At 72.5% G+C, this 57,098-nt stretch carries 51 protein-coding genes (1 of these 51 running past the window's edge); 26 read left to right on the forward strand and 25 right to left on the reverse strand.

Annotation, left to right across the window (positions count from 1 at the left end):
- Positions 1-106 precede the first annotated feature (106 nt).
- Positions 107-844 carry a VOC family protein gene (locus tag SM452_RS10960; protein WP_463839835.1) on the reverse strand — a complete coding sequence of 246 codons (738 nt, stop codon included), beginning with the start codon at positions 842-844 and terminating at the stop codon, positions 107-109.
- A gap of 144 nt (positions 845-988) precedes the next feature.
- Between SM452_RS10960 and SM452_RS10965 the strand changes: the two genes are divergently transcribed.
- On the forward strand, positions 989-1,414 hold the full coding sequence (locus SM452_RS10965; protein WP_262012136.1) for an iron chaperone: 426 nt from the start codon (positions 989-991) through the stop codon (positions 1,412-1,414).
- Positions 1,415-1,454: 40 nt separating this feature from the next.
- Here SM452_RS10965 and SM452_RS10970 read toward each other — a convergent pair whose 3' ends face one another.
- Positions 1,455-2,180 carry a hypothetical protein gene (locus tag SM452_RS10970; RefSeq protein WP_463839836.1) on the reverse strand — a complete coding sequence of 242 codons (726 nt, stop codon included), beginning with the start codon at positions 2,178-2,180 and terminating at the stop codon, positions 1,455-1,457.
- Between the two features lie 194 nt (positions 2,181-2,374).
- Between SM452_RS10970 and SM452_RS10975 the strand changes: the two genes are divergently transcribed.
- From SM452_RS10975 to SM452_RS10995, 5 genes are all read left to right on the forward strand, one after another.
- On the forward strand, positions 2,375-2,824 hold the full coding sequence (locus SM452_RS10975; protein WP_194800819.1) for a MarR family winged helix-turn-helix transcriptional regulator: 450 nt from the start codon (positions 2,375-2,377) through the stop codon (positions 2,822-2,824).
- Entirely contained in the window at positions 2,821-3,636 is an 816-nt protein-coding gene (locus tag SM452_RS10980; RefSeq protein ID WP_463839837.1) for an NAD-dependent epimerase/dehydratase family protein, read from the forward strand. The genes SM452_RS10975 and SM452_RS10980 overlap by 4 nt, the downstream gene beginning before the upstream one ends.
- 62 nt (positions 3,637-3,698) lie before the next feature.
- Complete coding sequence (locus SM452_RS10985; protein WP_463839838.1) at positions 3,699-4,064, forward strand: ArsR/SmtB family transcription factor; 366 nt, start codon at positions 3,699-3,701, stop codon at positions 4,062-4,064.
- Between the two features lie 14 nt (positions 4,065-4,078).
- Entirely contained in the window at positions 4,079-4,504 is a 426-nt protein-coding gene (locus SM452_RS10990; RefSeq protein WP_463839899.1) for an SRPBCC family protein, read from the forward strand.
- Positions 4,482-4,844, forward strand: a complete 363-nt coding sequence (locus SM452_RS10995; RefSeq protein WP_262012131.1) for a nuclear transport factor 2 family protein — start codon at positions 4,482-4,484, stop codon at positions 4,842-4,844. Before SM452_RS10990 ends, SM452_RS10995 begins: the two co-directional genes overlap by 23 nt.
- Here SM452_RS10995 and ftrA read toward each other — a convergent pair.
- Complete coding sequence (gene ftrA, locus SM452_RS11000) at positions 4,817-5,809, reverse strand: transcriptional regulator FtrA (RefSeq protein ID WP_463839839.1); 993 nt, start codon at positions 5,807-5,809, stop codon at positions 4,817-4,819. The genes SM452_RS10995 and ftrA overlap by 28 nt on opposite strands.
- A 62-nt stretch (positions 5,810-5,871) precedes the next feature.
- Between ftrA and SM452_RS11005 the strand changes: the two genes are divergently transcribed.
- The gene (locus tag SM452_RS11005) at positions 5,872-6,336 is read left to right on the forward strand and encodes a rhodanese-like domain-containing protein (RefSeq protein WP_463839840.1); all 465 of its coding nucleotides are present in this window, start codon (positions 5,872-5,874) and stop codon (positions 6,334-6,336) included.
- Positions 6,337-6,390: 54 nt separating this feature from the next.
- Positions 6,391-6,969: a dihydrofolate reductase family protein gene (locus SM452_RS11010; protein ID WP_355513017.1), complete on the forward strand. Its 579-nt coding sequence runs from the start codon at positions 6,391-6,393 to the stop codon at positions 6,967-6,969.
- Here the strand turns inward: SM452_RS11010 and SM452_RS11015 are convergent.
- Entirely contained in the window at positions 6,951-7,661 is a 711-nt protein-coding gene (locus SM452_RS11015) for a helix-turn-helix domain-containing protein (RefSeq protein ID WP_463839841.1), read from the reverse strand. The genes SM452_RS11010 and SM452_RS11015 overlap by 19 nt on opposite strands.
- A 154-nt stretch (positions 7,662-7,815) precedes the next feature.
- Between SM452_RS11015 and SM452_RS11020 the strand changes: the two genes are divergently transcribed.
- Entirely contained in the window at positions 7,816-8,280 is a 465-nt protein-coding gene (locus tag SM452_RS11020; RefSeq protein WP_018786453.1) for a VOC family protein, read from the forward strand.
- Between the two features lie 46 nt (positions 8,281-8,326).
- On the opposite strand, the gene SM452_RS11025 is transcribed toward SM452_RS11020, so the two are convergent.
- A complete protein-coding gene (locus SM452_RS11025) occupies positions 8,327-9,220 on the reverse strand; it encodes a sulfotransferase domain-containing protein (RefSeq protein WP_262012126.1) in 894 nt (297 codons plus the stop codon).
- Positions 9,221-9,463: 243 nt separating this feature from the next.
- Here SM452_RS11025 and SM452_RS11030 point away from each other — a divergent pair, with 243 nt between their 5' ends.
- Entirely contained in the window at positions 9,464-12,736 is a 3,273-nt protein-coding gene (locus SM452_RS11030) for a hypothetical protein (protein ID WP_463839842.1), read from the forward strand.
- A gap of 73 nt (positions 12,737-12,809) precedes the next feature.
- On the opposite strand, the gene SM452_RS11035 is transcribed toward SM452_RS11030, so the two are convergent.
- The 5 genes from SM452_RS11035 to SM452_RS11055 form a co-directional block, all read right to left on the reverse strand.
- The gene (locus tag SM452_RS11035; RefSeq protein ID WP_355513026.1) at positions 12,810-13,460 is read right to left on the reverse strand and encodes a DUF6461 domain-containing protein; all 651 of its coding nucleotides are present in this window, start codon (positions 13,458-13,460) and stop codon (positions 12,810-12,812) included.
- Between the two features lie 176 nt (positions 13,461-13,636).
- The gene (locus SM452_RS11040) at positions 13,637-14,170 is read right to left on the reverse strand and encodes a GNAT family N-acetyltransferase (protein ID WP_355513029.1); all 534 of its coding nucleotides are present in this window, start codon (positions 14,168-14,170) and stop codon (positions 13,637-13,639) included.
- A gap of 47 nt (positions 14,171-14,217) precedes the next feature.
- Entirely contained in the window at positions 14,218-15,207 is a 990-nt protein-coding gene (locus SM452_RS11045; RefSeq protein ID WP_357208407.1) for a BtrH N-terminal domain-containing protein, read from the reverse strand.
- Positions 15,204-16,235 (reverse strand): DUF3800 domain-containing protein, encoded by a 1,032-nt coding sequence (locus SM452_RS11050; protein WP_463839843.1) that lies wholly within the window; start codon positions 16,233-16,235, stop codon positions 15,204-15,206. Before SM452_RS11050 ends, SM452_RS11045 begins: the two co-directional genes overlap by 4 nt.
- 77 nt (positions 16,236-16,312) lie before the next feature.
- The gene (locus tag SM452_RS11055) at positions 16,313-16,885 is read right to left on the reverse strand and encodes a DUF4240 domain-containing protein (protein WP_355513038.1); all 573 of its coding nucleotides are present in this window, start codon (positions 16,883-16,885) and stop codon (positions 16,313-16,315) included.
- Between the two features lie 93 nt (positions 16,886-16,978).
- On the opposite strand from SM452_RS11055, the gene SM452_RS11060 reads away from it, so the two are divergent.
- Together SM452_RS11060 and SM452_RS11065 are read left to right on the forward strand one after the other, a co-directional pair.
- Entirely contained in the window at positions 16,979-17,920 is a 942-nt protein-coding gene (locus tag SM452_RS11060; RefSeq protein ID WP_355513041.1) for an ATP-binding cassette domain-containing protein, read from the forward strand.
- Positions 17,917-18,663: an ABC transporter permease gene (locus tag SM452_RS11065; protein ID WP_262012121.1), complete on the forward strand. Its 747-nt coding sequence runs from the start codon at positions 17,917-17,919 to the stop codon at positions 18,661-18,663. The genes SM452_RS11060 and SM452_RS11065 overlap by 4 nt, the downstream gene beginning before the upstream one ends.
- On the opposite strand, the gene SM452_RS11070 is transcribed toward SM452_RS11065, so the two are convergent.
- Entirely contained in the window at positions 18,647-21,784 is a 3,138-nt protein-coding gene (locus tag SM452_RS11070) for a BTAD domain-containing putative transcriptional regulator (protein ID WP_463839844.1), read from the reverse strand. The two genes, SM452_RS11065 and SM452_RS11070, sit on opposite strands and share 17 nt — an antisense overlap.
- Positions 21,785-22,232: 448 nt before the next feature.
- Here SM452_RS11070 and SM452_RS11075 point away from each other — a divergent pair, with 448 nt between their 5' ends.
- Entirely contained in the window at positions 22,233-22,913 is a 681-nt protein-coding gene (locus SM452_RS11075) for a hypothetical protein (RefSeq protein WP_355513050.1), read from the forward strand.
- Positions 22,914-23,056: 143 nt separating this feature from the next.
- Positions 23,057-23,692, forward strand: coding sequence for a helix-turn-helix domain-containing protein (locus SM452_RS11080; protein ID WP_262012118.1), 636 nt, complete (start codon positions 23,057-23,059; stop codon positions 23,690-23,692).
- Between the two features lie 74 nt (positions 23,693-23,766).
- On the opposite strand, the gene SM452_RS11085 is transcribed toward SM452_RS11080, so the two are convergent.
- From SM452_RS11085 to SM452_RS11145, 13 genes are read right to left on the reverse strand one after another with little or no spacing between them, the layout of a single operon-like run.
- Positions 23,767-24,858, reverse strand: a complete 1,092-nt coding sequence (locus SM452_RS11085; protein ID WP_262012117.1) for an alpha/beta hydrolase — start codon at positions 24,856-24,858, stop codon at positions 23,767-23,769.
- A gap of 5 nt (positions 24,859-24,863) precedes the next feature.
- Positions 24,864-25,862: an LLM class flavin-dependent oxidoreductase gene (locus SM452_RS11090; protein WP_463839845.1), complete on the reverse strand. Its 999-nt coding sequence runs from the start codon at positions 25,860-25,862 to the stop codon at positions 24,864-24,866.
- Entirely contained in the window at positions 25,859-26,185 is a 327-nt protein-coding gene (locus SM452_RS11095; RefSeq protein ID WP_151500654.1) for a TIGR04076 family protein, read from the reverse strand. The genes SM452_RS11090 and SM452_RS11095 overlap by 4 nt, the downstream gene beginning before the upstream one ends.
- Positions 26,182-27,186, reverse strand: coding sequence for a zinc-binding dehydrogenase (locus SM452_RS11100; protein WP_355513055.1), 1,005 nt, complete (start codon positions 27,184-27,186; stop codon positions 26,182-26,184). The genes SM452_RS11095 and SM452_RS11100 overlap by 4 nt, the downstream gene beginning before the upstream one ends.
- A complete protein-coding gene (locus SM452_RS11105) occupies positions 27,183-27,596 on the reverse strand; it encodes a nuclear transport factor 2 family protein (RefSeq protein ID WP_262012114.1) in 414 nt (137 codons plus the stop codon). Before SM452_RS11105 ends, SM452_RS11100 begins: the two co-directional genes overlap by 4 nt.
- Positions 27,593-28,858 (reverse strand): amidohydrolase family protein, encoded by a 1,266-nt coding sequence (locus SM452_RS11110; RefSeq protein ID WP_355513059.1) that lies wholly within the window; start codon positions 28,856-28,858, stop codon positions 27,593-27,595. The genes SM452_RS11105 and SM452_RS11110 overlap by 4 nt, the downstream gene beginning before the upstream one ends.
- A complete protein-coding gene (locus tag SM452_RS11115) occupies positions 28,855-30,525 on the reverse strand; it encodes a hydantoinase B/oxoprolinase family protein (RefSeq protein ID WP_463839846.1) in 1,671 nt (556 codons plus the stop codon). The genes SM452_RS11110 and SM452_RS11115 overlap by 4 nt, the downstream gene beginning before the upstream one ends.
- Entirely contained in the window at positions 30,518-32,206 is a 1,689-nt protein-coding gene (locus SM452_RS11120) for a hydantoinase B/oxoprolinase family protein (RefSeq protein ID WP_262012111.1), read from the reverse strand. The genes SM452_RS11115 and SM452_RS11120 overlap by 8 nt, the downstream gene beginning before the upstream one ends.
- Positions 32,203-34,254, reverse strand: a complete 2,052-nt coding sequence (locus SM452_RS11125) for a hydantoinase/oxoprolinase family protein (protein ID WP_463839847.1) — start codon at positions 34,252-34,254, stop codon at positions 32,203-32,205. The genes SM452_RS11120 and SM452_RS11125 overlap by 4 nt, the downstream gene beginning before the upstream one ends.
- Positions 34,251-36,284: an ABC transporter ATP-binding protein gene (locus tag SM452_RS11130; protein ID WP_463839900.1), complete on the reverse strand. Its 2,034-nt coding sequence runs from the start codon at positions 36,282-36,284 to the stop codon at positions 34,251-34,253. Before SM452_RS11130 ends, SM452_RS11125 begins: the two co-directional genes overlap by 4 nt.
- Positions 36,285-36,286: 2 nt before the next feature.
- The gene (locus SM452_RS11135; RefSeq protein ID WP_463839848.1) at positions 36,287-37,171 is read right to left on the reverse strand and encodes an ABC transporter permease; all 885 of its coding nucleotides are present in this window, start codon (positions 37,169-37,171) and stop codon (positions 36,287-36,289) included.
- Positions 37,171-38,181, reverse strand: coding sequence for an ABC transporter permease (locus tag SM452_RS11140; RefSeq protein WP_463839849.1), 1,011 nt, complete (start codon positions 38,179-38,181; stop codon positions 37,171-37,173). The genes SM452_RS11135 and SM452_RS11140 overlap by 1 nt, the downstream gene beginning before the upstream one ends.
- A gap of 14 nt (positions 38,182-38,195) precedes the next feature.
- Complete coding sequence (locus tag SM452_RS11145; RefSeq protein ID WP_463839850.1) at positions 38,196-39,851, reverse strand: ABC transporter substrate-binding protein; 1,656 nt, start codon at positions 39,849-39,851, stop codon at positions 38,196-38,198.
- A gap of 635 nt (positions 39,852-40,486) precedes the next feature.
- On the opposite strand from SM452_RS11145, the gene SM452_RS11150 reads away from it, so the two are divergent.
- The 12 genes from SM452_RS11150 (at position 40,487) to SM452_RS11205 (ending at position 56,363) form a co-directional block, all read left to right on the forward strand.
- Entirely contained in the window at positions 40,487-41,803 is a 1,317-nt protein-coding gene (locus tag SM452_RS11150; protein WP_262012106.1) for a cellulose binding domain-containing protein, read from the forward strand.
- 273 nt (positions 41,804-42,076) lie between these two features.
- Entirely contained in the window at positions 42,077-43,600 is a 1,524-nt protein-coding gene (locus SM452_RS11155; RefSeq protein WP_463839851.1) for an arabinofuranosidase catalytic domain-containing protein, read from the forward strand.
- Between the two features lie 53 nt (positions 43,601-43,653).
- A complete protein-coding gene (locus SM452_RS11160) occupies positions 43,654-46,071 on the forward strand; it encodes a ricin-type beta-trefoil lectin domain protein (RefSeq protein WP_463839852.1) in 2,418 nt (805 codons plus the stop codon).
- Positions 46,072-46,195: 124 nt separating this feature from the next.
- Entirely contained in the window at positions 46,196-47,938 is a 1,743-nt protein-coding gene (locus tag SM452_RS11165) for a family 43 glycosylhydrolase (RefSeq protein ID WP_463839901.1), read from the forward strand.
- Between the two features lie 11 nt (positions 47,939-47,949).
- Positions 47,950-49,074, forward strand: coding sequence for a ricin-type beta-trefoil lectin domain protein (locus SM452_RS11170; RefSeq protein ID WP_355513080.1), 1,125 nt, complete (start codon positions 47,950-47,952; stop codon positions 49,072-49,074).
- Between the two features lie 104 nt (positions 49,075-49,178).
- Positions 49,179-49,595, forward strand: coding sequence for a PPOX class F420-dependent oxidoreductase (locus tag SM452_RS11175; protein ID WP_030499597.1), 417 nt, complete (start codon positions 49,179-49,181; stop codon positions 49,593-49,595).
- Between the two features lie 43 nt (positions 49,596-49,638).
- Positions 49,639-50,229: a DinB family protein gene (locus SM452_RS11180; protein ID WP_463839853.1), complete on the forward strand. Its 591-nt coding sequence runs from the start codon at positions 49,639-49,641 to the stop codon at positions 50,227-50,229.
- An 89-nt stretch (positions 50,230-50,318) separates the two neighbouring features.
- A complete protein-coding gene (locus SM452_RS11185) occupies positions 50,319-52,130 on the forward strand; it encodes a hypothetical protein (RefSeq protein ID WP_463839854.1) in 1,812 nt (603 codons plus the stop codon).
- Between the two features lie 48 nt (positions 52,131-52,178).
- Positions 52,179-53,180, forward strand: coding sequence for a glycosyltransferase family 2 protein (locus tag SM452_RS11190; protein ID WP_410054881.1), 1,002 nt, complete (start codon positions 52,179-52,181; stop codon positions 53,178-53,180).
- A gap of 123 nt (positions 53,181-53,303) precedes the next feature.
- Positions 53,304-54,431 carry an SPFH domain-containing protein gene (locus SM452_RS11195; protein WP_463839855.1) on the forward strand — a complete coding sequence of 376 codons (1,128 nt, stop codon included), beginning with the start codon at positions 53,304-53,306 and terminating at the stop codon, positions 54,429-54,431.
- The gene (locus SM452_RS11200; protein ID WP_463839856.1) at positions 54,428-55,516 is read left to right on the forward strand and encodes a TFIIB-type zinc ribbon-containing protein; all 1,089 of its coding nucleotides are present in this window, start codon (positions 54,428-54,430) and stop codon (positions 55,514-55,516) included. Before SM452_RS11195 ends, SM452_RS11200 begins: the two co-directional genes overlap by 4 nt.
- Before the next feature lie 148 nt (positions 55,517-55,664).
- Entirely contained in the window at positions 55,665-56,363 is a 699-nt protein-coding gene (locus SM452_RS11205; protein ID WP_355512044.1) for a DUF4386 domain-containing protein, read from the forward strand.
- 6 nt (positions 56,364-56,369) lie between these two features.
- On the opposite strand, the gene SM452_RS11210 is transcribed toward SM452_RS11205, so the two are convergent.
- On the reverse strand, positions 56,370-57,098 hold the 3' portion of the coding sequence (locus SM452_RS11210; protein WP_355512046.1) for an SDR family NAD(P)-dependent oxidoreductase. The gene runs 51 nt beyond the window's last position; the window shows 729 of its 780 coding nt (coding positions 52-780); its start codon lies beyond the right edge, outside the window; its stop codon occupies positions 56,370-56,372.

Below are 57,098 nucleotides of genomic sequence, written 5' to 3' on the forward strand. Positions count from 1 at the left end.
GTGTTCAACCGGCACCTCGTCGGCCCGATCCCGGTGGTCCCCGAGTACCGCCCGCCGGAGCGGGCGGGCTGACCGGCGCCGGGCGGGCGCGCCCGCCCGGCGCCGGTCAGCCCGGAGTGAGGACGCAGAACTCGTTGCCCTCCGGGTCGACCAGCACCCGCCACGGGATGTCAGCCCCGCCCAGGTCCGCGTCGGTCGCGCCGAGGGACCGCAGGTGGGCGGTCTCGGCGTCCAGGTCGTCCGACGGGTACGGGCGGACGTCGAGGTGGACACGGTTCCACCCGGTCTTCGCGTCGGCGGTGCGGGCGAACCGCAGGTACGGCCCGACGCCCTTCGCGGAGCGCAGCACCGCCTGCCGGTCGGTCACCTCGTGCACGGTCCAGTCGGTGGCCCGGCCCCAGAAGGCGGCCATGGCACGCGGGTCGGCGCAGTCGGCCACCACCTCGGCGATCGGCCCGGTGTCCGCGTGCCGCGGGTTCGGCTCCCGTACGCAGAACTCGTTGCCCTCCGGGTCCGCCAGGACCGTCCACGGCACGTCGCCCTGGCCCACGTCGGCGGGGGTGGCGCCGAGCGCGGTCAGGCGCGCGACCAGCTCCGCGTGGTGCGCGGCCGAGGTGGTCGCGAGGTCGACGTGGACGCGGTTCTTCGCCGTCTTCGGCTCGGTGGAGACGACGAGGTCGATGTAGAGGGCGCGGGGGTCCGGGTAGGTGAGGTCCTCGGGTTCGAGGTTCGTCACGCCGGGGGCCTCGCTGGAGATCCCCCAGCCGAGTACCTTCGCCCAGAAATCGCCGAGCGCCACCTCGTCGTGGGCCTTCATGTTGATCTGTACGAACCGGGTTGCCATGGCGGCGATGGTAGGTGCCGCGCCGGGTCGCCGTGGTCCCGGCAGGTGATCAGGAATCGAGAAGCGCGCCGTCACCGCCGCGCCATAGCGTTGTCATCGGGCGGTCGGCACCACGCGGACCGCGAGTCACGAGGGGGGATCGAGATGTCCGACGGGTTCAGCGCCGAGGAACGCGCCGCGATGAAGGAGCGCGCGGCCGAGCTGCGCGCCGAGGGCAAGAAGGGCGCGAAGAAGGCCGACGACCTCCAGGCGGTGCTCGACCGGATCGCGCAGATGGCGCCGGAGGACCGGAAGCTGGCCGAGCGCGTGCACGCCACGATCACCGCCGCCGCGCCGGACCTGTCGGCGAAGACCTGGTACGGCATGCCCGCGTACGCGAACGCCGCCGGCAAGATCGTCGTGTTCTTCCAGGACGCGGGGAAGTTCAAGTACCGCTACTCGACAGTGGGCTTCCAGGAGGCGGCGAACCTCGACGACGGCGACATGTGGCCGGCGTCGTTCGCGCTGGTGCGGTGGAGCCCGGAGGTGGAGAAGAAGCTCACCGAGCTGGTGCGTACCGCCGTGTCCTGATCGTGCCGGCGGCGCGGCCAGGCGGGCGCGGCCGGCGACGTCAGCGCTGCCAGGAGTCGAGGCCGCGGACCGCGGCCCGGGCGATGTCGTCGGCCAGGCCGGGGTCGGTGCTGGTGCCCTCCCAGCCCTGGTCGTGCACGACAGTCACCGCGTCGGCGACCCGGATCACGAGGATCTGGCTGGTGCTCCGGCCCTGGGCCGGGCTGCCGTCCAGGCCGGTAGCGGGCCGGCTCACCGTGACCAGCAGGGCCTCGTCCCCGGTCCCGGCCATCGGCCGGGACACGACGGTGACGGTGCCGCCCGAGGCCTGGAACGACCGGCAGTCCGCCACCGCCCCGCGCACCCGGCGCAGGTAGTCGGCGGCGCCGGTGCCCTCGAACGCGAAGACGGTCTGGTGCAGCGTGCCGTAGGGGACGTTCTCCGGCGGGTCCTTCGGCTGCTTGTAGGTGCTCATCATCGCGGCGCTCGCGGTGACCGACCGACCGCCGCTGCGGAACTCCTTGTCGCACAGCTCGGGCAGCGCGTCGGCGACGTCGGTCGGCTGGGCGGCGGTCTTGCGCAGTTCCGGCGGCAGGTCGACGAAGGCGGACGTCGGGATCGTCACGGGCCCGCCGGACGACTGCGACGTCTCCGGCGTCGCGGGGGTGGTCGCCGAGGTCGCACTCGTGCCAGCGGCGCCGCCGTCGTTCCCACCGCCGTCGTTCCCACCGCCGTCGCCGCACGCGCCGGTCAGCAGCGCGGTGACGAGCAAAGGTACGCCAAGCATTCGCCTACGGCGACTCGGTGTCCTCATGTCGACCTCCGTCCCGTGCCCGTCCCGACGACGTTCCCGATGCCACGCCGCCCGAAACGGCGCGCCCGTCCCTGCTCATCCAACTGCCGGGCACCCCGCCTCGTTCCGGCGCGCCGCCTCTTGACATGTCGTTAGGCACCTGACAATGTTGTCAGGTGCCTAACGACATGAACGCCTACGAGCTGGACGCTCCGGGCGTCTGGGCGAAGAAGTACTTCCTCGCCAGCCGGGCCCTCATGGAGTCCGTGCTGCGCCCCTACGATCTCGGGAACACCCAGTGGTACGTGTTGTACCGGCTGAGTGAGGGCCGGCCGGTCGGCCAGCGCACCCTCACCCGCGAACTCGAGGTCGAACGGGCGACCCTCAGCGCGGTCATCGCAGCGCTCGTCCGCAAAGGCCTGATCGAACAGGTACCCGACCCGGACGACCAGCGTCAGAAGCAGCTGCACATCACGCCGGCCGGCGTGAACCTGTGGCACTCGCTCCCCGATCCGATGGCGTTGATCGCGGAAGTCGCCTTCGGCGGAGTCGACCCCGCGGACATCGAGACCATGAATCGCGTCCTCAGCGGCGCGACCAGACGACTCATCGACTACCGGAAGGAGCACGGATCATGACCGTTCTCGTGACCGGCGGAACGGGCCTCGTCGGCTCCCGCCTGCTCGGGCGACTCACCGCGGCGGGTGTCGAGTGCCGCGCCCTCGTCCGTCCCGGAAAAGTAGCGCCCGAAGGCGTACGGCGCGTCGAGGGTGACGTCCTCAGCCCCGAATCCCTGCCGGCAGCCGTGGAAGCCGTCACCGCTGTCATCCACCTGGCCGCTGTCTTCCGCACCCGCGACGACGACCAGATCTGGGCCGTCAACCGGGACGGCACCCGCAATCTCATCGCCGCCGTTGAGAAGCACGCGCCGAAGGCCCGGTTCCTGCTGGCCAGCACCTCCAACGTCTACGGTGCCGAGAGCACGCACCCCGGGCGTGAGGACGACCCCGTCGCGCCGACGCTCGCCTACCCCGCCAGCAAGATCGAAGCCGAGCAGCTGCTTCGCGCCAGCGGGCTCACCTGGGGCATCCTGCGGCTTCCCTTCATCTACGGAGACCGGGACGGGCACCTCAAATCGTTGCCCGAACTCGCGGCCGGCATGGGGTGGCACCCGGCACAGAGACTGAGCGTCTGCCACCACGCCGACATCGCCACGGCGTTCGCACTGGCCCTCACGGGCGCCTTCGACAACCGCACCGTCAACATCGCCGACGAGTCGCCACTGAGCATCTACGAGATGTCCCAGCTCGTCGGCTACTCCTACGGCTCCTCCGCCGAACCGCTCAGTCAGCCGTGGCGGGGGCAGATGGACATCAGCCTCGCCCGCAGCCTCGGCTTCACACCGACGATCAGCACCATCTACGAGGCTGTCCGCAGCGGCGCGCTCTGACCCGGCGCCAGCATCAACAAAGGATCGTTTGCGCAAACGCGTGTTTGCGATAGCGTGAGGCCATGCGCTCCGATCCGGACCTCGATCTCGCCTTCGCCGCCCTCGGCGACCCGGTCCGCCGCGCCCTGCTGACCCGCCTCGCCCGGGGTGAGGCCACAGTGGGCGAGCTGGGTGAGCCGTTCGACCTGACGCCGCAGGCCATCTCCCACCACGTCGGCGTGCTGCGCCGGTGCGGCCTGGTCGAGCAGCGACGAGAGGGCACGCGGCGGCCGTGCCGGCTGCGCGTCGACCGGCTCGCCCGGCTGAGTACGTGGATCGACGAGCAGCGGCGCGCCTGGGACGACCGTCTCGAGGCGCTGGAGACGCACCTATCCGATCCGGAGGCGACCCGTTTAGGGCCCGTACCGAACGGCACGGCGACGAGCTGATCGCGCGGCGCCACCTGCCCGCCCTGCCGGACCGGGTGTGGGAGGCCTTCACCTCACCGTCCGGCATCGCCGCGTTCTGGGGCGGCTCGCACGCCACGGTGCCGGCGGCGACGGTGACTGTCGACCTGCGACCGGGCGGCGAGTTCGCGCTCGACACCCGCGCCCCGGACGGCCGGACCGGGCGCCTGCGGTTCGTCTACGTGAGCGTCGATGAGCCGCGTGAGCTGGTGTTCGACGAGCCGGTCACCGGCCTGCGCACCACCGTCACGCTGCGGCCCGCCGGGCACGGCACCGACCTCACCGTGCACCAGCGCAAGCTCCCGCCCGAGTTGCGCACCGACCAGGCAGCCGACGGGCTCGCCTCGATCCTCGACGCCCTCGCCGCCCACCTCCGACACCACGACGATGGAGACACCAGTGACCCGAGCAACCCAGCGTGACCTGGTCGCCGAATACTTCGACGGCTTCCGGGCGAGCGACCACGAACGCATCCTCGCCACGCTCACCGACGACGTCGAGTGGGTCATCCACGGCCACCGCACCACCCGGGGCCGGGCGGAGTTCGACGGCGAGATCGAGAACCCGGCGTTCACCGGCAGCCCGCAGCTCGACATCGAACGCGTGCACGAGGACGGGCCGGTCGTCGTGGTGACCGGCGAGGGCCGGGGCGTCAGCGTCGAGCACGGGCCGTTCCGGTTCGCCTTCAACGACCTGTTCACGTTCCGGGACGGGCTGATCGCCCGCGTCGACTCCTACGTCGTCCCGCTGCCTGGCGCGTGAGCACCGCCCGACGCCCCGGTGAAGGCCCGGCGGTACGCCGACGGCGAGGTCCGCATCGCGGCGGCGAAGTGGTGCCGGAACGTCACCGCCGTCTCGAACCCCACCGCCGCGGCGACCTCCTCGATCGGCGCGGTGGTCGTCTCCAGCAACGGCAGGCTGGCCTGGACGCGCCGGTCGATCAGCCAGCGGATCGGGCTGGTGCCGGTGGCCCGCGCGAAGTGCCGCAGGTAGGTACGGGCCGACATGTGCGCCCGCCGCGCCAGCCGGTCGACGGTGATCGGGGTGTTCAGGTTCGCCAGCGCCCAGGACATGCTCGCGGCGAGCCGGTCGTCCTCCGGGTCGCCGGGCACCGGCGCCTCGATGAACTGCGCCTGGCCGCCCTCGCGGTGCGGCGGTACGACCAGCCGGCGGGCGACCGCGTTGGCGATCGTCGGGCCGTGGTCGCGGCGTACCAGGTGGACGCAGAGGTCCAGACCGGCAGCGCTGCCGGCTCCGGTGAGGATGTCCCCGTCGTCGACGTAGAGCACGTCCGGGTCGACGCGTACCGCCGGGTGGCGCCGGGCGAGCAGGTCGGCGTACCGCCAGTGGGTGGTGGCGCGGCGGCCGTCGAGCAGTCCCGCGCCGGCCAGGGCGAACGCGCCCGAGCAGATCGAGACGATCCGGGCGCCGCGCCGGTGGGCCGCGCGGAGCGCGCCGGTGAGCGCCGGTGACGGGTCGGCGTGCACGTCGGCGACGCCGGGCACGATCAGCGTGCCGGCGGCGGCGAACGCGTCGAGGCCGTGGCCGGTGTGCAGGGTGGCGCCGCCGACCAGCCGTACCGCGCCGGGGGTCTCCGCGCAGACGGTCAGCTCGTACCAGGGCACGTCGAACTCCGGGCGGGGCAGGCCGAAGACCTCGGTGACGATGCCGGTCTCGAACACCGACATGCCCTGGTACGCCAACACCGACACGGTGGCGCGGTTCATGGCGGGATCTTAGCGACTGGCGTCGCCCGCGCCACTGGATCGGCCGGACGACGGCCACCACGATGAGTGCCATGTCGAACGTCCTGCGCATCCCCGCCGCCCGCCCCGCCGACGCCCTCGCCCACTTCGCGGCCCGGCTCTCGTTCGAGGCCGACGTCAGCGACGTGCACGCCGACCTGGAGGCGGGCGTACCGGGCCTGGTCGTGGTCGACTCGCGCTCCCTTCCGGCATGGCGGCAGGGGCACATCCCCGGCGCCGTGCACCTGCCCACCGCGGAGATCGCCGCCCGGGCGGGCGAGCTGGTCCCGCCGGGCGCCACTGTGGTCACCTACTGCTGGGGGCCGGGCTGCAACGGCGCCACCCGCGCGGCGCGGGAGTTCGCCCGGCTCGGCCGGCCGGTGAAGGAGATGATCGGCGGGTACGAGTACTGGGTGCGGGAGGGTTTCCCGGTGCGTACCGAGGCAGGGCTGGTCCGGCGGCCCGCCGACGACCTCACCGCGCCGGCCGGCGTCTCGTGTGGCTGCTGAGGCGTGTCGGTTCCGTACAAGACGGCAGGTGGTGGCCGTTCCTAGCATTGCCGCATGCGTGATCTCGTCTACACCGGATTCATGTCGCTCGACGGCGTCGTGGACTCCCCCGGCGGCGGCCCGGGCGAGGACCACCGCAGCGGCGGCTGGGTCGTCAAGGACATCGAGTTCCTGCCGGAGGCGTTCTCGCTCAAGGGTGAGGAGCTGGCACAGACCACGGCGCTGATGTTCGGGCGGCGCAGCTACGAGGCCTTCGCGCCGACCTGGCGCGACTCCGAGGACCACGCCGCCTACCGGGACCTGCCGAAGTACGTGGTGTCGTCCACCCTGCCCGACGACGCGCTGATCGACGGCTGGGGGCCGCTGACGATCCTTCGGAACACCGCCGACGTGGCCGCGCTCAAGCAGGGCGACGGCGGCGACATCTTCATCCACGGCAGCGCCGAACTCGCCCGCCGTCTCGCCGAGGCGGACCTGATCGACAGGTACCACCTGCTCGTCTTCCCGGTGCTGCTCGGCGCCGGCAAGGGCCTGTTCAGCCAGGCGGACCGGGACCGGCAGACGCTGCGTCTGCGCGACTCGGCCACCTACCCCAACGGCGTCGTCAAGCTCATCTACGACGTGACCCGCTGAGCCGGGTCCAGCGCGATCGCCCCACCGGCGCCCGCGCGCAGCTCACCGGCCGTCCGTCCGACGTACCGGCGCAGCGCGCGGGCCAGGTGCGGTTCGTCCACGTACCCGAAGGTGGTGACCGCGTCGGCGGGCGGGCCGCCCGCGGCCAGCAGCACCGCGGCCCGGCGCGCGCGGTCGATCTGCCGCACCGCGCCCCGGGTCAGCCCGGTCGCCGCCCGGAACCGGCGTTCGAGGGTACGCGGTGACGCCGGTGGACGGCCGCCGCGCAACGTCTCGGTGACCAGCGGGTCGCGGACCACCACACCGGCGCGGACCAGCCGCTCCACCAGGGCCTCGGCGTCGTCCGAACCGGGTGTCTCCCACCGGCCGCCGTCGAGCCGGAACGTGCGGCGGCCCACGTCGGGCAGCTCGGCGCCGCCGTCCACCAGCGCGGGCGTGGGTACGAGCCGCAGCGAGGTGCCCACCGCGAACTCGATGCCGACGAACGTGGCGCCCTCGGGCACCGGCGCGGTGCCGGTCGCGGTCTCGGGGCCGGACACGGCCGCGTAGGAGCGCCCGTCGCGCTGCCAGAACACCAGTCCCCAGCACGGCGTCGCCACCGAGGTCATCTCGTCGACCCGATCGCTGACGCAGGTCCACACGGTGTCGATCCAGGCCGAGTCGGACGCCCGCGTGGTGAACCGCAGCTCCACGGCAGGAGCATACGGCGGCGGCCCAGGTGGGGATCATTCGCTCACCGCCTCGCACGATCCTTCGCATTTCCGATAGGACGGTCGAGATACGGAGGTGGAATGGACCGGTTGGGTGAGCGTTGCGCGCAGTGTGCCGAATCGCTAGCGTCGCGGGATGACCGACGAGCCACCGGTACGGGTCGCGCTGCGGGTCAGTGACGTCACGGCGGCCTCGACGTTGTATCAGAGTTTCGGTTTCGTCCCGGTGGGCACGGTGCCTGGCGCTGATGGTGGTCTCGCCATGGCAATCCTCCGGCGGGGTCCGTTGCAGTTGCTGGTCGACGCGCTGGTCGGCATCCCGTTCCCGGACAGCGCCCGGGAACGTCAGACGAAGACCGGCCCGCGCGGGCTCGGCGTTGTCATCGGGCTCGAGGTCGACGACATCGACGAGGCGGCCCTGCGGTGTGAAGCTGCTGGCTGCGTCATCAGTGCCGGCCCGGCGAACGCACCATGGGGAGAAAGGTACGTCGAGTTCGAGGACCCGTTCGGCTATGCGTGGAAGTTCTTCCGGGTGACCGACTCGACGCACGACGGCTTGCAGTCTGTCCACGATCTGTGGTTCGGGCAGGCGGGCTCGTGATGCGCCCTCTTCCGAGCGGTACGAGCACCGTACCGCCGTCACCGCACTACCGGGCGGCGGACCCCTGCCCGTTCCGCTCGTCGTCGCGGGCGGGGTAGCCGAGGATCTCGGCGAGGTCACCGGCCGCCTTCGTGTACGCGGCGTAGATGTCGTCGTCGAAGTGGTTGCGCCAGTCGCCGGAGGCGCCCTTGCGGTAGTGGGAGATCCGCCCCGGGGTCTCCTTCGACTTCTTCATCTTGGTGAAGCTGTAGCGGGCCAGCAGCGCCTCCAGCTCGGCCGGCGGCAGCGTGATCCCGCAGTGCCGCATGAGCTGGTCGACCTCGTCGGCCTGCCGCTCGCCGGTCAGGTCCTCGTAGCGGAACAGCCGGAACGTCTCGTCGCTCGGCGCGACCGCCCAGGAGCGCATCTGCCCGAACTGCTTCTTGTCGCGCAGCCGGTCGATGACGTAGAGCATGCCCTCCTTCTTCGGCAGTTCCTGGAGGGCCTTGCGTGCCTGCGGGATGTCACCCATCGGGGCGTGCGAGTTGCGCAGCGAGAAGTAGCTGGAGACGACGACGTCGCGCGGGTCGCGGATCACGAAGAACGCGCGGTAACTGCCGGCCTTGGGCACCGCCTCGAACCGCTTGTGGGAGAGGAAGATCGCCAGGCCGATACGGCCGGCCGGCACCGGCGCGGTCGCCCCGCCGGCGTAGAAGCGCGGGTCGTAGGGCAGCATCCCGCAGTGGCGGTAGACGGCCGGGTCGCTGAACAACGCCTTGATCCACTGGCTGCCGGTCTTGCGGACGGTGCAGTGGAAGATGTTGTCGAACTCGCTGCGTGCCACCACCGGAACGGTGAGTCGCATGCGGGCGTTGCGCGCTTCCATCTGCGCCCGCCGGGCCTTGACGCGCAGAGAATTCGGCGAATTGTGCTTGGCGAATTCGACGGCCCGATTAATCATTTCCCAACCTCATCCGGACCCCGCGGAGCAGGGGCAGCACGAACACCTTTCCGCACGTCACGCAGGTGAAGTCCGCAGACTTCGCCTGCTCCGCCCCGCGCCCCGACGCGCCGCTAGGAATATCCCCGACGGTCCGATTAATGTCAATCCCGGTCAGCTGGGAGAACGCTGAAAATCTACAATTTCCATAGGAATTGCGGAATTGCGCGACGGGGCAGCAGCGCACGCTCGTGCACCGGCACAATGAGCGCCGTGCTCACCCCCACCCGCGATCTGCTGACCGCACTCGACCCGCTGACCCACCGTGACCGGGCGCGGCGCCTCGTGGCGTGGGCACGCACCGCGCCCGACCGTGCGCAGGTCTGCGCCGACCTGCGCCGGCGCGGCAGCTACGAGCGGCGTCTCGCGCTGCTCGCCGCGCTGGCCACCCGGGACACCGCGTCGGTTCTGGCCGCGACGTACGACCCGGAGCCCGCGATCGCCGCCACCGCGCTGACCGCCGCGGTGCGGGCCGGCGTGACGCCCGCCGACCTGACCGACCGGCCGGCGGAGGCGCGGCGGCGCATCTACCGGGTGCTGCGCCGCCGGCCGGTCCCGGCCGTCGCCGACGCACTGATCATCGGGGTACGCGAGCGGTTCGGTGATCACGAGGCCGCCGCGTTGCTGCCCGCCTGCGGCCCCGAGACGGTACGGACCTGGCTGCCCGACCTGGAACACGCGCTGAACCCGGAACGGCTGATGCGGACGCACTCCGACATCGTGCTGGCCCGCACCGGTGAACGGCTCGCCTCGGCACCGCCCGAGACGCGCGGGCGGCTCTGGGCGGAGGTCGCCGACGCGGTGCTGCACGGCGATCCGGCGCGGGCGCTGGACCTGCTCGACGCGTACGCGCCCGAGGAGTCGCTGCCCGGCCCGCTCGTCGCGTACGGGCGACTCGCCGCACACGACGCGCGCCGGGTCGTACGCCTGCTCGTCTCGCCCGCCCGCGTGGCCTGGCTGGCCCGGACCGCGCTGCCCCGGGCGCTGCTGCGCCGCCTCGCCGCGCTGCCCACGGACGAGTTGGTCCCGCTCGCCGCCCGGCTGCGGGAGCACGACCGGGCGCTCGCCGGTCTGCTACGCGCCGTCGCGCCGAGCCGCCGCGCCGAGCTGTACGACGGCGCGCTGGCCGACACCGACACCACCGCGCTGCTGCCCGGCACCGCGGTGATGGAGGTGCTCCCGGCGGCGGTACGGGCGCGCGAGGCGGCCCGGGTGCTGAGCCTGCCGACGGTCCACGAGCGGGAGGAGCAGGTGCGGTTCTGGAGCGCGTACCTGCCGTGGGCGCAGGCGTCCGCGTCGGCGAGCGCGGCGCTGCGCTCGGGCGACGCGGAGGAGCGCGCGGACGGCTGGCGGCTGCTGGTGGCGGCGGCGCGCCGCTCCCGCGAGCCGCGGACGGTGGCCCAGGTGGTGGTCCGGCTCGGCCGGCTGCGCAACGAACAGGACCCGGTACGCGCCGCAGCGCTCACCGCGCTGGCCACCGTGGCGCCACTGCTCACCGCCACGAGCGCGGCCGGACTGACCGGGCTCACCACCGACGCGGTGGACGCGCGGGACACCTCGGCGACCACCACCACCGCGTTGAGCCGGCTCGCCGTCGACGTCCTCACGCTCCACGTGGACGTGCCGGAGCTGGCCGAGTGGGCACTGCTCACGATCGACGCGGTGAGCAGTGACGCGAACGTGCCGATGCTGCGCCGCCTCGACACGGTGCTGCGGCACGGCCAGGAGACGGTGGTGTTCGACCGGCTGCGCGGCCGGATCGAGGCGGGCATGGCGCGCGGCCGGTACGGGCTGCTGTTCGCGCTCACCCACGCGCTCGGCCGGCGGGCCCGGCGGCTGCCGGAGCTACAGGACCTGCTGCGCCGGGCGATCGGGCCGGGCACCCTGCCCCCGGTGGCCCACACGGCGACCAGGCTCTGGCTCGCCGATCCGCGTACCCGCTCGCAGCGCGTCGCGGAGGTGCTCGACGTGGACGCGTCGGCGGTGGCACTGCACGAGGTGTGGACGATCGTCTGCACCTCCCGCACCGACCTGCTCGACCGGGTGCTGGACCGGCCCCCGCGCGGCCGGTTCGTGGAGCGCGGCCTGCGGTGGGTGCCCGGCACGGCCCCGTACGCCCAGCGGTGGCTCCCCCGCCACCAGGACCGGTTCGTCGCGCTGCAGGCCCGCGTCATCGCCGACTCCGGTCACCGGGTGTGGCAGCGGGCGGCGGCGATCCGGGCCGCCGCCGGGGCCGGCCCGGCCGGGCGCGAACTGGTGCTGCGCCACGTCGACGCGTCCGAGGTGCCGGTCGCCGAGGCGGCGCTGGGTGCGCTGGTCTGGACCGATCGGCCGGACGATGCGTTCCCGGTGCTGCTGCGGTACGCCGACGGCGACCGGGCACGTGTCGCGCTGTACGCCGCCGGACGGGCCGCCCGGTACGTTCCGCCGGCCCGCCTGACCGACCTGCTGGGCGGGGTGCTGACCGGCGCCGCGAAGGTCACCAGCCGCAAGGAGGCCGCACGGCTGCTGGCCCGCTACGCGCGGGTGGACGCGATGGCGGCGCTCGGCGAGGCGTACGCCGATCCGGGCACGCACCGCGACGTGCGCGCGGCGATCGTCTCCGCCGCCCGGCAGCGGCTGGGACCCGAGGCGACCTGGGCCGTGCTGCGCGCGGCGGTGCACGCCAGCCGGGAGGAGCGGCGCGCGGTGCTCGGCGCGTACCCGTCGGGGATCTCGGAGCGGCACCGCCGCAGCTACGCCGGCCTGGTCGTGGCGGCGTGCCGTGCCGACGACCGGGAGGTCCGCCGCGCCGCGTTCGACGCGCTCGGCGAGTGGTCGCAGTGGCTGACCGGCGTCACCGACCTGGTCGTGGACCGGCTCACCGACCCGGACGAGACGACGCCGAGCATCGGGGTGGCGAACCTGCTGCGAGCCGGTGGGGACGAGGCCTTCCGGGCCGCGCTGGAGCGGCTGGTCCAGCGGGACGCGGCCGACGACGACCCGGGCGGCCCGGTGACCGACCGGCCCGCCCGGCGGCGCGTCGAGTCGCTCGCCGAGGGCGCGGCCCTGTGGTCCGACAGCCGCCCCGCGGGCGCCGACCGTGCCGGGCTGGTCGAGGCCGCGCGGTGGCTCGCCGGCCGGGACGGCTTCCTGGGTACGGCCACCGGCCTGCTCGTCGACCTCGGGCGGCTCGACGACCTGGACGAGGTCGCCGCGCTCTGCGCGGACCGGCCCGTGGTCGCGGTCCGTACCGCGCAACGCGTCGCCGAGCGTCTGCTGACCATGCGGCGGCGGCCCGATCCGGCGGCGCTGGCCGGCACCGTGGCCCACCTCGCCGGGCGCGGCGACCTGGCCGGCGGGCTGTTCGCGGTGACGCTCGTGGCGCACGGGTCGGAGTTCGGCTGGAAGACGCCGTGGCGGGACCTGCTGATCGGGTTGCGCCGCCATCCGGACGCCGACGTGCGGGAGGCGGCGTACACGCTCGACATGAGCTGACGCCCAGGTGGGCCCCTCGGCGGAGCCGGTCACCGGGCTGCCGGCGTGGCCGGGGTCAGTTCGGCGTCGGCGATCACCGCTCGACGAAAGGCGCCACGAGCATGGGGCGGTCAAGCATGTCCGGTGCGAACGACACCCCGGTCACCTTCGCCGCCAGGGCGAACCCTCGTGGCACGGCGTTGGAGGAACCGTCCTCACAGGCGGTGTCCCACGCGGCCTGATCCGGTGGCTCGTCCGGCCCCATGGCGAGCTCACGCGTGAAGTCGGTGAGCCGGTCAGGGTCGGAGCCGTAGCGCTCGTGCGGAACCTCCAGCCGGTAGCCGGTGACGATCGTGCCGTCGATCGCATAGTCGAGGCTGTGCTCGGCATAGTCGTGCCGGGTGACCGCCAGCACCTCGCAGCCCCGCGACAGTTTCGTCAGCACCTCGTGGTCCGTGGTCATCCAGCCGTAGGGTTCGATGACCACGCACCACGTGCCGGCTTGGAAGACGCCCACGTAGCCGCCGCCATCCTCGCCGCGCGTCTCATCGAGGAACTTTCGTGCCTTGTCGTCGAGCCCGCTGAAGTCCGACACCTGGCCGGAGTGCTCCTCACGGCTGAAGCGGTACACCACCTCCGCCGGGTCGAGCCCGTGGAAGAAGGCCACGCTGAAGATGTCACCCAGGGGACCGCCGTCGGAGACGTTGAGCCACTGGAACGGGGCCAAGGGATCGATTGTCGTCATGCGCGACATGATGGCAGGGCCGCAGCCCGGTCAGACCACCGCGCCGGCCGCTGGCAGCGAGGGTCTATCGACGATTGACGCGCAGTCCTGTCCACCCCGACATCCGCTACCACGACCTCGGCCCCACGCTTCTCGATGCGGCCGAAGTCGACCGGCAACATAGCTGTGCAGAGGGTCTAGCTTCCTGCGGCCGGCAATTGCATCCTGTAGATGTTGCGTAGCGCCCCGTTCACGTCGGCCGTTTTCCACCATCGGAACCCCAGCTTTCGGCTGACGTTCTGTGATGGGTGGTTATCCGGGTGGATGATCGCGAGCAGGTCGCCGCTGTACTCCCCGGCAGCTCTGACCAGGAGCGCTTCGGTTGCCTCAGTGGCGTAGCCCTTGCCGCGAGCCGCTGGATCGAGTCGGTAGCCCCACTCCAGCCATCGGCGACCCTCTAGATCGATCCAGTCAACTCCGGTATAGCCGACGACAACCCCGGACGACAGTTCAACGATCGCCTGCTTGGCGAACGAGACCTCCGCGCACAGCGCGATCGTCCGGTCGAACCGCTCGTGGGCCTCGCGAAGTGTCAGGGCGCCGCCAGAGAAAGTCATGAAGCACTCGTCGCAGAAGAGCTCTACGAAACGTGGCCGGTCCGCCTCGACGACATCACGAACCTTGACCCGAGGCATCGTCACGGGACGAAGATCTGTCTGCTGCTCCGGCACGCTGACCAGTATGCCGTTCAAGCCTGCCTCCGACTTCGCCACAGGCCCTACCCGGCGTCGACGGCGGCCAGCACTGTCATCGCCTCGCGTTCCCGGGCGGCCAGGTCGGTGAGGACCGCCGACGCGCGGGTCAGATGGGCCGCGTCGCCGGTGCGCCCGGCGGCCGCGATGTGGTCGGCCACGGCGGTCCACAGCGGGGCGATGTCGGCGTACATCAGATGTGCCCGGCGCAGGTGGGCGTCGCCGGTGACGGTGGCGGCCTCGGCGAGGAAGTCCCGGTACAGGGCGCGGAACAGCGCGCCGCCGGTGCCGCCGCGTTCCATCAGCGTCGCGGCGAGCGGCAGGTCACGGGCCGGGTCGGCGGCGCGGCCCAGCCAGCGGGTCACCCGGGCCGCGGCGGTGGCGATCCCTCGGTGGCCGAGGTTGGCGATCGGCGGGTCGAGGAACGCCCCGGCGTTGGCGCGGACCGCCGCGCGGACGGCGGCGTCCAGGTCCGGCGGGGCGCCGGGCGCGGTGAGCGTGTACGACAGGTGGCGCGCGGTCATCGGTCCACGCGCGGCGCGGGCCCGGGCCAGACTGTCCAGCGTGGTGGTCACCGCGCCGCCCTGCTGGGCGGTGTCGACCAGGTGGGCGTGGGTGTCGTCGTAGCCGTACATCGCGACGGTGTGCCCGCCGAAGTGGACCTTGGTGGTGAAGTAGTCCAGGTGGTACGAGTCCAGTTGCAGGCCGACCGGCTGTCCGGCGTCCAGCGCCTCGGTGACGTTCCGCCACGCCCTGGCCGCCGACGTCGTCTCCCGGACGCGCAGGTCCAGGCCCAGGTGGCCGGCGGCGGCCCGGGTCACGCACAGCGGCTTGGTGCGTCCGCCGAGGAACGGCACGTCCATGCCCTTGGCGTCCCAGTAGACGAAGCCGAGCCCCTCGCCGAGGCCGAACAGCATCGGCTCGGAGAGGTCCAGGCCGGCGTGCCGGGTCAGCACCCCGAGCGTGGTGGTCTCGCAGTGCACCCCGGCGCGAGGTGTCACGTTGTCAAGGATCACGTCGGCTCCTGTTCCGCCGTCACACCGGCGGCGTTCGGGTCGGGCTCGGAGGGTGGGGACAACAGCGGGCGCAGCGGCCCGTCGCCCGGGGTGCCGGACATCCGGCGGGCCACCCCGGCGAGCAGGTCGGCGGCCTGGACGCGCGGGTCGTCGCGCGAGTCGGTCATCACCAGCCCCGCCAGCGGCGACGGGCCGGCCGGGTCGCGCGCGGCCAGTACCGCCTGGAGGCGGCGCAGCCGGTCCTCGGTGAGGGCGCTCTGCTCGTCGTGGATCACCAGCACCCGCCGCCGACCGGCGCTCCAGTGCAGCACGGTCTCGGCCAGCGCCGGCAGCAGCGGCTCCAGCGGTGGCGGGATCGTCCGGTCGCCCGCGTACAACCGGGCCTGCACGGCTGCCACCCGGGCCGGGTCGAGCGCGTCGAGGACCGCGCCGGCCTGCGCGTCGCCGACGTGGCGCCGCAGCGCGTCCCGCGCCGCGAAGAACCGCTCGACGCTCCGGTCGTCCGCCCGGTCCCGCCGCTTGGTGCGCAGCATCTCGACCACTGCCGCGAGGAAGGCCGCCCAGCCGGGCCCGGCCGCCCGCCCGGCCCGGTGCAGCGCCGCCGCCGGTCGCCGGTCACCGGAAAGCCGGGTGCCAGCCGCATACGACGGCTCGGCCAGCAGCAGGTCGACGACGCGGGTGGCGAGGAAGAACTCCTTGTCGACGAGGTGTACGTGCGCCCGGCCGCGCAACGCCGACAGGAACCACTGCACCGCCTCGGCGGCTTCGCGGCGGCGCAGGAACTGCCGCGACTTGACCTCGTCGGGCGAGAACCGGAACCCGGACCGCAGCGTACTGATCAACGCGGCGGCCTCGTCGCGGCTCAGGTCGACGCCGGCGTGGACGATCACCGGGGTGGCCGGGTCGAGCAGGTTGGTGCCGGAGAAGCCGGACTCGTCGCAGGCGATCTCCCGCACCGCGCCGGTCAGCGCCTCGCCGGGTGGCAGCCCGCCCTGGAGCGGCAGCCTCGCACCCGTCGACCCGGCCATGCCGACCATGCTCGCCCACCCGGCCCGCGGTGGACCAGCGGTTAACCCGGATCGGGTCGGCGGCGGGCCGTGACGCCTCATTCCACCGGCCGGTAGATCGCCGCCAGGCGCGGCAGGCGGGCGCGCATCTGCTCGTCGTCGTCGAAGTCGAAGTCCTCACCGGCCGGGTCGGCCGGCGCCGGGCCGGGGGGAGCAGCGCGGTCGGCGGCGGCGAGCGCCTCCCAGAACGCGTCGGTGTCGGTGCCGGTCGCCGCGGCGTACGCGTCGCCCGCCGCGCTCAGCACCGCCTCGCACTCGACCGCGTCGTCGTCCGGGTCGACACCGGCGTCGGCGAGGGAGTCGGGATCGGCTACGGCCCGCTCCCAGACCGCCCGCCCCTGCGCGACCAGCCAGCCGCGGAAGTAGTCGAACCCGTCGTCCGAGCAGCCGCCGCGCATCAGGTAGGCGGCCGCCCACAGGTCCCAGCGCCACCCCTCCTCGGTCACGTCGTCGTACGCCTGCTCGAAGCCCACTATCGCCGCCGGAGTCAGCACCGACAGCTCCGCGACCAGGTGCCGGGCCACGACCTCGGCCCCCTCGGCGGTGACCGTCTCGCGTCCCGCGGCGCGACGCGCCCGCTCCACGATGTCCCAGAACGTCTCCCGATCCACGGCGCGACCGTACGCCGGCCCACCGACAAGCTGTCAGCGCCCGTGTCAGCGCCGTGTCAGGGCGGTGGCGGTACGGCCGCCCATGGTGGTCGCATGACGAGTTCAGCGATAGCGGCCTCCGGGCTGCGCAAGGCGTACAAGGACCGGGTGGTGCTCGACGGCATCGACCTGGACGTCCCCGCCGGGACGATCTTCTCCCTGCTCGGCCCGAACGGGGCCGGCAAGACGACGACTGTGAACATCCTGACCACGCTGATCCGCGCCGACGCCGGGTCGGTGCGGGTGGCCGGGCACGACGTGGCCACCGAGGCCAAGGCGGTCCGCGCGGCGATCGGCGTGACCGGGCAGTTCGCGGCGGTGGACGAACTGCTCACCGGGCGGGAGAACCTGCAACTGATGGTCGACCTCGGTCCGCGCAACCGCGTGACCGGCAAGCGGGTCGTCGCCGAGCTGCTGGAACGGTTCGACCTGGTCGAGGCCGCCGACAAGCTGGTGTCGACGTACTCCGGGGGCATGCGCCGCAAGCTGGACCTGGCGATGACGCTGGTCGGCGAGCCGCGGATCATCTTCCTGGACGAGCCGACGACCGGGCTGGACCCGCGCAGCCGGCGCACCATGTGGTCGATCATCAGGGAACTGGTCGCCGGCGGCGTGACCGTCTTCCTCACCACCCAGTACCTCGACGAGGCCGACCGCCTCGCCGACCGGATCGCGGTGCTCGACCAGGGCCGGCTGGTCGCCCAGGGCACGCCGGAGGAGCTGAAGCGCCGGATCCCCGGCACGCACGTGCGGTTGCGGTTCGGCACCGGCGCCGAACTGGACGCGGCGGCGCTGGTGCTGCCCGAGGCGGTACGCGACGAGGAGGCGCTGGCGCTGCGCGTGCCCACCGACGGCGGAACCGCCTCGTTGCGCGCCCTGCTCGACCGGCTCGACGCGCACGCGATCAGCGCCGGCGACCTGTCCGTACAGACCCCCGACCTCGACGACGTCTTCCTGGCCCTGACGGGCCGTACCACGGAGGTGGCCGCGAAATGAGCAGGAACCACTCGGTCGTCATGCTGCGCCGCAACCTGACGCACCTGCGCCGTAACCCCACGTCGGTGTTCAACGCGGTGCTGATGCCGATCATCGTGATGCTGATGTTCGTGTACATGCTCGGCGACGCGTTCTCCGTCGGCGTCGACTACGTCGACTACGCGACGCCGGGCCTGATGCTGCTGGCGGTCTGCTACGGCCTCGGCGGCACCGCGACGTCGGTGAACTCCGACATGACCAAGGGCATCATCAACCGGTTCAAGGTCATGCACGTCTCCCGGGGCGCGGTGCTGACCGGCCACGTCGTGGCCACCGTGCTGACGAACGTCCTCGCGGTCGCGGCCCTGGTCGGGGTGGCGTTCCTGCTCGGCTTCCGCCCGGCCGCCGGACCGCTGCACTGGCTCGGTGCGGCCGGCATGGTGGTGCTGCTCAGCGTCGCGGTCAGCTGGTTCACGGTCGCGCTTGGCCTGTTCGCCAAGTCGCCGGAGTCGGCGGGCATGGCCTCCGTGCCGCTGGTCCTGCTGCCGTTCTTCAGCAGCGCGATCGTGCCCGCCGACAAGATGGGGCCGGGACTGCGGCAGATCGCCGAGTACCAGCCGTTCACGCCGATCATCGAGACCCTGCGCGGCCTGCTCGAGGGCGCGCCGTCGGCCGGCGACGTGATCCCCGCGCTCGCCTGGTGCGCCGGCATCGCGGTGGTCGGCTACCTGTGGGCGCGGTCCACGTTCACCAAACGAGCGTGACCTCGACCAGCCGCTCCCAGCCGGTCTCCCGGCCCTGTGCGACCGCCTCGGCGAACCCCGCGTCGCCGAGGCGGTCGCGCGCCGCCGCCTCGATCCGGGGCACGTCGGGGTGGGTGCGGTCGGGCTGCCCGCGTACCGCGGTGGCGGCGCCGAGCAGCCGCGCCGCCTGGTCCGGCCGGTCCAGCCGCAACGCCAGGTCCGCGACACCGACGAGCACCTGCGCGGTCAGCGGCGCATAGCCACCCTCGCGCGCCGCCCGGCACGCCGCCGCCCGATGGGTACGCGACAGCTCGGCGTCGTCGGTCAGGTAGCCCAGCAGATCCTGGGTGCCCGCCCGGACACTGGCCAGGTCCGCCTCGTCGCCGAGCAGCGCCGACACCGACCGCAGCTGCGCGTACGCCTCGTCCGCGTCACCGTCGTGGCGGGCCAGGTACGCCCGGACCAGCGCCAGTTCGGCCAGGGCGCCCGGCCAGGCGACCCCGGCGGCGAGCCGGTGCGCCTCGGCCAGCGCGGCGGCGCTCGCCGTCCCGTCGCCGCTCAGCCGGTACAGCCAGGCCAGCCGCGCCCGCATCCGGATCACGTCCTCGACGGCGCCGACCTCGGTGACCGCCGTGACCGCCTGCTCGTAGTAGTCGCAGGCGGCGGCGACGTCACCGCGTACGGCGATCAGCTCGGCCAGCTCGCTGAGCGCGAACGAGATCCCGAAGCGTTCGCCCACGGCCCGGAACTCGGCGAGCGCCTGCCGCAGGCACGCCTCCGCCTGCGCCGCCTCGATGCCGAGGATGACCCGCAGCTTGCCCAGGTGCAGCCGGGCCAGCGCGCGTACCCACGGATCCTCGTGGTCGAGCAGCGACTCCCAGGCGGGCAGCAGCGCGTCCGGCTCCCGCAGCATGCGCTCCATCGGCACGACCAGGGCCAGCTCCGGGTGGCTGCCGCGGCCCTCGTCGCTCAACCGGTACGCCTTGTGGATCCACTCCGCCGCGTGCTGCGCGTCGCCCGGCCCGGAACTGAGGAACAGCACCACGAGCCCGTACACCACGGCGCGGGTGTCGTCGGGCACGTCGCCCGGCGCCTCGGTGGCCGCGATGATCAGTTCCATGCCCTCGCTGCGGTGGCCGCCGAGCCACCAGTACCAGCCGGCGCCGGCCGCGAGCCGCATCGCCTCGCGCCCCTCACCCGCGGCGAGCGCCCCGCGCATCGCGGCGGTGACGTTGTCGTGCTCGGCTTCGAGCCGGGCGAGCCAGGTGAGCTGGTCGGCGCGGCGCAGCCGCGGCTCGGCGGTCTCGGCCAGTGCGGTGAAGTACGCCAGGTGCGCGTGGCGCGCGAGGTCCGCCTCCCCCGCCTCGGTGAGTCGCTGCGCGGCGTACTCCTTGATGGTGCCGAGCATGCGGTAGCGCGGCCCGACGTCGCCGGCGGCGACCAGCAGTGACTTCTCGGTGAGCGTGGTGAGCAGGTCGAGCACGTCGCCCGGCTCGACGGCGCCGCCGGCGCAGACCCGCTCGGCCGCGTCCAGGCTCGCCCCGCCGGAGAACACCGACAGCCGGCGCAGCACCGCGCGTTCGGCGTCGGTGAGCAGTTCCCAGCTCCAGTCGACCATGGCGCGCAGCGTCCGGTGCCGGGGCAGGGCGGTCCGGCTGCCGCCGGTGAGCAGCCGGAACCGGTCGTCGAGCCGGGTGGCGAGCTGGTCGACGGACATGGTGCGCAGCCGCGCCGCGGCCAGCTCGATCGCCAGCGGCATCCCGTCGAGCGCGCGGCAGACGCGCGCCATCGTCATCGCGGTACGGGCGTCGAACACGAGGTCCCGGCGTACCGCGGCGGCCCGGTCCCGCAGCAGGCGGACGGCGGGCGACGACTCGACCTCGGCGGCAGTGGCGTCGCCGCCGGGCAGGCCCAGCGGCGCAACCGGCCACAACGCCTCCCCGGTGATGCCCAGCGGTTCCCGGCTCGTGGCCAGTATCCGCAGCCGCCGGCACTCGCCGAGCAGCCGGTGCGCCAGCGCCGCCGCCTGCTCGACGACGTGTTCGCAGTTGTCCAGGATCAGCAGCATCGCCCGGTCCCGGATCGCCGCGACGAGCCGGTCCGCCGGTTCCGCGCTGCCCGCGTCGCCGAGCAGCGCGTCCCGCAGGCCGAGCCCGGAGATCGTCGCCTGCACGACGTCCCCGTCGGCGCTGACGGCGGCGAACTCGACCAGCCACACCCCGTCCGGCAGGTCGCCCGTCATCCGGCGGCCGGTTTCCGTGGCCAGCCTGGTCTTGCCGGAGCCACCCGGGCCGGTGAGCGTGGTGAGCCGGTGCTCGGCCACCAGCGCGCCCACGGCGGCGAGGTCGGCGTCCCGCCCGACGAAGCTGGTCAGCTCGGCGCGCAGGTTGGTCCGGCGGGTGTCCTCCCGGCGTACCGTCTCGCCGCGCAGCAGGGCGACGTGCAGCGCCGACAGTTCCGGCGACGGATCGGCGCCGAGGGCGTCGGCGAGCGCGTCGGCGGTGCGCTGGTAGACCAGCAGCGCCTCGGTGTCGCGGCCGGCCGCGACCAGCGCGCGCATCAGCGACATGGCGAGCCGTTCGCGCACCGGATGGGCCGCCACCAGGTCGGTCAGCTCCGGGATCAGGTCGGCTTCCCGGCCGAGCCCGATCTCCGCGTCGTACCGGTCCTCCGTCGCGGTCAGGCGCAGCCGTTCCAGCCGGGTGGCCGCCGCGTCGAGCGCCGGGCTGTCGGGCAGGCCGACGTCGCGAAGCGCGTCGCCACGCCACAGGCCCAGCGCCTCGCGCAGCAGCCGGACCCGCTGCGTCCCGTCCCCGTCGCGTGCCCGGCGGACGAGACGTTCGAACCGTACGGCGTCGACAGCGTCGGGCTCGACGGCGAGCCGGTAGCCGTCGGGCAGCCCGTCGACAGCGCCCGCCGGCAGGGCCTTGCGCAGCCGGGACACCAGCCGTTGCAGTGCGTTCGCGGCGTCGGCGGGCGGCTGCTCGCCCCAGATCCAGTCGACGAGCGCCGCCTTCGGAACCACCCGGCCGGGCTGGAGCGCGAGGGCGGCCAGCAGCCCGCGCAGCCGCGCGCCCGGCACGTCGGCCGGGACACCGGCGTCCGTGGTGACCTGGAACGGCCCGAGCAACCCGATCTGCACCCGCCGATCCTGCCACGCCCGGCGACCCGGCCCGGGTCACCGCCCCCGCCGGTCAGGTGGCAGGCGCGGGTGCCGGCGCTACCTGGGCAGGGCACCCATCTCGCACGGGGCACCTCCGGGACACCGATCCTGATAAGTTGCGCGCTCCGCACGGGTTCGACGGGGGAATGCGCATGTCCGACACGGGGGCCGGATCCGATCAGGAAGCGACGGGGAACGGGGAACAGCGGGCCGACACCGCCTGGATGCCGCCGGCCGTTCCCGGCCCGCCACCACCACCCGTCACCGGGCCGGGTCACGAACCGCCCGGCCCGGTTTACGGACCGCCCACAGCGGGTCCGCCGTACGGGCCGCCGCGCCGGGCACGCCGTTCGGGCCGTACCCGCCGCCTGGCCCGCCGTCGTCCGGCCGCAGCCGCGGTCTGGTCGTCGCCGTCGCGGTGCTGAGCGTGCTGCTGCTGGTGGCGTGCTCTGGCCTGATCGGCGGCGCGTTCCTGCTGGGTTCCTCGCCCCGCGAGACGGCCGAGCGGGAGCCGGCCGCGCCGCCGGTGGCGCCCTGGCGGTCGTCCGGCGCGACGCCCACGCCGGGTGCGACGGCGAGCGTGGAGCCCTCGACGCGCGGACCGCAGCCCAGCGACTTCCCGGCGGCGCAGATCTCCGACCTCAACGACGTGTGCGACGGGGTCCTCTACTTCCCGCAGTCGCCGAAGCGCACCGGCGCGGCGCCGCACCCGGTGGCGCTGCTCGTCGGCACCGACGTGGGCACGCGCCGTCACGACCGGGTCTACTACTACGACGAGGGCCTGTCGAAGCGGGTCGAGCGGACCTGGGCGTCGGAGGACCCGAAGGCCGTGCAGATGGTCGCCTGCCTGGATCGCACCAGCACCGGCGCGACGATCCGCAAGTGCCGCTACGACGACCCGAAGCCGGACACGCTGGCGCTGCTGAAGGCCACCTACCGCCTGCGGGTGTACGAGGTGGCGACCGGCCGCAGGCTGCTGGACAAGAGCATGGGCGGGGACGACCAGCAGTGCCCCTTCGTGGTCCTGTACGGACCGGACAAGAAGATCTACGCCGAGGTCAGCCACCGGTCGCTGCTCTCGGCGCTGCGCAATCTCGTCAAGCGGTAGGCGGGCGACGCCGGCCGGGGTCCACCCGGGACGACGCGGGGAAACCGGCCGCACGGCCCCTCGCGCGCCGGCCGGGATGTTCGATACCATCGAACATCCCGGCGGAGGTCCCGCCACCTCGACAGGAGGTTCCCGTGCGGCCCATGAACAGTCAGCCGCCGTCGGAGCAGGCCGGCTCCGGTGGCGCCGCGGACGAGAACACGCCCGCGGGTGTCGTCGGCGGCCGGATCCGGCGCTACCGCAAGGAACGCGGGCTGACGCTGCGCGGCCTCGCCTCCCGCTCCGGGCTGTCCATCGGTTTCCTGTCCCAGGTCGAGCGCGGCATCTCCTCCATCGGCCTGACCGCGCTCGGCAGCGTCGCCAAGGCGCTCGACCGGTCGGTGGCCGACTTCTTCGACGCCGGCACGCCGTCGCCGGACAGCACCGTTTCCTCGCTCCCCCGGCACTTCACGCTGACCAGGGCGGAGACGGCCGCGACGCAGTACGTGTCCGGGCAACAGACCTACCGCATGCTCTCCGACCGGGGGCCGGACCTGGTGCTCGAACCGATGCTGGTGCACATCGCGCCGGGCGGGCGCCGGGAGAACGCGTACGGCCACCGGGGCGAGGAGTTCGCCTACGTCATCTCCGGCGAGCTGCTCTACGAGGTCGAGGGCGTCGAGCATCGGCTGTTCCCGGGCGACAGCGTGCACCTGCGCTCGTCGGTGCCGCACCAGCTCTACAACGACACCGACGCGGTGACGACAGTGGTCTCGGTCGTCACGCCCCGCCTGTTCTGACCGGCACGCCGGGCACCACGAATCGCCCTCCGATTTCACGTAGGTGAACACGGAGGGCGATTCGCTGTGTGGCGTCAGCGACCGAGGCGCGCGTCCACGGCGGTCATCGTGTCCTGCCAGATGACCGAGGCCGGGTCGATGACGGCGAAGTGGTCCCCCGCCTGTTCGAGGTGGCGGATCTCGTCCCCGGCGGCTGCCGCGGCGGCGGCGTAGCGCCGGTTGGCGTCGACGAGGTCGAGGCTGTCCTCCGTCCCCTGCACGAGCAGTGTGGGCACCCCGGCCGGCAGGCGGAGCATCGGGTCGCTCTCGGCGTACCGGCGCGGTGCCGTCACCGGTGAACCGCCCAGAGCGGCGGCGACAGCGCCGTCGCCGAGGTAGCGCCGCTCGCCCTCGGTGAGGTCGAGCACCCCGGCCAGCGACACCGCGAGCGCGACACGCGGCCCGCCCGGACGCGCGGCCAGGTCCGCCGCGGCACGCAACGCGAGCTGCCCGCCGGCCGAGTGTCCCAGCACGACGATCCGGTCCAGGTCGACCAGCCCGTCGCGGGCCGGTTCCCGCAGCGCGCGCAGGCCCGCCTCGACGTCCTGCGTGGTCGCGTCCCAGCCGTGCCGGTCCGGGCGCCGGTACTCCAGGTTCCAGGACGCGTACCCGCGCCGGGCCAGGTCGGCGGCGAGCGCGTCCATCAGGTCCGCGCCCCAGATGGACCGCCAGAACCCGCCGTGCAGCAGCACCGCGACCGGCGCCGGCCCGGCGTCCGGGGTGGACGGCAGCCGCAGGTCGCCCCACTGGTCCGGGTCCGGGCCGTAGGCGATCCGGGTGGCCGGCGCGCGGAGGCGGTGCACGGCGTGCCGGATCGCCCAGGCCAGGCCCCACAGTCCCCGTCCGGCCAGGTGGACCGCGCCGGGCACCGGCGACTCGACGGTCAGGTCGTACCAGACCACGCCGGACGGCTGCGCGCCGATGAGGGCACGGGCCGCCGGTGTGGGGCCGGGCAGCGCCACCACCGGCTGGTCCGTCGCGGCGAGCAGCGAGCGCAGCTCGTCGGCCGAGCCGGCGGTGACCACCTGACCGGCGACGTCCAGTTCGGCGCAGGTGGCGTCGGCCAGCGACGCCAGCAGGGCCGGGTCGGCCACCAGGCCGGGGCCGACCACCACGGTGAGCCGCACCTGGCTCACCTCCGCAGCAACGGCAGGACGGCCGAGCCGAGCAGGTCCACGCCGCGCTCGTCGGTGAGGCCGTGCGGCGTACCGAACTCGACCCGGCGCACGCCCGCGTCGATGAGCGCCTGGGCCTGCGCGGCGACCTGCTCCGGCGTGCCGGAGAAGGCGAACCGGTCGAGCACGTCGTCCGGGATCAACCGGCCCGCCGCCTCGTCCTCGCCCGCGTCGACCAGGTCACCGACGCGCTTGACCAGGTCGTCCGGCATCTCGACGGTCGGGTCCAGCTCGGCCACCACCGCCAGGTACATGGCGACCTCGGTGCGGGCCTTGGCGCGGGCCGCCTCGCCGTCGGTGTCGACGACCGTCACCGCACCGAGCACGATGCCGACGTCCGCGACGTCGCGTCCGGCCTTCTCCGCGCCGGTCCGCAGCCGTTCACGGATCACCGGGACCATGCCCGGGTTGGCGCTGCCGCCCACCTTGATCTCGTCGGCGATCCGCCCGGCCAGCGCCGCGCCCTGCGGGCCCCACGCGCCGAGCAGCAGCGGCGGGTCGGGCCGCTGCACGTCGTAGCGCAGCGCGGTGCCGGGAGCGAGCGAGAAGACCTTTCCGGTAAAGCCGCCGCGGTCGCCGCGCAGCAGGCGGTAGACGACCTGGACGGCTTCCTCGAGGGTGGTCAGCGGCCGCGGCTGCGGCAGGCCGACAGCGCCCAGCCAGGTCCCTCGGGCCAGACCCAGGTAGGCCCGCCCGTGCGAGGCCAGGTCCAGGGCGGCGATCTGACCGGCGATCTCGTACGGCGCCATCGAGTACGGGTTCAGGCAGGCCGCGCCGAGGCGTACCCGTTCGGTCGCCTGTGCCATCTCCAGCAGCGGGAAGATCGGCGGCTGGTACATCAGGTCGCCGAAGACGGTGAGCACGTCGAAGCCGTGCGCCTCGGCGGCGCGGGCCAGCCGGGCGTAGGCGCCGGCCGGCTTGTCGCTCTGCAGGCCGAGCCCGATCTCGACGGTCATGTCAGGTCCGCCGAGTTCATCGTGCGCCGGCAGGTCCGTTCCACCTTCATGACGAGCCGCTCCTCCGGGTCGGGGCAGATGAAGTGGGAGTCCTGGGCCAGCCAGTCCCCCGGCGCCAGATCACGCTGCTTGGCGGCGAGGAAGGGCAGCACCGAGGCGAGCGCGTACACGCAGAAGTGCTTTCCCTCGGGCAGCCGCAGGTGCGCGCTGTTCGTCAGTTCGAAGTGGTCGCCCACGGCCATGCCGCACACCGACCGGCCCTCGATCCGGTCGACTGTCACCTTCAGGTCGTAGATCTCCATGTCGCCGTCGCTGTCGCTCACGGTCCCTCCCCCTCGTCGATCCGTACGATGATCTTGCCGGTGGTCCGGCGTTCGGCCAGTTCGGTGAGCGCCGCGGGGGTCTCGTCGAGCGACACGACGCGGCTGACCGGCGGCCGGACCGTGCCGGAGGCGCACATGTCGAACAGCTCCTGGTAGGCCGCCTCGACGGCCGACGCGCGCTGCCACGGGTACTGCGAGCCCCAGGACAGGCCGACGAGCGTCGCGTTCGCCGCCATCAGCCGCAGCGGGTCCACCGGCGGCGGTGCGCCACCGGCCGCGCCCACGGCGACCAGGCGGCCCTCGAACGCGAGGCAGTCCCAGGATCGGGCGAACACGTCGCCGCCCACCGGGTCCACCACGACGTCCACGCCCCGTCCACCGGTGGCCGCCAGCACGGCGGGCACGAAGTCGTCCGCCGTGTAGTCGATCGCCACCTGGGCGCCGTGGTCGCGGCAGATCGCGGTCTTGGCCGGGCCGCCCGCGGTGGCCAGGACCCGCGCGCCACGGGCGACGGCGAGCTGGATCGCGGCGATGCCCACCCCACCGGCGCCCGCGTGCACAAGCACCGTCTGCCCCGCGGTGAGAGCGGATCGTTCCAGCGCGAACCACGCGGTCTGGTAGGTGACCGGCAGCGCCGCCGCGGTGACCGGGTCGACAGTGAGCGGTCGTGGCACCACCACCGCGGCGTCCACGGTCACGGTGCTGCCGAGCGCGCCGCGCGGCAGCGCCGGGCAGGCGAGCACCTCCTGACCCAGCAGGTGCTCGGCCCCGGCTCCGGCGGCGACGACCCGGCCGGCCGTCTCCACGCCGGGTGTCATCGGCGGGTCCGGCCGCACCGGGTACTCGCCCCGGCAGAGCATGACGTCCAGGAAGTTCAGCCCCACCGTACGGACGGCGAGCCGTACCTCACCGGGGCCGGGCGGCGGGTCGTCGGGCAGCTCGGCGACCGACAGCACGTCCGCCGGCTCGCCGGTCCGCCCGGCGACCAGCCGCCGGATCACGCCGCGCCCACCGGTTCCCGGACCAGCTCGGCGTGGTGGTGCACGATCACCCAGCGGCCGTCGATCCGGCGCACCACGTCGGTGACCCGGGTGATCTCCGGCTCGTCGTCCGGGCCGAGCTGCGCGACCAGCTCGTACCGGGCGACGCCGAAGTCGTCCCAGACGTCGATGCGCTTGTCCCGCGCGGCGAGCACCGCCAGCCGGGGCCGCTGTCCCGCGGCGTCGCGCCGGGCGCGGTACTCGTCCAGCTCGGCCCGGGTCCGCAGCGGCCCGGGCAGGTGCGTCTCCCAGGTGGTCACGTCGGGGTCCAGGTGCGTGTCGAACCGCTGCTGGTCCCCGGCGAGGAACGCGTCGTACATGTCGTCGATGCCGGCGGCGATCGCCGCGGCGCCTGAATCCGCGAACGTCATCGCGTCTCCTCCTGGTTCCGGTCGTCGCGGGCGATCTGCCCGCCCTTCATCACCCACCGCACGTCCCGGAACGCCGAGGTGTCGGCCAGCGGGTCGGCGTCGGTCGCGATCAGGTCGGCGAGCTTGCCGGCCTCGACAGTGCCGAGGTCGGACTCGGCGCCGAGCCACCGGATCGGTCCGAGCGTGCCGGCGTGGATGGCCCGCGCGGTGCCGATCCGCTCGGACATGTACTCCAGCTCCCGAATCGAGGCGGTGGTGCCCTCGAACTCCCAGAACGGGGGCATGTCGCTGCCGAGCAGCACCTCCACCCCGGCGGCGATCGCCATGTCGAAGCTCTCCAGGTGCCGGGGGCCGGCGCCGAGCGACCGGCACTGCATCCACTCCGGCACGCCCAACTCGTCGAAGAACTCCTTGCACCGGGTCACCAGCAGCGTCGGCACGAGCGCGGTGCCGCGCTCGGCCATCCGCGCCGCGACCTGCGGAGTGAGCTGGTAGCCGTGCTCCACGCAGTCCAGTCCCAGCTCCACGGCCGCGCCGATCACGTCGGCCGGTCCGGCGTGCGCTGTCACCTTGCGGCCCCACGCGTGCGCGGTCTCGATCACCGCGCTCATCTCGTCGGCGAACAACTGGGGCGTGTGGATGCTCTCGTGCTCACCGGCGATACCGCCCGAGATCATCACCTTGATCAGGTCGGCGCCGGCCTTGATCTGGCTGCGGACGCCGTGGCGGAAGCCCACCGGGCCGTCACATTCGAGCGTGTCGTTGCTCTCGTGGCCGTGCCCGCCGGTGCACACCAACGCCCGGCCGGCGGTGTAGATGCGCGGACCCGGCACGCGCCCGGCGTTGATCGCCCGCCGCAGCGCGAAGTCGGCGTGGTCCTTCTCCGCCACGCAGCGCACAGTGGTCACGCCGGAGTGCAGCGTGCGCCGCGCCCCGTCGGCCATGTAGTGGGCGAGGTCGTACGCGCCCATTCCCTTGACGCCCTCGCCGGCGGAGCCGGGCAGCGACAGCGAGAAGTGGGTGTGCATGTTGACCAGACCGGGCGTCACGTAGGCGCCGTCGAGGTCCACCTCGGTCAGCCGGCCGGCGGCCCGCGCCTGCTCGGCCACCTCGGCGTACGGCCCGACGGCGGCGATCCGGTCACCCCGGACCCACACCCCGGCGCCGGTCACGGGCGCCATGCCGTCCACCACGCGGGCATCAAGCACTGTGCAGTCGCCGAGCAGCACGCTCGGCTGTTCGGGCGAATAGGCGGCACTCACGCGATCACTCCATAAACGTCTCGGGCGGCCCGCGCGGAGACGTAGCCCTCGGCCACGTCCCGTCGCACCGCCTCCGGATCCCGACTCCTCGGGTCACCGTGCCCGCCGCCACCGGCGGTCAGCAACGTCACCCGATCCCCCACCGCCACCGCGGTACGCCGTGTGCTCACCCGGTGCTCCCGGTCCGTGCCAGGGAAGACGACCACCTGGTTCGGCTCCGGCTGCTCGCCGCCGGCCAGCGCCCACGGCGCGCTCTTCGTCTTCTTGATCACCGACAGGAACTCACCGGGCGTCACGAACCGGATGTCCCGCCGCAGGCCGCAGCCGCCCCGGAACCGGCCGGCGCCACCGGAGTCGGTACGGATCTCCAGGCGCTCGAAGAACATGCCGGTCTTCGACTCCAGCACCTCCACAGGCGTGTTGCGCGCCTGGGTCTGGCACAGGTGGTTCGCCGGTCCGATGCCGTCGTGCCGGGGCGTGCCGCCCCAGCCGACCGGGTCGTTGTTGCTGACCGCGAACATGTCGCCGGTGTCCGGGTGCCGGCCGACCATCATGAACCCGGGCACGTCGCCGCCGGACGAGGCGGCCATCCGATCCGGCATGCCCTGCGCCAGCGCCTTGAGGATCAACTCCAGCGCGACGGTGCCGGTCCACTGGGTGAACGTGGCGGCCGGGTACTGCGCGTGGAACAACGTACCGGGCTCGGCGCGTACCCGCAGGGGCGCGAAGTGCCCGGCGTTCGTCTGCTCGTGCGGCGTGGTGACCCCCTTGAACGCGACCCGGCAGGTGGCGATGGTCGCGCCCAGCGGCAGGTTCACCGGCCCGGGCACCGCCGGCGACGACCCGGCGAAGTCCACTGTGAACTCGCCGTCGGCAACGGTGACGGTGACCCGCATCCGGATCGGGTCGTCGGTGACGCCGTCGTCGTCGAGCCAGTCCTCGGCGGTCCAGCTGCCCTGCGGCAACGCGGCCACCGCCTCCCCGGCACGCTGCGCGGCGGCGTCGATCACCCGGTCGACCACCGCGTCGACCACTGCGGGGCCGTAGTGGCGGTACAGCTCGGTCACCCGCCGCTCGCCGGTCCGCAGCGCGGCGATCTGCGCGTTGAGGTCGCCGAGCACGAGTTCCGGCATCCGCGAGTTGAACCGGATCACCTCGTGGATCTCCGACACCGGCTCGCCCCGGGAGTACACCTTCGTGCCGGGGAAGATGATCCCCTCCTGGTGCATGTCCGTGGAGTCGAGCACGTAGCCGGGATCCTTGGCGCCCAGGTCCATCCAGTGCGCCCGGATGCACAGGAAACCGATCAGCTCCTCGCTGTCCGGCAGCACGACCGGCGCGAACATCGTCGCGTCGTACGTGTGCGCCGCGTTCCAGTACGGGTAGTTGAGCAGCACCACGTCGCCGCGGTGCAGATTCTCCACGCCGACGTACTCGACGCCTTTGCGCAGCGAGTAGTCGTTGGCGCCGAGGAAGCGGGACAACCCCGTGGACTCCGCGACCAGCCGCAGCCGCCGGTCGTAGACGGAGATGCCGAAGTCGTACACCTCGTAGATCACCGGGTTGAACGCGGTGCGCACCAGCGCGGCCCGCATCTCCTCGGCGGCCGAGACGAGATGGCTGCGGACGACCTCGACGGTCGCCCCGTCGACCGTCGGCTCACCCATCGACGTCCACTCCGTAGACGTCCCGGGCCGCCTCCCGGGAGACGTAGCCCTCGGCCACGTCCCGCCGCACCGCCTCCGGGTCGCGGCCGCGCGGGTCGCCGTGCCCGCCGCCACCGGCGGTCAGCAGGGTGACCCGGTCGCCCGCCGCCACCACGGTGCGCTTGGTGCTCACCCGGTGCTCGCGGTCGGTGCCCGGGAACACGACCACCTGGTTCGGCTCGGGCTGCTCGCCGCCGTCGAGCGCCCACGGCGCGCTCTTTGTCTTCTTGATGACGGTGAGGAACTCGCCCGGGGTCAGGAACCGGATGTCCCGCCGCAGGCCGCAGCCGCCCCGGAACCGGCCCGCGCCACCGGAGTCCGCGCGGATCTCCCAGCGCTCGAAGAACATCCCGGTCTTGGCCTCCATGACCTCGATCGGGGTGCCCCGGCCGGTGCTGCCGGAGACGTGCGTGGCGGCGTCCATGCCGTCGTGCTGCGCGGTGCCGCCCCAGCCCACCAGGTCGTTGTTGCTGACCGCGAACATCTTCCCGGTGTCCGGGTGCAGGCCGACCATCATGAAGCCGGGCACGTCGCCGCCGGAGGAGGCGGGCAGCCGGTCCGGCATGCCCTGCGCCAGCGCCTTGAGGATCAGCTCCACCGCGACGATGCCGGTCCAGAGCGTGAACGTGGGCTGCGGGTAGACGGCGTGGAACAGGGTGCCCGGCTCGGCCCGCACCTCCAGCGGTGCCACGGTGCCGGCGTTCGACGGCTCGTCCCGCGACGTCAGCGACTTCAGCACGACCTTGCAGATCGCCTCGGTCGCCCCGAACGGCATGTTGATCGGGCCACGGGTGGCCGGGGCCGAGCCGGCGAAGTCGACGATGAAGCGCCCGTCGTCGATCGTCACCGTGACGCGCATCTTCACCGGGTCGTCGGTGATGCCGTCGTCGTCCACCCAGTCCTCGGCGGTCCAGGTGCCCTGCGGAAGCGTCGCGAGCGCCGCCCGGGCGCGGGCCTCGCCGTCGGCGATGATCCGGTCGATCGCCTGGTCGACGGTGTCCCGGCCGAACTTCTCGATGATCTCCAGCATCCGGCGCTCGCCGGTACGCAGCGCGGCGATCTGCGCGTGCAGGTCACCGAGCACCGCGTCGGGCATCCGCGAGTTGAAGCGGATCAGCTCGTGGATCTCGCGCACCGGCACGCCCCGGGACACGACCTTGGTGCCCGGGAAGATCAGCCCCTCCTGGTGCATGTCGGTCGAGTCGAGCACGTAGCCCGGGTCCTTGGCGCCCAGGTCCATCCAGTGCGCGCGGACGCAGAGGAAGCCGACCAGGTCGCCGTCCGCGTCCGGGTCCGCCTCGTCCGGCCGGAACACCGGGGCGAACAGCGTCGCGTCGTACGCGTGCGCCGCGTTCCAGTACGGGTAGTTGAGCAGCACCACGTCGCCGCGGTGCAGGTTCTCCCGGCCGACGTACTCCACGCCCTTGCGCAGCGAGAAGTCGTTCGCACCGAGGAAGAACGTCAGCCCGGTGGCCTCGGCGACCAGCCGCAGGTCGGCGTCGTACATCGACAGGCCGAAGTCGTGCACCTCGTAGATGACCGGGTTGAACGAGGTACGGATGAGGGTGGCCCGCATCTCCTCCGCGGCCGACAGCAGATAGCTGCGGACGACCTCGACCTGGGCTCCGTCCAGCGTGGTCATGCGGCTTCCTCCAGGGTGACGAGCAGGTATTCGTGGTCGTCGACGGTGACCCGCTGACCGCTGGGCACCACAGTGGTGGACGTGCCCTCGTCGACCAGCGCCGGTCCGTCGAAGGTGTCGCCCGGCTCCAGACGGGCGCGGTCGTAGACCGCGAACGGCACCACCGCGTGCTGCCCGAAGTCGTACGCGTCGCGGTGCGCCAGCAGCGCCTGCGACGGGTCGCCGTCGCCGCGCGGCAGGGTCTCCAGCTCCGGCCGGTCGGTGCGCCCGATGCCGCGCACCCGCAGGTTGAGGATCTGGAGCGGGTTGCCCATGGTGTGGCCGTACCGGGTGCGGTGCGTCTCGTCGAACGCGGCGCGGATCGCGTCGCGGTCCAGCTCACGCCCGACGGTGACCATCAGGCTGTGCTCCTGGCCCAGGTAGCGCAGCTCGAACTGCCGCTCCAGCACCGCCTCGCCGGCCGGCACGCCCTGCGCCACCAGCGACGCGACCGCCTCGGCCTCGACGGCCTTGAACAGCTGCTCCAGCTCCGACAGGTCCGCGTCGTCGAGCGTGGCCATCACGGTACGGCTGAAGTCGTTGACGATGTCGGCCGAGAGCATGCCCCAGGCGGAGAAACCGGACGGCGCGAACGGCACGACCACCTCGCCGATGCCCATCTCCCGGGCCAGCAGCGGCGCCAGCAGCGGTCCGGCGCCGCCGAACGCGAGCAGCGCGAACTGCCGCGGGTCGTGACCCCGCTCGACGGTGATCTGCCGGACCGCGCCGACGGTGCGGGCCAGCAGCACGTCGAAGACGCCCGCCGCCGCGTTCTCCACGCTCAGGCCGAGCGGATCGGCGAGCTGCTCGGCGATCGCGGCGCGCGCCTCGGCGTCGCGCAGCCCCATGGTGCCGGCGAGGAAGCGGTCCGGGTCCATGTAACCGAGCACCACCGCCGCGTCGGTCACAGTCGGCCTGGTGCCGCCCCGGCCGTAGCAGACCGGGCCGGGGTCGGCGCCGGCGCTCTGCGGGCCGACCTTGAGCAGGCCGTGGTCCAGCCAGGCGATCGAGCCGCCGCCGGCGCCGATGGTACGGATGTCGTACGTCGGGATGAGCAGCGGGAAGTGCTCCAGCTGGGCCTCGTACGCGGCGACCGGGTTGCCGCGCTCGATCACGCAGGCGTCCAGCGAGGTGCCGCCGATGTCGAACGTGAGCACGTTGTCCCGGCCCAGCTCCGAGGCGACGTAGGCGGCGCCGACGATGCCGCCGGCCGGGCCGGACAGCACGGTGTGCGTGGGTGCGGTCTTGGCGACCGCGCTGGTCATCGAGCCGCCACCGGACCGCATGATCAGGAAGCGCCCGGCGAACCCGCGCTCGGCCAGGCCGGACTCCAGCTCGTCCACGTACCGCTCGAAGATCGGCCGGATGTACGCCTCCAGCACCGTGGTGCTGGTGCGCTCGTACTCCCGGTACTCGCGCACGATGTCTGTCGACAGCGACAGGCTGACCTCGGGGAACTCCTCGTGGATGAGGCGCGCGGCCTCCCGCTCGTGGCTCGGGTCGAGGAACGAGTGCAGGAAGCAGATGGCGATCGAGGTGACCTGCTGGTCCACCACGAGCGTGCGGGCGGCCTCCCGGACGCTGTCCGGGTCCAGCGGCTCCACCACGCGTCCCCGGTAGTCGAGGCGGCCCCGCACACCGGCGGTGAAGCGGCGCTGCACCAGGCTCTCCGGCCGCTGGTACTGGAAGTCGTACATGTGGTCGGACGGCACGTTGCCGCGGCCGATCAGGAAGATGTCCCGGAAGCCCTCGTTGGTGATGATGCCGGTACGGCCACCACGACGCTCCAGCACCGCGTTGAGGCCGAGCGTGGTGCCGTGGATGAACAGCTCCACCTCGGACAGGTCGGTGCCGAGCGCGGTGATCGCGTTGAGGACACCGTCCGCGGGCCGGGCCGGGGTCGTGGCCGCCTTGCGGAAGCGGACCCGGTTGGTGCGCGTGTCCAGCTCCATGGCGTCCACGAAGGTCCCGCCGATGTCGACGGCGAGCCGGATGGGGCGACGGGTCATGGCGTGACAGCCTGCCTTCCGATGAGGGCGGGAAGCTCGGGAACGCGCCAGCAGGCGGCCCGGCTCTCGCCGTACGACTGAAGCTCCTGCTGCTCCGATCGGCACCGGTCGGTGACGAACGGGCACCGGGCGGCCAGTGGGCACCCGGTCGCGGCGTCGGCTTCCTCCAGGTCCTTGACCAGCTCGACGGCCTCGCCGTCGGACCCGGCCGTCCCGCCGAGGCGGGGGGCGCTGCCCAGCAACGCCCGGGTGTACGGGTGCCGGGGCGTGTCGAAGACGACGTCCACCGGTCCCTCCTCGACGACCCGGCCGAGGTAGAGCACCACGACGCGGTCGGCGAACCCGCGCACCGTGGCCAGGTCGTGGGAGATGAACACCGAGGCGCGGTCCGCGTCGGCGGCCACGTCGGCGATCACGTCGAGGATCTGCGCCTGGACGGTGACGTCCAGCGCCGACGTCGGCTCGTCGAAGACGATCAGGTCCGGCTCGCCGACCAGCGCGCGGGCGATGCCGATGCGTTGCGCCTGGCCGCCGGACAGCTCGTGCGGGTAGCGCTGAAGGATCGACCGGTCCAGCTCCATCCGGTCCAGCACGGCGGTGACGCGCGCCTCCCGCTGCGCCGGGGACAGGCCGGCGGCGCGCAGCGGCTCGGCGATGGAGTCGCCGACGGGACGGCGCGGGCTGAGCGAGCCGATCGGGTCCTGGAACACGAGCTGCGCCCGGGTGCGGGCCCGGCGCAGCGCCCGGCCCCGCGGCCGGGTGCGGCCCGGCTGCTTGACCAGCGCCTGCCCGGCGACCGTGACGGTGCCGGACGTGGGCGCGACCAGGCCCATCACGAGCTTCGCGAGGGTGCTCTTGCCGCAGCCGCTCTCGCCCACCACGCCGAGCGTCTCGCCCGGCCCGAGCCGGAGCGTGACGCCGCGCAGCGCGTGGTGCCCGCCGGAACCGAACCGGCTGCGATAGACGACGTGCGCGTCCTCGATCTCCAGCACCGCGGGCTTCGGGTCGGTGCCGGCCGCGACCACGTCGGACGCGGCCGGCGTGTGCGCCGCCCGCGGCACGTCGGCGTCCAGCGGCCGGGTCTGCGGGTGGAAGCAGGCGAGCGACCACTCGCCGCCGCCGGGCACCGGCACGGTGGCCGGGCGCCGGGACGAGCAGGTGCCGTCGGCGTGCGCGCACCGGGCGACGAACGGGCAGTTGTGCGGCGCCTGCGTCAGCAGCGGCATGGCGCCGGGGGTGGCGACGACCGGCCGGCCGCTGACGTCCGGCACCGAACGCAGCAGCGCCCGGGTGTACGGGTGCGCGGGCTCCCGCAGCACCTGCGCGGCCGGTCCGCTCTCCACCACGGTGCCGGCGTAGAGCACCACCACCCGGTCGCAGACCTCCGCGATGGACGCCAGGTCGTGCGAGATCAGCAGGACGCCCCGGCCGTCGGTGTCGGCGGCGTGCCGGAACTGGCGCAGGATCTCCCGGGTCAGTGTCACGTCGAGGCCGGTGGTCGGCTCGTCGGCGATCAGCAGCTCCGGCGCGCAGCCGGTGGCCAGCGAGATCATCACGCGCTGGGCCATGCCGCCGGACAGCTCGTGGGCGTACGCGTCGAGCCGCCGCTGCGGGCTGCGGATGCCGACCGCCTCGAACAGCTCGCGCGCCGCCTCCCGGGCCCGCTCGCCGGACATCTCCTGGTGGGTGGCGAGCCGGTCGACGAGCTGCTTGCCGATGGTGCGGGTGGGACTGAGCGCGCCGCGCGGGTTCTGGAAGCAGATCGCCACCCCCCGCCCGCGGTGGGCGGCGAGCGCGGCGTCGTCCATGCGCAGCACGTCCGAGTCGCCGAACAGCACCCGCCCGGTGGCGTGCGAGCCGCCGGGCAGCAGCCCGACGACGGCGCGGGCCACCATGCTCTTGCCGCCGCCGCTCTCGCCGACCAGGCCGACGACCTCGCCGGGCCGGACGGCGAAGCTCACGCCGCTGAGCGCTGCCACCTGCCGGCCGGGCCGGCGGATCGTCACGGAGAGGTTCTCGATCGACAGCATGGTCACCGCCGCTTCGCGTTGGCGCGGTCCTGCAGGCCTTCGCCGAGCAGGCTGAACCCCAGGACGCAGACGAACAGGGCCAGGCCGGGCGGGACCGAGGTCCACCACCGGCCGCCGACCACGTCCGCGGCGCCGAGGCTGATCATGGCGCCCCACTCCGCCTCGGGGATGCTCACGCCCAGCCCGAGGAAGGAGAGCCCGGCCAGGGTGAGCATGGCCCAGCCGCAGTTCAGCGGCGCGATCACCCGGACCGGGGTGAGGCTGTTGGGCAGCAGGTGCCGCCAGAGCACGCCGACCGGCGACGCGCCGGAGGTGATCGCGGCGTCCACGAAGGGCAGTTCCCGCAGCGACCGCACCTCGGCGCGGACCAGCCGGGCGTATGCCGGCGCGTTCACCGCCGCGATCGTGATGATCAGGTTGATCGTGCCGTTGCCGAGCAGCGCGGCCACGGCGAGCGCCAGGATGAACGTCGGGAACGACTGGAAGATGTCGACCACCCGCATCAGCACGTCGTCGAGCCAGCCGCCGAAGTAGCCGGCGACCAGGCCGAGCAGCGTGCCGACGACCACCGCGAGCGCCACGGCGGCCAGGGCGATGCCCAGGTCGAGCCGGGCGGCGTAGAGCACCCGGCTCCAGATGTCCATGCCGTTGCCGTCGGTGCCGAGCAGGTGGCTGCCGCCCGGCGCGACGAGCGTGTTCGCCGCGTCGATCTCGGTCTCGCCCCACTGGCTCAGCAGCGGCGCGAACACCGCCAGCAGCGCGACCGCCGACAGGATGCTCGCCCCGGCGATGATCATGCGGCGGGCGAAACGGCTGTCCCGGTCGCCGCCGGGCACGACCACCGGCGCGGCGGCGGGACCGTCGGGGACGGTTCGCAGCTCGGCCATCAGAGCCTCACTCTCGGGTCGAGGATCGCGTGGACCACGTCGGCGATGAGGAACACCAGCACGTAGCACAGCGCGATGACCAGCACCGACGCCTGCACCACCGGGTAGTCCCGGTAGAGCAGGCCGCGCAGGGCCCACTGGCCGAAGCCCTGCCACGAGTACACGTACTCAACGAGCACGGTGGAGCCGATCGCCGTACCGAAGACCAGCGCGGCCAGCGACGGCAGCCGGACCAGCGTCGCCCGCAGCAGGTAGCCGTAGTGCAGCGTGCGGTCGCGCAGCCCGTGCGCCTTCGCCGCGGCGTACGACTCCGAGTGCAGCACCTCCAGCGCGGAGGCCCGGACGCTGCGCAGCAGCGGGGCGACCACGCCGACCACGAGGGTCAGTACCGGCAGCACCAGGTACGCCGCGGCCGAGGCGATCGCCGGCCCGTTGGCGGTGAGGACGGCGTCGACGAGGTCGGCGCCGGTGAGCGGGGTCAGGCCGGTGTCCGGGTCGACCCGGCCGTTCGGTGCCGGGAACCAGCCGAGGATGCTGTAGCCGACGAGCACCAGCACCAGGCCGAGCCAGAACTCCGGTACGGAGTTGCCGACCAGCGCGAAGATCCGGACGCTGTGGTCGCCGGCCCGGTTGGCCCGCTTGGCCGACCAGATGCCCAGCACCGTCGCCACCACGAGCGCGATGCTCACCGAGATGACGACGAGTTCCAGGGTCGGACCCACCCGTAGCGCCATCTCCGAGCCCACGGAGGTGCCGCTCTGGATCGACGTCCCGAAGTCACCGGTGAGCAGCCCGCCGAGGTAGTCGAGGAACTGCTGCCACAGGGACTGGTCCAGCCCGAAGCGGGCCCGTGCGGCGGCGGCGTCCTCCTCTGTGGCGTTCTGCCCGAGGATGCTGCGGACCGGATCGCCCGGCAGCACCCGGACCAGGAGGAAGGCCAGGACGACCACTCCGAGCAGAACGGGGATCAGCTGGAGCAGTCGCCTGACGACGAAGCGGAAGATACGCATGGGTGGGTGACGTCCTAGGCCGACGCGCTCAGGTAGCGCAGGCGGGCGAGGCCGTCCATCGGCTGCACCCAGCCGGCGACGGACTCCCGGACGGGCAGGTTGAAGTTGGGCTGGCAGATGACCACCCACGGCACGTCGGCGGCGAGGATCTCCTGGACCCGCTTCCACAGCGCGTTGCGGGCGGCCGTGTCGACAGTGGTGTGCGACTTCTCGTAGATCTGCTCGATCTCCGGGTTGCTGTAGTTCGAGTAGTTGAGGTTGGCGCCCTTGACGAAGCTGGTCGCCAGCATGTACTCGACGTCGTCCACCCAGAGCTGCCCGGAGGTGATCTGGAGCGGGATGTTCTTCTTGGTCCGCCGCTCGCCGAGGGTGGCCGGGTCCAGCGGGGTCAGCTTGAGCCGGATGCCCGCCTTCGCCGCCTCGCTCTGCACCTGGACGGCGATCTTCTGCTGCTCCTCGTTGTCGGCCTCGAAGACCAGCTCGGAGTCGAGCGACGCCCGGCCGGCGGCGGTCATGGCGGCCTTCGCCTTCTCCAGGTCGTAGGTGAACGGGTAGCCGCTCTCGTCGTAGCCGGGCATGTCCAGCGGGACCGGGCTCTTGGCCGCGCGGGCGTCGCCGCCGTACACGTTGTTGATGATCTGCTCGTAGGGCACCGCGTACGCGAGCGCCTTCCGGACGTTCACGTCGTTGAACGGCGCCGCGGTGACCGACATCTGGATGGCGACCTGGCGGTTGCTGGCCGCCGAGATGACCTTGATGCCCGGGGCCTTCTTCAGGTCCTGGATGTCGCGCTGGCTGATGCCCAGGGCGATGTCGATGTCACCGGCCTGGAGCTGGAGGCGCTGGTTGGACGCGGCCGGCACCACCGAGATCCGGATGGTCGGCGTCTTGGCCGGGTCCGGGCCCGGGTAGCCGGTGTTCGCGCTGAGTTCGATCTCCTGGCCCTGGGTGGCCTTGGCGACGTTGAAGTAGCCGCCGGTCGGCGGGTTCTTCGCGAACCACTCCTTGGCCCAGGGGTCGCTGGCGCTGGCGCGCTTCTTGGCCTCGACGGAGTCGAAGACGTACAGCGAGATCGCCTGGATCTGCCGGGTCAGGGCGCTCGGGAACGCCTGGTGGAACTCGACCGTGTAGTCGTCGACGACCTTGACCTGGTCGGCGCTGGTGAGGCCGATGGTGCGGTAGACGCCGGCGACGTTGGCCTGGGCGGCGAACGCGCGGTCCTTCGACCACTTGACGTCGGCGGCCTTCATCTCGTTGCCGCTGGCGAACTTCACGCCGCGGCGCAGCTTGAGCGTCCACACCTTCTGCTCGGCGTCCGGCTCGAACGACTCGGCGAACGTCGGGGTGATGTTCTGGGTGTCGAGGATCTGGCTGCCGCCGGCGTTTGTGACCCCGTAGTCGATCAGGTACGGGAAGACGTTCTTGTAGAGCATCAGCGCGGTCAGGTCGAAACCGACGAAGTCCTGGTCCCAGCTCGACAGGTAGCTGGAGACGGCGATGCGCAGCGTCTTGGCGGAGGCGCCGCCGGACTTGCCGTCCGTGGACTTGTTGCCGCTGTCCGCGGCGCAGGCACCGGTGGCGAACAGGAGCGCGACGCTGCCACCCAACTGCAGGACGCCGCGGCGGGAGAGCGCGGGCGAGGAGGCGCCCGGACGGGGTGAACGAGCCATGAGAAGCCCTCCTAGAAGCACGAGGCGAATGGCCCGAGCTGCGGACCTACCTGGTGTTCTACCGGATTAGGCACGAGTGAACAATAGGGTGAACGGTGTTCACCGAACACGGCCGCGCCGTGAAATCAGAGCACTCCCGAAGTGCGGGATGACCCCGCTGAAAGCGTTCACACAAGTTCACCGAAACGTTACGCACGGGAGATCGAACCGGGCCGGAAGACGCCGATGCCCCCGGGAGGACACCCGGGGTCGCTCCACCGCGTACCGGCGGCTCGGGCTCGCCGAGGCCGACCTCGCCCGCGCGCTCGTGTGAGCGCTCACCCGGCGGTCCACCCGGCATTCCTCCGGACCCGGCCGGTTGAACATGTTATCGATAACCTGCTATGTTCCGGCACGGGAGCGAAGGGCACGCTCCCCGTCACCCCCGCAACCGGCAAAGCGACCCGAGGCACCGTCCTCGCCGCCTCGCCGGTCGGTGACCAGTCCGGGCCGCTCCGCCGATGCACGCCGACGCAGGCGGCCAACGGACGACTTCGGCCCCGGCCGCACGCGCGGCTCCGCGCCCTCTTCGCAGGCGACGTCGGCATCGACGGACGGTTCGGCCTGCACCACCACCCAGGGCAAGGAGTCCAGCAATGGCGAAACGAACATCCCTTCTCTCATCCATCGCCGCCGCGGCGGTGCTCCTCGCGGCGGCGGCCGGCGGCGCCCTCAGCGCCGACCTCGGCGAGACGGCGCAGGCGTCGACAAACGGCACGCTCGCCGCGACCGCCGGCTGCGGCAAGGCCCCGACGCTGTCCAGCGGGACGCGCACCATCTCCAGCGGCGGCCAGAACCGCAGCTACATCCTGCGCATCCCGGACGGGTACGACCGCAACCGCCCGTACCGGCTGATCTTCGGGTTCCACTGGCTGAACGGCTCGGCGAACAACGTCGCCTCGGCCGGCTACTACGGCCTGCTGCCGCTGTCGAACAACAGCACGATCTTCGTCGCACCGCAGGGCATCGACAACGGCTGGGCCAACACCAACGGCCGCGACCTGACGCTGTTCGACGACATCTCCCGGCAGATCGAGAACGACCTCTGCGTCGACACCAGCCAGCGGTTCGCGCTCGGCTGGAGCTACGGCGGGGCGATGAGCTACGCGGTGGCCTGCGCCCGGCCCAACGTCGTCCGCGCGGTCACCGTGATCTCCGGCGCCAACCTCAGCGGCTGCAACGGCGGCACCCAGCCGGTCGCCTACTTCGGCATCCACGGCATCTACGACAGCGTCCTGAACATCTCCATGGGCCGCTCGCTGCGCGACACGTTCGTCCGCAACAACGGCTGCACCGCGCAGAGTCCGCGCGAGCCGAGCCGGGGCAGCCTCACCCACATCACCACCACGTACTCCGGCTGCCGCGAGGGCTACCCGGTGCAGTGGGCCGCGTTCGACGGCGACCACACCCCCAGCCCGGTCGACGGGTCGTCCAGCCCGAACGACTCCCGGACCTGGACGTCGGGGGAGATCTGGCGGTTCTTCAGCCAGTTCGCGTCCACCACGCCGCCGACCACGGTGCCGCCGACCACCGTGCCGCCGACCACGCCGCCGGTCACCACCGCACCGCCCACGACCCCGCCGGTCACGACGCCGCCGCCGGGTGAGCCGGGCGCCTGCACCGCCACCTACCGGACCGTGAACACCTGGCCGGGTGGCTACCAGGCCGAGGTCACGGTGGCCAACAACGGCGCCACCACGCTCAACGGCTGGACCGTACGCCTGACCCTGGCCTCCGGCCAGGCGATCAGCAGCCTCTGGAACGGCGTCAACACGGGCACCACCGGCTCGGTGTCGGTCCGCAACGCCGACTACAACGGCACTGTCGGCGCGAACGGCTCGACGACGTTCGGGTTCACCGCCACCGGGAACGGCGCCACCGCACCCAGTGGCGTCAGCTGCACCAGTCCCTGACCGACCCGGCACGGGAGCCGGGCCTGGGTGGCATGCCGCCGCCCTCGGCCCGGCCCCGGCCGGCACCAACTGAGGTCCCGCTACCCCCGGAATGTGCTCTAATTAACTCCGGTCGATGTTTGCGTTAACATTGGCGCCTGACATGCCACCACCACCAGGCTAGTCAGAGCACTTGTGTCACAGGTGTTAGCGCTTGCACCGGCGGCCATCCATAGCTCGTGAGGCGCCGCGCCGACGAACGGCAGCGGAGCCCTGCGTACCCGAGGAGCCGTCATGGTGATCCCCCGTCCCCCCCGGTCCGCCCGATCCGGACCACCGCGCCTGACCATCCCCGCCCTGATCCTCGTCCTGGTCGTCGCCGGCGCCGCCCTGGCCACTCAGAGCCGAAGCGCCGTGGCCGCTCCCGGGCCCGGCTCCATCGTGGGCGCGCAGTCCGGCCGCTGCGTCGACGTCCCCAACGGCAGCACCACGAACGGCACCCAGGTGCAGCTCCACGACTGCACGGGTGGCGCGCCGCAGAACTGGACCTACACGTCGGCGAAGCAGCTCACGGTGTACGGCAACAAGTGCCTGGACGCCAACGGCCAGGGCACCAGCCCCGGCACCACCGTGATCATCTGGGACTGCAACGGCCAGGCCAACCAGCAGTGGAACGTCACCTCGGCCGGCGCGATCACCGGCCAGCAGTCCGGGCTGTGCCTGGACGCCACGAACGCGGGCACCGCCAACGGCACCAGGATCATCCTGTGGACCTGCAACGGCCAGGCCAACCAGCGGTGGACCATCTCGACCACACCGTCGTCACCGCCGCCCACCTCGACGCCCCCGCCCGGCGGCCGGCCGTGCGACATCTACGCCGCGGGCGGCACGCCGTGCGTGGCGGCGCACAGCACCACCCGGGCGCTGTTCTCGGCGTACGGCGGCAACCTCTACCAGGTCCGCCGCTCCTCGGACAACGGCACCCGCAACATCGGTCCACTGAGCGCGGGCGGCTACGCCGACGCCGCCGCGCAGGACGCGTTCTGCGCCGGTACGAGCTGCGTGATCACCGCCGTGTTCGACCAGTCGGGACGCGGGAACGACCTGTGGTACCAGGGCTCCGCGCAGGTCCCCGGCTCCACCTCCAGCCGGCCCGCGAACGCGACGAGCGAGTCGCTGACGGTCGGCGGCGCCCGAGCGTATTCCCTCTACATCAACCCCGGGAACAGCTACTGGCGGGACGGCCACCTGACCGGCGTCCCCACCGGCGCGGCCCCCGAGGGCATGTACATGGTGACCAGCGGCACCCACGTCAACAGCGGCTGCTGCTTCGACTACGGCAACAGCGAGACCACCCGCAGCGCCGACGCGGCCGGGGCGATGGACGCGATCAACTTCAGCACCAGTTGCTGGTTCGGCGGCTGCTCCGGCAGCGGCCCCTGGGTGCAGGCCGACCTGGAGTGGGGTCTCTACCCGGGCGGCAGCCAGTCCTGGAACCCGAACCAGCGGGCCTTCACCAACCGGTTCGTCACCGCCACGCTGAAGAACAACGGCACCTCGCGGTTCGCCATCAAGGGCAGCAACGCCCAGTCCGGCGGCCTCTACACGCTCTACGACGGGTCGCTGCCGGCCGGCTACAGCCCGATGCGTAAGCAGGGCGCCATCATCCTGGGCAGCGGCGGCGACTGCTGCAAGCCCGGCGGCGGCGCGAACCTCAGCGCCGGCACCTTCTACGAGGGCGCCATGGTGGCGGGCTACCCGTCCGACGCGACCGAGAACGCCGTCCAAGCCGACATCGTCGCCGCCGGCTACCGCTGACCGGCGCGCGCGACGTCAGCGACCACACTCCCGAATTCGTGAAGGGACCCGTCATGTCCGAACCGAGACGGATACGCCGCCGCCCCCGACTGCTGGCGGCGCTGGCCGCCACCGTCCTGGCCGCCGGCGGCGGCCTGACCCTCACCGCCGGTCCCGCCCAGGCGGCCACCACGATCACCGTCAACGGCGCCTCCGGCGGCCAGACGTTCGACGGGGTGGGCGCGGTCAGCGGTGGCGGCGGCAACAGCCGCCTGCTGATCGACTATCCGGAACCGCAGCGCGGCCAGATCCTGGACTACCTGTTCAAGCCCGGATACGGCGCCGCGCTGCAGATCCTCAAGGTGGAGATGGGCGGCGACACCAACTCCACCAGCGGCTCGGAGCCGAGCCACGAGCACGTCCGGGGCGACCTGAACTGCAACCGCGGCTACCAGTGGTGGATCATGGAGCAGGCCAAGGCCCGCAACCCCGCCATCAAGCTGGCGGCGCTGCCCTGGGGTGCTCCCGGGTGGATCGGCAACGGCAACTTCATGTCCCAGGACATGATCAACTACTTCGTGGACTGGCTGGGCTGCGCGCGGCAGCACAACCTCACCATGGACTACATCACCGCCGCCCAGAACGAGAAGCGGACCGACGCGAACTGGACCATCAGCCTGCGTCAGGCGCTGAACGCCAACGGCTACAGCGGCGTGAAGATCATCTACGGGGACGACTACCCGGGCAGCTGGGGCCCGGCGAACGCCGTCGCCGGCAACACGACGTTGCGCAACAGCATCGACGTGCTCAGCGGCCACTACCCGTGCGGCTACCTGAGCGCGCAGACCACCTGCACCGTCTCCTCCACGGCCACCAGCACCGGCAAGACGCTGTGGAACAGCGAGGGCGGCTCGCAGGACTACAACGACGGCGCCAAGCCGCTCGCGCGCGGCATCAACCGCGGCTACATCGACGGCCGGATGGTCGCCTACCTCAACTGGGACCTGATCGCCGCGATCACACCGAACCTGCCCTGGTCCACGGTCGGGCTGATCCTGGCCAACCAGCCCTGGTCCGGCTGGTACTCGGTCGGCAAGAACACCTGGGCACTGGCGCACACCACCCAGTTCACCGCCCCCGGCTGGCGCTACCTCGACTCGTCCTCGGGCTACCTGGGCGGCAACCGCAACAACGGCAGCTACGTGTCGCTGCGCTCCCCCACCGGCGGCGACTACAGCACCGTCATCGAGACCATGGACGCCACGTCGGCGCAGCAGCTCACCATGAACGTCACCGGCGGGCTCTCCACCGGCCAGGTGCACGTCTGCTCCACGAACCTGACCTCGACGAACCCGAACGACTTCTTCGTCCGCGGCGCGGACATCACCCCGTCGGGCGGGTCGTTCTCGCTCACCGTCCAGCCCGGACACCTCTACACCGTCACCACGACCACGGGGCAGGGCAAGGGCACCGCCACCAGCCCGGCCCAGGGCTCGCTCGGCCTGCCGTACCGCGACGACTTCGACGGGTACGCCGCCGGTCGGATACCGAAGTACCTCCAGGACATGCAGGGCGCGTTCGAGACCGTCGGCTGCGGTGGCGGCCGGGCCGGCATGTGCCTGCGGCAGATGTCCGCGCAGGCGCCGATCACCTGGAAGACACTCGCCGACCCGGCCACCTACGGCGGCAACCTCAGCTGGGGCAACTACACCGTCTCCGCCGACGTCCTGCTCGAACAGTCCGGCTACGCCCAGATCCAGGGCCGCGTCGGCACCACGAACCTCGACCCGATCGGCCGGTACAACGGCTACTTCCTGCGGGTCACCGACTCCGGCTCGTGGTCGATCCTGCGCAACAACACCGCCGGGCAGCTCGCCACGCTGCGCAGCGGGAACGTCGCAGCGCTGGGCACCAACCGCTGGCACAGCCTCGCACTGGGCTTCGCCGGCTCCACCATCACCGCCACCATCGACGGCACGACTGTCGGCACGGTCACCGACTCCACGTTCGGCACCGGCCAGGTCGGCTTCGGCACCAGCCAGGGCGAGACCGCCCAGTTCGACAACCTGTCGGTGGTCGCCGGCCCGGGCGGCAACCCCGGGGGTACGAGCGGTGCCCTGCTCAACCCCAACTCCAGCCGTTGCCTGGACGTGCCGAACCAGTCCCAGACCAACGGCACCCAGGTGACGTTGTGGGAGTGCAACGGCGGCGCGAACCAGCAGTGGACCGCGACCTCCGGCCGGCAGCTCCAGGTGTACGGCAGCAAGTGCCTCGACGCCGAGGGCCAGGGCACCTCGTCCGGCACCCGGGTCATCATCTGGGACTGCAACGGCGGCGCCAACCAGCAGTGGAACGTCAACACCGACGGCACGATCACCGGCGTCCAGTCCGGACTGTGCCTGAGCCCGAACGGCGGCGGGACCGGCAACGGCACCCCGATCGTCCTGTCCGCCTGCACCGGCGGCAGCAGCCAGAAGTGGAGCCGGGCGTGACGGCCCGACCTTCGCCGACCGTACCCATCCGCCGCGGCGCGGCCTACCGGGGAGATGACCTGTGACCTCAACGCTATGGAGACCCGACCGCCGGGCCAGACGATGGCTCGCGCTGGCCGTGACCATGCTCGCCCTGCTCGGGCTGGCCCCGGTCGTCACCGGCGGGCTGAACCCGACCGTCGCCCGGGCGGACAACCCGATCGTGCAGACGATCTACACGGCCGACCCGGCCCCGCTCGTGTACGACAACCGGGTCTACCTGTACACCGGCCACGACGAGGACAACTCGACCTGGTTCACCATGAAGGAGTGGCGGGTCTTCTCGTCCGACGACATGGTCAACTGGACCGACCACGGATCGCCGCTCAGCCTCGCCACGTTCAGCTGGGCCAAGCAGGACGCGTGGGCCGGCCAGGCGGTCCACCGCAACGGCAAGTTCTACTGGTACGTGCCGATGGTCGTGCGGGCCACCGGCCAGATGGGCATCGGGGTGGCGGTGGCGGACAGCCCCACCGGTCCGTTCCGCGACGCCATCGGGCGTCCGCTGGTGAGCAACGGCGAGATCGACCCGACCGTGTTCATCGACGACGACGGCCAGGCGTACCTGTACTGGGGCAACCCGCGCCTGTGGTACGTGAAGCTGAACGCGGACATGATCTCGTACTCCGGCAGCCCGACGCAGATCCCGCTGACCACGGCGGGCTTCGGGGCGCGGACCGGGGACGCGAACCGGCCCACCCTCTACGAGGAGGGGCCGTGGGTGTACAAGCGCAACGGCCTCTACTACATGGCGTTCGCGGCCAAGTGCTGCTCCGAGTTCGTCGCCTACTCGACCGCGCCCGGGCCGCTGGGCCCGTGGACGTACCGCGGGACGATCATGCCGACCCAGGGCAGCAGCTTCACCAACCACCCGGGGATCATCGACTTCAAGGGCAACTCGTACTTCTTCTACCACAACGGCGCGTTGCCCGGCGGCGGCGGTTTCACCAGGTCGGTGGCGGTGGAGAAGTTCTCCTACGGCGCGGACGGCTCGATCCCCACGATCAACATGACCACCACCGGCGCCCCCCAGGTCGGCACCATGGACCCGTACGCCCGGCAGGAGGCCGAGACGATGGCCTGGGGGCAGGGGGTCGAGACCGAGGCGTCCTCCCTGGGCGGGCGGAACGTCGGTTACATCGACAACGGAGACTACATCAAGGTCAAGGGCGTGGCCTTCGGCGCCGGCGCGACCAAGTTCACCGCCATGGTGGCCTCGGCCGGCAGCGGAGGGTCCATCGAACTGCGCCTGGACAGCGTGACCGGCCCGCTCGTGGGCACCTGCCAGGTGACCCCCACCGGCGGCTGGCAGACCTGGACCAACCCGAGCTGCCCGGTCAGCGGCGCCACCGGCACCCACGACCTCTACCTGCGGTTCACCGGCGGCAGCGGCTCGCTGTTCAACATCGACCACTGGTGGTTCACCTCCAGCCTCAGCGGCACCCCGCCGCCGGTCCCCCCGTCGACCCCGCCGCCCTCCTCTCCCCCGCCGCCCAGCACGCCGCCGCCGTCCACCACGCCGCCACCGACCGGCGGCGCCTGCACCGCCACCTACCGCACCACCAACTCCTGGTCCGGCGGTTTCCAGGCCGAGGTGACGGTCACCGCGGGCGCCGCGGCACTCAACGGCTGGTCGGTGCGGTGGAACCTCGCCGGTGGCCAGAGCATCAGCCAGGTCTGGAGCGGCACGCTGAGCACCAGCGGATCCACGGCGACCGTCCGTAACGCGGCGTACAACGGCTCCGTGCCCGCGTCCGGCTCGACCACGTTCGGCTTCATCGCCGACGGCTCCCCGTCCACCCCTTCCCTGACCTGCACCAGCCCGTGAGAGGAGCGTTCATGCGTACGACAGTGAGGAGATGGCTCACCGCGGGCGCCGCGCTGGCCCTGCTGGCCGCCGGTGTGCTCACGCCCGCCGGCCCGGCGGTCGCCGAGTCCAACGGCGGCACCCGGGTGATGCCGCTCGGTGACTCCATCACCGAGGGCACCCAGGTGCCGGGCGGCTACCGGATCGGCCTGTGGCAGCGGCTGGCCGGCGGCGGCTACCGGGTCGACCTGGTCGGCTCCCAGTTCAACGGGCCGGGCAACCTCGGCGACCACGACCACGAGGGTCACCCCGGCTGGCGCATCGACCAGATCGACGTCAACATCACCGGCTGGCTGAACGCCTACCAGCCGCGCACCGTGCTGCTGCACATCGGCACCAACGACATCCTGCAGAACTACAACGTCTCCACCGCGCCGAACCGGCTCTCCTCGCTCATCGACCGCATCACCACCACGGCACCGAACGCGGACGTGTTCGTCGCGCAGATCATCCCGCTCGCCAACTCCGGCCAGGCGGCGGCGGTGCGCACGTTCAACGCCGCGCTGCCCGGCATCGTGCAGTCGAAGGTGAACGCCGGCAAGCGGGTCCACCTGGTCGACCAGTACTCGGCGCTGACCACCGCCGACCTGATCGACGGCATCCACCCGACCGCCACCGGCTACGACAAGATGGCCGCGGTCTGGTACCGCGCGTTGCAGTCGGTGTCCGGCAGCATCGGCACCCCCGGCAGCAGCGGTGGCACATACCAGAACGTGCAGCTCGTCGGTGCCGGCTCGGGCCGGTGCCTGGACGTGCCGAACGGCAGCACCACGAACGGCACCGCGGTGCAGCTGTACGACTGCTGGGGCGGCACCATGCAGCGCTGGACCTACACCTCCGCCAAGCAGTTGCAGGTGCTCGGCAACAAGTGCCTCGACGCGAGCGGGCGGGGCACCGCGAACGGCACCAGCGTGATCATCTGGGACTGCAACGGCCAGCCCAACCAGCAGTGGAACCTCAACGCCAACGGCACGATCAGCGGCGTCCAGTCCGGGCGCTGCCTGGACGCGGCCGGCTACGGCACCGCCAACGGGACCAGGATCAACCTCTGGGACTGCCACGGCGGCACCAACCAGCAGTGGAGCGCACGCGCCTGACCGGCGTGCGACGGGCTCCCCGGCGGACGCCGCCGGGGAGCCCGTCCGGGCGGCGCCCGCCGCATGACCAGCGGCGGGCCCGGCGGGTACGTAGAGTGAGAGCCATGTCGAAGCCGCCGCTGCCCGAGCCCGCCGTCGCCATGCTGGGCAAGCCGAATCCCGCCGTCATCGCCACGCTTCGCGACGGCCAGCCGGTGTCCGCGGCCACCTGGTACCTCTGGGAGGACGGCCGCGTCCTGGTGAACATGGACGAGGGCCGCCGCCGGCTGGCACACCTGCGCAGCGATCCCCGGGTCTCCCTGACCGTGCTGGACGAGGGGAACTGGTACACCCACGTCAGCCTGATCGGGCGGGTGGTCGAGCTGCGCGACGACGAGGGCCTGGCGGACATCGACCGGATCTCGCAGCACTACACCGGGCGCCCCTACCCCCGGCGGGACCGCAAGCGGGTCAGCGCCTGGATCGAGATCGAGCGCTGGCACGGGTGGGGCGCGCACAAGGACAACAGCCAGACCGGCTGACGGCGCCCCCACGATGTCCGACCCATGCGGAAGAGTGTCGGGCATGAGTGAGCCGTACGATCCGAAGGCAGCGCTGCACCACTACCTGCGCGCGATCCGGGAGAACCTGATCTGGAAGCTCGACGGGCTGAGCGAACGCGAGGCCCGGCTTCCCCGCACCGCGACCGGCAACAACTTCCTGGGCCTGCTCAAGCACTGCCTGAACGTCGAGGCCGGCTACTTCGGGCCCACGTTCGGCCGCGAGTTCCCCACGCCCGAGGAACTGGTGGCCGCCGAGACGGTCGACGCGGACCCGCAGGCGGACTGGTACGCCCGGGCCGACGAGACCAAGGACGGGCTGATCGACCTGTACCGCCGCGTCGGGGCGTTCGCGGACGAGACGATCGAGACGCTGCCGCTGGACGCGCCGGGGCGGGTGCCGTGGTGGCAGCCCGGCCGGCAGGACGTGACACTGCACCAGGTCATCGTGCACGTCTGCGTCGACCTGGCCCGGCACGCCGGGCACGCCGACGTCATGCGTGAGCAGCACGACGCGGCGATCGGGCTGGGGCGGGACAACCGGAACGTTCCCGAGGGCTACGACTGGCCGGCGTACGTCAGCAAGCTGTCGGCGCTCGCCGACCGGTTCGCGTAGGCGGCCTTCCGGTATGGCGGGCCGGAAGTTTCAACCATATTTCGGACAGCGGATCGACAGGACCAGCAGCATCGTGAAGCATCTATCCCATGAAGATCCGGCCCGCCGTCGCCCCGCCGACCGCTGAGGACACCGGTCCCGCGCAGCCTCCCGCCGACCGGCCCTCGGACGAGCGCCCCTCCGACGAACGGCCTGCGGACGGCAGACGCCGGTGGCGTCCGAACCCGGAGTGGACGCTGGCGATCCTCGGCAGCCTGCTGCTGGCGGTGGTGCTGACCTGGCCGACGATGCGGCACCCGGCGACCACGATCCCCGGCGACCTCGGCGACCCGACGTTGCAGGCGTGGCAGGTCGCCTGGTCCGGGCACGCCCTGCTCAGCGACCCGGCGAACCTCTGGAACTCGAACACGTTCTATCCGGAGCGCTACACCTACGCCTACAGCGACACCCTGCTCGGGTACGCCCCGTTCGGGATGCTCGGCTCCGGCTTCGAGGCCGCGGTGATCCGCTACAACGTGCTCTACGTGCTGCTGCACGCGCTGGCGTTCCTCGGGGCGTACGCGCTGGCCCGGCAGCTCGGCGCCAACCGCTGGGGCGGTGCGGTCGCCGGGATCGCGTGGGCGTACGCGCCCTGGCGGCTGGCGCACTCCGGTCACCTGAACATCCTGTCCAGCGGCGGGATCGCGCTGGCGCTGGCGATGCTGGCCCGCGGTCACGGCTGGTCGCTACGCCACGGCTACCGGCCGGAACGCCGCAAGCCCGGCTGGGCGGTGGCCGGGTGGCTCGTCGCGGCCTGGCAGGTCACGCTCGGCTTCGGCATCGGGCTCCCGCTCGTCTACTTCCTGCTGGCCGCCGTGCTGGTGGCGGCCGGCTGCTACGGCTGGTCCTGGTGGCGCAAGCGGGAGCGGCCCCCGTTCGGCCGGCGGCTGCTCATCGCCGACCTGGCCGGCGGCGCCGTGTTCGGCACCGTGACGCTGCTGCTCGGGCTGGTCTACCTGCGCGTGGTCGACCTCAACCCGCAGGCCGTCCGCTCGCTGGACTGGACGAAGATGTTCTCCCCGCCGCTGATCGGGTTCGTCACCGCGCCCGGCGACTCGTGGTTGTGGGGGGAACGGCACGCCGCCGCCCGCGAGCAGCTGACCTGGCCGCCGGAGATGGCACTGCTGCCCGGCATGACGCTGATCGGGCTGGCCGCGGCGGGGTTGTTCGTCTCGGCGTTCCCGGTGCGGCACCGGGTCGCGCTGGGGCTCGGCGTGACCGGCACCGTGCTGCTGGGCCTGGGCGCCACGCTCGGCGGCGACGGCGACCCCGGCTACCTGACGTTGTCCAACCTCCTGCCGGGCTGGGACGCGTTGCGCACCCCGGGCCGGATGATGCACTGGACCAGCCTGCTGCTCGCCGTGCTGGCGGCCGGGCTGGTGACAGCGCTTGCCGAGTCGTGGCGCCGGCCCGCCGCCGCGCGCGCGTCCCGGGCGGTGGCGGCGCTGGTCCTGCTGGTGCCGCTAGCCCTGGTCACGCTGGAGGGCGTGAACCGCACGCCGCACCCGGTGGTGCCGACGCCACCGGCGGCGATGCGGACCGCGCCGGAACCGATGCTGGTGCTGCCCGCCGGCGGGGTGGGCGACCTGAACTACATGCTGTGGTCGACCGACGGATTCCCCCGGATCACCAACGGGCTCGGCGGGTTCGAGCCGGTCACCCAGGCCCAGACGCGGGTCGCCGTGGCGACGTTCCCCGACGCGGGCAGCGTGGCGTACCTGCGCGGGATCGGCGTGCGGTCGGTCGTCGCGGTGCCGAGCCGCGCGGCGGGTACGCCGTGGGAGGGCATCGAGACCCGGCCGGTCGACGGGCTGGGCATCACCCGGGAGGAAGTCGATGGCACGCTTGTCTACCGCCTCTGACGCCGTGGGCGCCGTTCCCGCGTGCCCGGGCCGGGCGAGGTGAGCGCCGTGCGGTTGTCGGTGGTGGTGCCCTGCTTCAACGAGGAAGCGTCGGTGGAGCGGCTGCACGAGATGCTCAGCGTCGCGATCGCCGAGCTGACCGACGTGGACGTCGAGGTGGTGTACGTCGACGACGGCAGCGAGGACGGCACGCTGGCGGCACTGCGCCGGCTCGCCGCGGCCGACCCGGCCGTCTGCTACACGTCGCTGAGCCGCAACTTCGGCAAGGAGGCGGCCATGCTCGCCGGCCTGCGCCGGGCCACCGGCGACGCGGTGGTCATCATGGACGCCGACCTGCAGCACCCGCCGCGGCTGCTGCCCGAGATGGTGATGCTCTACCGCCAGGGCTTCGACCAGGTGATCGCCCGCCGGGACCGCCGTGGTGACCGGTTCATCCGGATGGTCGCCTCGCGCTCCTTCTACCGCCTGGTCAACTGGTGGATAGACGTACGCCTGCTCGACGGCGCCGGCGACTTCCGGCTGCTGTCCCGGCTCGCGGTGAACGCGATCCTGGCGATGCCGGAGTACAACCGCTTCTCCAAGGGCCTGTTCTCGTGGATCGGTTTCCGCACCGCTGTGGTGGCACACCGCAACGAGACCCGGCAGGCCGGGCGGAGCCGCTGGACGTTCGGCAAGCTGTTCAACTACGCGTTCGACGGCCTGCTGTCGTTCAACAACCGGCCGCTGCGCCTGGCGATCTACGGCGGCCTGTTCCTCACGCTCATCGCGGTGGGCTACATGGCCTGGGTCGTAGCGGACGCCGTGGAGAAGGGCATCGACGTGCCCGGCTACACCACGATCATCGTCAGCGTGATCGGGCTCGGCGGCATCCAGATGATGATCCTCGGGGTGATCGGCGAGTACATCGGCCGGATCTACTACGAGACCAAACGCCGTCCGCACTATCTCGTGCAGGAGACCGAGCGCGTCGTCGATGCTCCCGGCCGGACCTCCCGGATTCCGGAGCAGCGCACGGCCACCGGCGAATCGATGGCCGGCGAAACCGGCTGAGCAACCCCGATCGGCGGGTGCCGATAGGCGCAGAATCGTTCTCTTTTCGCAGGTGGCGGGCGGTTGCTATGGTCGCCCGCGACGCCGGAGACCGGCGCCGAGGAAAGGGTTGCGATGGGGCTGATGGACAAGCTCCGGGGCGAACTCATCGACATCATCGAGTGGCTGGACGACAGCCGCGACACGATCGTCTGGCGGTTCCCCCGGTATCAGAACGAGATCAAGATGGGCGCCAAACTGGTCGTCCGGGAGTCCCAGACGGCGGTGTTCGTCAACGAGGGGAAGATCGCCGACGTCTTCACTCCGGGGACGTACACGCTGGAGACCCGCAACCTGCCGATCCTGTCCACCCTGAAGGGCTGGAAGTACGGCTTCAACTCGCCGTTCAAGGCCGAGGTGTACTTCGTCAACACCCGGCAGTTCACCGACATGAAGTGGGGCACCCAGAACCCGGTCATCCTGCGCGACGCCGAGTTCGGCGTGGTCCGGGTACGGGCATTCGGCGCCTTCGCGGCCCGTGTGGTGGACGCGTCGCGCCTGCTGCGGGAACTGGTCGGCACCGACCCGCAGTTCCGCACCGAGGAGGTGCAGGAGTACCTGCGGCAACTCATGGTGGGACGCCTCGGCGGCGCGCTCGCCACGGCCGGCGTGCCGCTGCTGGACCTCGCCGCGCACCAGGACGCGATCGGCCGGCGGCTGGCCGCCGTGCTGACCGAGGAACTGGCCGAGGTCGGTATCGCGATCCCCAAGTTCGTCATCGAGAACGTGTCGGTGCCGCCGGAGGTCGAGCAGGCGCTGGACAAGCGGACCAGCATGGGCGCGGTCGGCGACCTGGACCGGTACACCCGTTTCCAGGCCGCCAACGCGATGGAGGCCGCGGCGAACAACCCGGGTGGCGAGGCCGGTGCGGGCATCGGCCTGGGCCTCGGTATGGCGATGGGCCAGCAGATGGCCCGGACCATGGGCGGTGGCGCGGCCACGCAGCCGGCGCCGGCCCAGCCGGCCCCCGCGCCGCCGGCCGCCGCCGAGCCGCCGCCGCTGCCGGGCCAGGCCCAGTGGTACGTGGGCATCGGCGGCCAGCGGCAGGGCCCGTACGACCTCGGCACGCTGGCCGAGCAGGCGAACGCGGGCGCGCTCGGCGCGGACACGCTCGTCTGGCGTACCGGGATGGCGCAGTGGCAGCCCGCCGGGCAGGTGCCCGAGCTGGCGTCGGTGCTCGCCAGCGTCCCGCCGCCGCTTCCGCCGCAATGAGCGACACGGCTGTCTCGCCGCCCTCCTACCAGTGCGGGGGGTGCGGCGCCCGGGTCGAGTTCGCACCCGGCACGACCGCGCTGAGCTGCCCGTACTGCGGGCACCGGCAGGAGATCGCCGGTGCCGGCCGGGAGGTGCGCGAGCATGCGTACGCGGAACTGGCGTCGCTGCCCCGCAAGCCGGTGGCGAGCGTCGGCGCGCACACGTTCGTCTGCCCGGGCTGCGGCGCACGGACGGAGAGCGACGCGCTGGCGCAGCGCTGCCAGTTCTGCGCGGCTCCCCTGGTGGCCGATGCCGGGGCGGGTGAGCTGATCGCGCCGGAGGCGGTGCTGCCGTTCGCCGTCGACCGCAACGGTGTGCGGACGGCCCTGGGCCAGTGGTGCCGCAGCCGCTGGTTCGCGCCCGGGAGCCTGAAGAAGATCAGCGACGCGGAGACGCTCAAGGGCACGTACCTGCCGCACTGGACGTTCGACGCGCGGACCGTGTCGGACTACCAGGGTCAGCGGGGCGAGTACTACTACGTCACCGAGACGTACACGGTGACGGTCGACGGCAAGCAGGAGACGCGGACCCGGCAGGTGCGGCACACCCGGTGGCATCCGGCCGCCGGCACCGTACGCCGGGACTTCGACGACGTGCTGGTGCCGGCCACCACTCACCTGCCCACCGAGCAGTTGGACAAGCTGGCGCCGTGGCCGCTGACCGAGGCGGCCGCGTTCCACGGCGACTACCTGGCCGGATACCAGGCGCTGCGGTACGACACCGAGCCCGAGGCGGGCCTGACCGAGGCGAAGGCGCGGATGGCGCCGGTCATCGAGGGGGACTGCCGGTCCGACATCGGCGGTGACGAGCAGCGGGTGTCCGCCGTGGACACCACGTACTCCGACGTGTCGTACAAGCTGATCCTGCTGCCGGTGTGGATCGCCGCGTACCTGCACGCGGGCCGGTCGTACCAGGTTCTGGTGAACGCGCGCACCGGTGAGGTCATCGGCGAGCGTCCCTACAGCACGGCGAAGATCGTGGCGGCGGTGCTGGCCGCGCTGGCGCTCGTCGCGCTCGTGGTGGCGTACGCGATGAGCCGCTGACGCGTACGGGCCACCGGTGTGCCGCACCGGTGGCCCATGCGCATCGCGCGAGGGGAGATGTCCGAGCGGCCGATGTGCCGCCGCGCGGGTCCACAGCAGAGTGAGGGCACCACCACCATCGGCCGGGCGGCGACGGAGGGAAGCCCCGATGGACTCACTGCGGAAGACCTCGCTGGTCGCGGGTGGCGCCTATCTGCTCACCTTCGTCTCGATCCCCACCGTCGGCCTGTACGCCCCGGTCCGCGAGCCGGACTACGTCCTCGGCACCATGTCGCAGGCTCCGGTCGTCCTCGGCGGCGTCCTGGAGATGGTCGTCGCGCTCGCCTGCATCGGCACCGCGGTCGCGCTGTACCCGGTGCTCCGGCAGCAGGGCCCGGCCCGCGCGCTGGGCCTCGTCGGCGCCCGGGTGCTCGAAGCCGCCGGCATCCTCGTCGGCGTCGCGAGCATCCTGACGCTCGTCGCGCTGCGGGACTCCGCCGCCGGGCCGGACGCGCTCGTCACCGGCCGGACGCTCGTCGCCTTCTACGACTCGGTGTTCCTGCTCAGCCAGGCGCTCCTCCCGGCCGTGAACGCGCTGCTGCTGGGCACGCTGCTCTACCAGTCGCGTCTCGTACCGCGCGTGCTGCCGCTGCTCGGGCTCGTCGGCGCGCCACTGCTCGTCGCCTCCGACCTCGGCACGCTGTTCGGCGCCTGGGACCGGCTGTCAGCGGTGGCGGCGGTCGCCGCGCTCCCCATCGCGGTGTGGGAGTTCTCGCTCGGCGTCTACCTGGTCGTCAAGGGCTTCCGGCCCTCCCCCGTCACGGCCGGCGCGGTGGAGCCCCGGCCGGTCCGGGACGCCACCGTGTGAGCCGGGTCAGGCCCGCGCGCCGCCGTCGACCCGCAGCACCGTACCGGTGACGAAGGAGGCGCGGTCGCTGAGCAGCCAGGCGGCGGCCTGGGCGATCTCGTCGGGCTCGGCGGCCCGGCGCAACGGGCTGGCGGCCGCGAGGCGGTCGATGATCCCGGGCGACTCCGCGTCCCAGGCGCGCATCATCTCGGTGAGCGTGCTGCCCGGGGCGATCGCGTTGACGCGGATGCCCTCCGGCCCGTAGGTGATCGCCGCGGACTCGGTGAGGCTGTTCACCGCGCGCTTCATCGCCCCGTACGCGGGCAGTGCGGGGTTGCCCATGAGGCTGCCGACGCTGGAGTTGTTCACGATCGCGCCGGTGCCGGCGGTGGCCCGGATCGCCGCGACCTCGGCGACCATGGCGAGCCACGGCCCCTTCAGGTTGACGGTGTAGACGTGGTCGAAGTCCTCTTCGCGCACCCGGTCCATCGGTCCGGGCGGCACGATCGTCGCGCCGTTGTTGAAGGCGACGTCGAGGCGCCCGTACACCTCGACCGTGCGGTCGACGGCGGCGCGCACGCTTGCCGCGTCGGCCAGGTCGCAGACGACGTACTCGGCGGTGCCGCCCGCGGCCCGGACCTGCTCGGTGACCGCCTTCAGCTGGTCCTCGGTGCGTGCGGCGAGCAGCACCCGGGCGCCCTCGGCGGCGAACAGCCGGGCCGCCGCGGCGCCGATGCCGCGCCCGGCGCCGGTGAC

The organism is Micromonospora sp. SYSU B005 (genome assembly GCF_055362685.1).

What these genes read in the sequence shown, in the direction of transcription:
- SM452_RS11155 (WP_463839851.1), top strand. Translation starts at nt 42,077, where the DNA reads ATGGTGATCCCCCGTCCCCCCCGGTCCGCCCGATCCGGACCACCGCGC.
- SM452_RS10965 (WP_262012136.1), top strand. Translation starts at nt 989, where the DNA reads ATGTCCGACGGGTTCAGCGCCGAGGAACGCGCCGCGATGAAGGAGCGC.
- SM452_RS11025 (WP_262012126.1), bottom strand. Translation starts at nt 9,220, where the DNA reads ATGATTAATCGGGCCGTCGAATTCGCCAAGCACAATTCGCCGAATTCT.
- SM452_RS11125 (WP_463839847.1), bottom strand. Translation starts at nt 34,254, where the DNA reads ATGACCCGTCGCCCCATCCGGCTCGCCGTCGACATCGGCGGGACCTTC.
- SM452_RS11205 (WP_355512044.1), top strand. Translation starts at nt 55,665, where the DNA reads ATGGACTCACTGCGGAAGACCTCGCTGGTCGCGGGTGGCGCCTATCTG.
- SM452_RS11065 (WP_262012121.1), top strand. Translation starts at nt 17,917, where the DNA reads ATGAGCAGGAACCACTCGGTCGTCATGCTGCGCCGCAACCTGACGCAC.
- SM452_RS11140 (WP_463839849.1), bottom strand. Translation starts at nt 38,181, where the DNA reads ATGCGTATCTTCCGCTTCGTCGTCAGGCGACTGCTCCAGCTGATCCCC.
- SM452_RS11180 (WP_463839853.1), top strand. Translation starts at nt 49,639, where the DNA reads ATGAGTGAGCCGTACGATCCGAAGGCAGCGCTGCACCACTACCTGCGC.
- SM452_RS11120 (WP_262012111.1), bottom strand. Translation starts at nt 32,206, where the DNA reads ATGACCACGCTGGACGGAGCCCAGGTCGAGGTCGTCCGCAGCTATCTG.
- SM452_RS11060 (WP_355513041.1), top strand. Translation starts at nt 16,979, where the DNA reads ATGACGAGTTCAGCGATAGCGGCCTCCGGGCTGCGCAAGGCGTACAAG.
- ftrA (WP_463839839.1), bottom strand. Translation starts at nt 5,809, where the DNA reads ATGAACCGCGCCACCGTGTCGGTGTTGGCGTACCAGGGCATGTCGGTG.
- SM452_RS11145 (WP_463839850.1), bottom strand. Translation starts at nt 39,851, where the DNA reads ATGGCTCGTTCACCCCGTCCGGGCGCCTCCTCGCCCGCGCTCTCCCGC.
- SM452_RS11130 (WP_463839900.1), bottom strand. Translation starts at nt 36,284, where the DNA reads ATGCTGTCGATCGAGAACCTCTCCGTGACGATCCGCCGGCCCGGCCGG.
- SM452_RS10975 (WP_194800819.1), top strand. Translation starts at nt 2,375, where the DNA reads ATGAACGCCTACGAGCTGGACGCTCCGGGCGTCTGGGCGAAGAAGTAC.
- SM452_RS11150 (WP_262012106.1), top strand. Translation starts at nt 40,487, where the DNA reads ATGGCGAAACGAACATCCCTTCTCTCATCCATCGCCGCCGCGGCGGTG.
- SM452_RS11135 (WP_463839848.1), bottom strand. Translation starts at nt 37,171, where the DNA reads ATGGCCGAGCTGCGAACCGTCCCCGACGGTCCCGCCGCCGCGCCGGTG.
- SM452_RS11020 (WP_018786453.1), top strand. Translation starts at nt 7,816, where the DNA reads ATGACCGACGAGCCACCGGTACGGGTCGCGCTGCGGGTCAGTGACGTC.
- SM452_RS10960 (WP_463839835.1), bottom strand. Translation starts at nt 844, where the DNA reads ATGGCAACCCGGTTCGTACAGATCAACATGAAGGCCCACGACGAGGTG.
- SM452_RS11170 (WP_355513080.1), top strand. Translation starts at nt 47,950, where the DNA reads ATGCGTACGACAGTGAGGAGATGGCTCACCGCGGGCGCCGCGCTGGCC.
- SM452_RS11035 (WP_355513026.1), bottom strand. Translation starts at nt 13,460, where the DNA reads ATGACGACAATCGATCCCTTGGCCCCGTTCCAGTGGCTCAACGTCTCC.
- SM452_RS11005 (WP_463839840.1), top strand. Translation starts at nt 5,872, where the DNA reads ATGAGTGCCATGTCGAACGTCCTGCGCATCCCCGCCGCCCGCCCCGCC.
- SM452_RS11105 (WP_262012114.1), bottom strand. Translation starts at nt 27,596, where the DNA reads ATGACGTTCGCGGATTCAGGCGCCGCGGCGATCGCCGCCGGCATCGAC.
- SM452_RS11115 (WP_463839846.1), bottom strand. Translation starts at nt 30,525, where the DNA reads ATGGGTGAGCCGACGGTCGACGGGGCGACCGTCGAGGTCGTCCGCAGC.
- SM452_RS10985 (WP_463839838.1), top strand. Translation starts at nt 3,699, where the DNA reads ATGCGCTCCGATCCGGACCTCGATCTCGCCTTCGCCGCCCTCGGCGAC.
- SM452_RS11080 (WP_262012118.1), top strand. Translation starts at nt 23,057, where the DNA reads ATGAACAGTCAGCCGCCGTCGGAGCAGGCCGGCTCCGGTGGCGCCGCG.
- SM452_RS11175 (WP_030499597.1), top strand. Translation starts at nt 49,179, where the DNA reads ATGTCGAAGCCGCCGCTGCCCGAGCCCGCCGTCGCCATGCTGGGCAAG.
- SM452_RS11030 (WP_463839842.1), top strand. Translation starts at nt 9,464, where the DNA reads ATGAGCGCCGTGCTCACCCCCACCCGCGATCTGCTGACCGCACTCGAC.
- SM452_RS10980 (WP_463839837.1), top strand. Translation starts at nt 2,821, where the DNA reads ATGACCGTTCTCGTGACCGGCGGAACGGGCCTCGTCGGCTCCCGCCTG.
- SM452_RS11195 (WP_463839855.1), top strand. Translation starts at nt 53,304, where the DNA reads ATGGACAAGCTCCGGGGCGAACTCATCGACATCATCGAGTGGCTGGAC.
- SM452_RS11050 (WP_463839843.1), bottom strand. Translation starts at nt 16,235, where the DNA reads ATGGCCGGGTCGACGGGTGCGAGGCTGCCGCTCCAGGGCGGGCTGCCA.
- SM452_RS11165 (WP_463839901.1), top strand. Translation starts at nt 46,196, where the DNA reads ATGCTCGCCCTGCTCGGGCTGGCCCCGGTCGTCACCGGCGGGCTGAAC.
- SM452_RS11010 (WP_355513017.1), top strand. Translation starts at nt 6,391, where the DNA reads ATGCGTGATCTCGTCTACACCGGATTCATGTCGCTCGACGGCGTCGTG.
- SM452_RS11090 (WP_463839845.1), bottom strand. Translation starts at nt 25,862, where the DNA reads ATGACCGTCGAGATCGGGCTCGGCCTGCAGAGCGACAAGCCGGCCGGC.
- SM452_RS11185 (WP_463839854.1), top strand. Translation starts at nt 50,319, where the DNA reads ATGAAGATCCGGCCCGCCGTCGCCCCGCCGACCGCTGAGGACACCGGT.
- SM452_RS11160 (WP_463839852.1), top strand. Translation starts at nt 43,654, where the DNA reads ATGTCCGAACCGAGACGGATACGCCGCCGCCCCCGACTGCTGGCGGCG.
- SM452_RS10970 (WP_463839836.1), bottom strand. Translation starts at nt 2,180, where the DNA reads ATGCTTGGCGTACCTTTGCTCGTCACCGCGCTGCTGACCGGCGCGTGC.
- SM452_RS11200 (WP_463839856.1), top strand. Translation starts at nt 54,428, where the DNA reads ATGAGCGACACGGCTGTCTCGCCGCCCTCCTACCAGTGCGGGGGGTGC.